Origin of the sequence: Microcoleus sp. N9_A2, from assembly GCF_036701775.1 — a bacterium.
Lineage (GTDB): Bacteria > Cyanobacteriota > Cyanobacteriia > Cyanobacteriales > Microcoleaceae > Microcoleus.
Genome location: NZ_JAUBRH010000003.1, coordinates 20,876 through 78,428, shown reverse-complemented (window position 1 = coordinate 78,428; position 57,553 = coordinate 20,876). Strand labels below are relative to the sequence as shown.

General features: G+C 45.1%; 56 protein-coding genes and 2 pseudogenes (1 of these 58 only partly in view). 31 read left to right on the top strand and 27 right to left on the bottom strand.

What is annotated here, in order from left to right:
• Positions 1-349: the start of a hormogonium polysaccharide biosynthesis glycosyltransferase HpsP gene (gene hpsP, locus QUA44_RS02735; protein WP_333248061.1), read on the bottom strand. 908 nt of this gene lie to the left of the window's left edge; only the first 349 of its 1,257 coding nucleotides appear in the window; it begins with the start codon at positions 347-349; its stop codon lies off the left edge, out of view.
• Between hpsP and QUA44_RS02730 the strand changes: the two genes are divergently transcribed.
• A complete protein-coding gene (locus QUA44_RS02730; RefSeq protein ID WP_333248059.1) occupies positions 335-1,759 on the top strand; it encodes an ATP-binding protein in 1,425 nt (474 codons plus the stop codon). The genes hpsP and QUA44_RS02730 overlap by 15 nt on opposite strands.
• Entirely contained in the window at positions 1,752-2,384 is a 633-nt protein-coding gene (locus QUA44_RS02725; RefSeq protein WP_333248058.1) for an RloB family protein, read from the top strand. Before QUA44_RS02730 ends, QUA44_RS02725 begins: the two co-directional genes overlap by 8 nt.
• Before the next feature lie 151 nt (positions 2,385-2,535).
• Here the strand turns inward: QUA44_RS02725 and QUA44_RS02720 are convergent, their stop codons facing one another.
• The 7 genes from QUA44_RS02720 to hisH form a co-directional block, all read right to left on the bottom strand.
• Positions 2,536-2,715, bottom strand: a complete 180-nt coding sequence (locus tag QUA44_RS02720) for a hypothetical protein (protein WP_333172903.1) — start codon at positions 2,713-2,715, stop codon at positions 2,536-2,538.
• Positions 2,712-3,059, bottom strand: a complete 348-nt coding sequence (locus tag QUA44_RS02715) for a hypothetical protein (RefSeq protein ID WP_333248055.1) — start codon at positions 3,057-3,059, stop codon at positions 2,712-2,714. Before QUA44_RS02715 ends, QUA44_RS02720 begins: the two co-directional genes overlap by 4 nt.
• Positions 3,060-3,102: 43 nt before the next feature.
• Positions 3,103-4,272, bottom strand: coding sequence for a hormogonium polysaccharide biosynthesis glycosyltransferase HpsO (hpsO, locus tag QUA44_RS02710; protein WP_333248053.1), 1,170 nt, complete (start codon positions 4,270-4,272; stop codon positions 3,103-3,105).
• Between the two features lie 31 nt (positions 4,273-4,303).
• Positions 4,304-5,278, bottom strand: a complete 975-nt coding sequence (hpsN, locus tag QUA44_RS02705; RefSeq protein WP_333248052.1) for a hormogonium polysaccharide biosynthesis glycosyltransferase HpsN — start codon at positions 5,276-5,278, stop codon at positions 4,304-4,306.
• Between the two features lie 186 nt (positions 5,279-5,464).
• Entirely contained in the window at positions 5,465-6,925 is a 1,461-nt protein-coding gene (gene glmM, locus QUA44_RS02700; RefSeq protein WP_333248050.1) for a phosphoglucosamine mutase, read from the bottom strand.
• A gap of 256 nt (positions 6,926-7,181) precedes the next feature.
• Positions 7,182-7,724, bottom strand: coding sequence for a 16S rRNA (guanine(966)-N(2))-methyltransferase RsmD (gene rsmD / locus QUA44_RS02695; RefSeq protein ID WP_333248048.1), 543 nt, complete (start codon positions 7,722-7,724; stop codon positions 7,182-7,184).
• Positions 7,725-7,989: 265 nt separating this feature from the next.
• Entirely contained in the window at positions 7,990-8,625 is a 636-nt protein-coding gene (gene hisH, locus QUA44_RS02690; RefSeq protein ID WP_333248046.1) for an imidazole glycerol phosphate synthase subunit HisH, read from the bottom strand.
• On the opposite strand from hisH, the gene QUA44_RS02685 reads away from it, so the two are divergent.
• Positions 8,615-9,178, top strand: coding sequence for a pyroglutamyl-peptidase I family protein (locus QUA44_RS02685; protein ID WP_445243623.1), 564 nt, complete (start codon positions 8,615-8,617; stop codon positions 9,176-9,178). The genes hisH and QUA44_RS02685 overlap by 11 nt on opposite strands.
• 49 nt (positions 9,179-9,227) lie before the next feature.
• On the opposite strand, the gene QUA44_RS02680 is transcribed toward QUA44_RS02685, so the two are convergent.
• A complete protein-coding gene (locus tag QUA44_RS02680) occupies positions 9,228-9,710 on the bottom strand; it encodes a flavin reductase family protein (protein ID WP_333056840.1) in 483 nt (160 codons plus the stop codon).
• Between the two features lie 286 nt (positions 9,711-9,996).
• Between QUA44_RS02680 and QUA44_RS02675 the strand changes: the two genes are divergently transcribed.
• A complete protein-coding gene (locus QUA44_RS02675; RefSeq protein WP_333248044.1) occupies positions 9,997-11,199 on the top strand; it encodes a glycosyltransferase family 87 protein in 1,203 nt (400 codons plus the stop codon).
• 170 nt (positions 11,200-11,369) lie between these two features.
• Here the strand turns inward: QUA44_RS02675 and QUA44_RS02670 are convergent, their stop codons facing one another.
• The 3 genes from QUA44_RS02670 to lgt form a co-directional block, all read right to left on the bottom strand.
• Positions 11,370-12,215 (bottom strand): dienelactone hydrolase family protein, encoded by an 846-nt coding sequence (locus QUA44_RS02670; protein WP_333248042.1) that lies wholly within the window; start codon positions 12,213-12,215, stop codon positions 11,370-11,372.
• 102 nt (positions 12,216-12,317) lie between these two features.
• On the bottom strand, positions 12,318-13,097 hold the full coding sequence (cobM, locus tag QUA44_RS02665) for a precorrin-4 C(11)-methyltransferase (protein ID WP_333248040.1): 780 nt from the start codon (positions 13,095-13,097) through the stop codon (positions 12,318-12,320).
• 119 nt (positions 13,098-13,216) lie between these two features.
• Complete coding sequence (gene lgt / locus QUA44_RS02660; protein ID WP_333248039.1) at positions 13,217-14,110, bottom strand: prolipoprotein diacylglyceryl transferase; 894 nt, start codon at positions 14,108-14,110, stop codon at positions 13,217-13,219.
• A gap of 917 nt (positions 14,111-15,027) precedes the next feature.
• Between lgt and QUA44_RS02655 the strand changes: the two genes are divergently transcribed.
• From QUA44_RS02655 to QUA44_RS02645, 3 genes are all read left to right on the top strand, one after another.
• The gene (locus QUA44_RS02655; RefSeq protein ID WP_333248037.1) at positions 15,028-16,095 is read left to right on the top strand and encodes an acyltransferase; all 1,068 of its coding nucleotides are present in this window, start codon (positions 15,028-15,030) and stop codon (positions 16,093-16,095) included.
• 113 nt (positions 16,096-16,208) lie between these two features.
• A complete protein-coding gene (gene rlmN / locus QUA44_RS02650) occupies positions 16,209-17,324 on the top strand; it encodes a 23S rRNA (adenine(2503)-C(2))-methyltransferase RlmN (protein ID WP_333248035.1) in 1,116 nt (371 codons plus the stop codon).
• Positions 17,325-17,490: 166 nt separating this feature from the next.
• Positions 17,491-18,195, top strand: a complete 705-nt coding sequence (locus tag QUA44_RS02645) for an HAD family hydrolase (RefSeq protein WP_333248033.1) — start codon at positions 17,491-17,493, stop codon at positions 18,193-18,195.
• Between the two features lie 194 nt (positions 18,196-18,389).
• Here the strand turns inward: QUA44_RS02645 and QUA44_RS02640 are convergent, their stop codons facing one another.
• The 3 genes from QUA44_RS02640 to QUA44_RS02630 form a co-directional block, all read right to left on the bottom strand.
• The gene (locus QUA44_RS02640; RefSeq protein WP_333248031.1) at positions 18,390-19,499 is read right to left on the bottom strand and encodes a class I SAM-dependent methyltransferase; all 1,110 of its coding nucleotides are present in this window, start codon (positions 19,497-19,499) and stop codon (positions 18,390-18,392) included.
• A complete protein-coding gene (purN, locus tag QUA44_RS02635) occupies positions 19,492-20,205 on the bottom strand; it encodes a phosphoribosylglycinamide formyltransferase (RefSeq protein WP_333248029.1) in 714 nt (237 codons plus the stop codon). Before purN ends, QUA44_RS02640 begins: the two co-directional genes overlap by 8 nt.
• A 107-nt stretch (positions 20,206-20,312) precedes the next feature.
• On the bottom strand, positions 20,313-20,897 hold the full coding sequence (locus QUA44_RS02630; RefSeq protein ID WP_333248027.1) for a GNAT family protein: 585 nt from the start codon (positions 20,895-20,897) through the stop codon (positions 20,313-20,315).
• Between the two features lie 59 nt (positions 20,898-20,956).
• Between QUA44_RS02630 and QUA44_RS02625 the strand changes: the two genes are divergently transcribed.
• Positions 20,957-21,847: a sugar ABC transporter permease gene (locus QUA44_RS02625; RefSeq protein WP_333248026.1), complete on the top strand. Its 891-nt coding sequence runs from the start codon at positions 20,957-20,959 to the stop codon at positions 21,845-21,847.
• Positions 21,848-21,995: 148 nt separating this feature from the next.
• On the opposite strand, the pseudogene QUA44_RS02620 reads toward QUA44_RS02625, so the two are convergent.
• Positions 21,996-23,187, bottom strand: a pseudogene (locus tag QUA44_RS02620) (RNA-guided endonuclease InsQ/TnpB family protein).
• A 182-nt stretch (positions 23,188-23,369) separates the two neighbouring features.
• Between QUA44_RS02620 and QUA44_RS02615 the strand changes: the two are divergent.
• Positions 23,370-23,747 carry a hypothetical protein gene (locus tag QUA44_RS02615; RefSeq protein WP_333309477.1) on the top strand — a complete coding sequence of 126 codons (378 nt, stop codon included), beginning with the start codon at positions 23,370-23,372 and terminating at the stop codon, positions 23,745-23,747.
• Between the two features lie 254 nt (positions 23,748-24,001).
• Here QUA44_RS02615 and psaX read toward each other — a convergent pair whose 3' ends face one another.
• Together psaX and QUA44_RS02605 are read right to left on the bottom strand one after the other, a co-directional pair.
• Positions 24,002-24,106, bottom strand: a complete 105-nt coding sequence (psaX, locus tag QUA44_RS02610; protein ID WP_333309486.1) for a photosystem I protein PsaX — start codon at positions 24,104-24,106, stop codon at positions 24,002-24,004.
• A 166-nt stretch (positions 24,107-24,272) separates the two neighbouring features.
• Complete coding sequence (locus QUA44_RS02605) at positions 24,273-25,277, bottom strand: lipoyl synthase (RefSeq protein ID WP_333248022.1); 1,005 nt, start codon at positions 25,275-25,277, stop codon at positions 24,273-24,275.
• Positions 25,278-25,844: 567 nt separating this feature from the next.
• On the opposite strand from QUA44_RS02605, the gene QUA44_RS02600 reads away from it, so the two are divergent.
• The 3 genes from QUA44_RS02600 (at position 25,845) to QUA44_RS02590 (ending at position 27,774) form a co-directional block, all read left to right on the top strand.
• Positions 25,845-26,396, top strand: coding sequence for a response regulator (locus QUA44_RS02600; protein ID WP_333248020.1), 552 nt, complete (start codon positions 25,845-25,847; stop codon positions 26,394-26,396).
• Between the two features lie 2 nt (positions 26,397-26,398).
• The gene (locus QUA44_RS02595; RefSeq protein ID WP_333248018.1) at positions 26,399-26,578 is read left to right on the top strand and encodes a hypothetical protein; all 180 of its coding nucleotides are present in this window, start codon (positions 26,399-26,401) and stop codon (positions 26,576-26,578) included.
• A gap of 104 nt (positions 26,579-26,682) precedes the next feature.
• Positions 26,683-27,774 (top strand): PfkB family carbohydrate kinase, encoded by a 1,092-nt coding sequence (locus tag QUA44_RS02590; protein ID WP_333248016.1) that lies wholly within the window; start codon positions 26,683-26,685, stop codon positions 27,772-27,774.
• Between the two features lie 161 nt (positions 27,775-27,935).
• On the opposite strand, the gene QUA44_RS02585 is transcribed toward QUA44_RS02590, so the two are convergent.
• Positions 27,936-29,690, bottom strand: a complete 1,755-nt coding sequence (locus QUA44_RS02585; RefSeq protein WP_333248014.1) for a CapA family protein — start codon at positions 29,688-29,690, stop codon at positions 27,936-27,938.
• 916 nt (positions 29,691-30,606) lie between these two features.
• Between QUA44_RS02585 and QUA44_RS02580 the strand changes: the two genes are divergently transcribed.
• The 6 genes from QUA44_RS02580 to QUA44_RS02555 all read left to right on the top strand — a co-directional run bounded on the left by QUA44_RS02580 (position 30,607) and on the right by QUA44_RS02555 (position 36,675).
• Positions 30,607-31,803, top strand: coding sequence for a HEAT repeat domain-containing protein (locus tag QUA44_RS02580; RefSeq protein ID WP_333248012.1), 1,197 nt, complete (start codon positions 30,607-30,609; stop codon positions 31,801-31,803).
• Positions 31,804-31,910: 107 nt separating this feature from the next.
• Positions 31,911-32,987, top strand: a complete 1,077-nt coding sequence (locus QUA44_RS02575; protein ID WP_333248010.1) for a glycosyltransferase family 4 protein — start codon at positions 31,911-31,913, stop codon at positions 32,985-32,987.
• 43 nt (positions 32,988-33,030) lie between these two features.
• On the top strand, positions 33,031-33,792 hold the full coding sequence (map, locus tag QUA44_RS02570) for a type I methionyl aminopeptidase (protein WP_333248008.1): 762 nt from the start codon (positions 33,031-33,033) through the stop codon (positions 33,790-33,792).
• 567 nt (positions 33,793-34,359) lie between these two features.
• Complete coding sequence (locus tag QUA44_RS02565; RefSeq protein WP_333248006.1) at positions 34,360-35,289, top strand: LD-carboxypeptidase; 930 nt, start codon at positions 34,360-34,362, stop codon at positions 35,287-35,289.
• Positions 35,290-35,500: 211 nt separating this feature from the next.
• On the top strand, positions 35,501-36,301 hold the full coding sequence (locus QUA44_RS02560) for a hypothetical protein (RefSeq protein WP_333248004.1): 801 nt from the start codon (positions 35,501-35,503) through the stop codon (positions 36,299-36,301).
• A gap of 176 nt (positions 36,302-36,477) precedes the next feature.
• Complete coding sequence (locus QUA44_RS02555; protein ID WP_333248002.1) at positions 36,478-36,675, top strand: hypothetical protein; 198 nt, start codon at positions 36,478-36,480, stop codon at positions 36,673-36,675.
• Positions 36,676-36,821: 146 nt separating this feature from the next.
• Here the strand turns inward: QUA44_RS02555 and QUA44_RS02550 are convergent, their stop codons facing one another.
• On the bottom strand, positions 36,822-37,406 hold the full coding sequence (locus QUA44_RS02550; protein WP_445243725.1) for a hypothetical protein: 585 nt from the start codon (positions 37,404-37,406) through the stop codon (positions 36,822-36,824).
• Between the two features lie 801 nt (positions 37,407-38,207).
• On the opposite strand from QUA44_RS02550, the gene hemE reads away from it, so the two are divergent.
• The 4 genes from hemE to QUA44_RS02530 all read left to right on the top strand — a co-directional run bounded on the left by hemE (position 38,208) and on the right by QUA44_RS02530 (position 43,661).
• Positions 38,208-39,272 carry a uroporphyrinogen decarboxylase gene (hemE, locus tag QUA44_RS02545; RefSeq protein WP_333248000.1) on the top strand — a complete coding sequence of 355 codons (1,065 nt, stop codon included), beginning with the start codon at positions 38,208-38,210 and terminating at the stop codon, positions 39,270-39,272.
• 234 nt (positions 39,273-39,506) lie between these two features.
• Positions 39,507-40,472, top strand: coding sequence for an NAD(P)-dependent oxidoreductase (locus QUA44_RS02540; RefSeq protein ID WP_333247998.1), 966 nt, complete (start codon positions 39,507-39,509; stop codon positions 40,470-40,472).
• Positions 40,473-40,866: 394 nt separating this feature from the next.
• Entirely contained in the window at positions 40,867-42,459 is a 1,593-nt protein-coding gene (locus QUA44_RS02535; RefSeq protein ID WP_333247996.1) for a B12-binding domain-containing radical SAM protein, read from the top strand.
• Between the two features lie 305 nt (positions 42,460-42,764).
• Positions 42,765-43,661, top strand: a complete 897-nt coding sequence (locus QUA44_RS02530; protein ID WP_333247994.1) for a M48 family metalloprotease — start codon at positions 42,765-42,767, stop codon at positions 43,659-43,661.
• Between the two features lie 249 nt (positions 43,662-43,910).
• Here the strand turns inward: QUA44_RS02530 and QUA44_RS02525 are convergent, their stop codons facing one another.
• Positions 43,911-44,678: a hypothetical protein gene (locus QUA44_RS02525; RefSeq protein ID WP_333247993.1), complete on the bottom strand. Its 768-nt coding sequence runs from the start codon at positions 44,676-44,678 to the stop codon at positions 43,911-43,913.
• Between the two features lie 293 nt (positions 44,679-44,971).
• On the opposite strand from QUA44_RS02525, the gene QUA44_RS02520 reads away from it, so the two are divergent.
• The 3 genes from QUA44_RS02520 (at position 44,972) to QUA44_RS02510 (ending at position 46,914) form a co-directional block, all read left to right on the top strand.
• Positions 44,972-46,351 (top strand): NB-ARC domain-containing protein, encoded by a 1,380-nt coding sequence (locus tag QUA44_RS02520; protein WP_333247991.1) that lies wholly within the window; start codon positions 44,972-44,974, stop codon positions 46,349-46,351.
• Between the two features lie 82 nt (positions 46,352-46,433).
• Complete coding sequence (locus tag QUA44_RS02515; RefSeq protein ID WP_333247989.1) at positions 46,434-46,688, top strand: DUF4160 domain-containing protein; 255 nt, start codon at positions 46,434-46,436, stop codon at positions 46,686-46,688.
• Positions 46,651-46,914 (top strand): DUF2442 domain-containing protein, encoded by a 264-nt coding sequence (locus tag QUA44_RS02510; RefSeq protein ID WP_333247987.1) that lies wholly within the window; start codon positions 46,651-46,653, stop codon positions 46,912-46,914. Before QUA44_RS02515 ends, QUA44_RS02510 begins: the two co-directional genes overlap by 38 nt.
• Positions 46,915-46,994: 80 nt before the next feature.
• On the opposite strand, the gene ftsH4 is transcribed toward QUA44_RS02510, so the two are convergent.
• The 3 genes from ftsH4 to QUA44_RS02495 all read right to left on the bottom strand — a co-directional run bounded on the left by ftsH4 (position 46,995) and on the right by QUA44_RS02495 (position 50,621).
• A complete protein-coding gene (gene ftsH4 / locus QUA44_RS02505; protein WP_333247985.1) occupies positions 46,995-48,866 on the bottom strand; it encodes an ATP-dependent zinc metalloprotease FtsH4 in 1,872 nt (623 codons plus the stop codon).
• 323 nt (positions 48,867-49,189) lie between these two features.
• Positions 49,190-49,696, bottom strand: coding sequence for a TspO/MBR family protein (locus QUA44_RS02500; protein ID WP_445243624.1), 507 nt, complete (start codon positions 49,694-49,696; stop codon positions 49,190-49,192).
• Positions 49,697-49,775: 79 nt separating this feature from the next.
• Positions 49,776-50,621, bottom strand: a complete 846-nt coding sequence (locus QUA44_RS02495; RefSeq protein ID WP_333247983.1) for a M48 family metalloprotease — start codon at positions 50,619-50,621, stop codon at positions 49,776-49,778.
• Between the two features lie 206 nt (positions 50,622-50,827).
• Between QUA44_RS02495 and QUA44_RS02490 the strand changes: the two genes are divergently transcribed.
• Together QUA44_RS02490 and QUA44_RS02485 are read left to right on the top strand one after the other, a co-directional pair.
• A complete protein-coding gene (locus QUA44_RS02490; protein WP_333247981.1) occupies positions 50,828-52,192 on the top strand; it encodes an ATP-binding protein in 1,365 nt (454 codons plus the stop codon).
• A 181-nt stretch (positions 52,193-52,373) separates the two neighbouring features.
• Entirely contained in the window at positions 52,374-52,940 is a 567-nt protein-coding gene (locus QUA44_RS02485; RefSeq protein ID WP_333247979.1) for a hypothetical protein, read from the top strand.
• Between the two features lie 354 nt (positions 52,941-53,294).
• Here QUA44_RS02485 and QUA44_RS02480 read toward each other — a convergent pair whose 3' ends face one another.
• Both QUA44_RS02480 and QUA44_RS02475 read right to left on the bottom strand, forming a co-directional pair.
• Positions 53,295-54,494, bottom strand: a complete 1,200-nt coding sequence (locus tag QUA44_RS02480; RefSeq protein ID WP_333247977.1) for a GNAT family N-acetyltransferase — start codon at positions 54,492-54,494, stop codon at positions 53,295-53,297.
• Positions 54,495-54,663: 169 nt separating this feature from the next.
• Positions 54,664-55,350, bottom strand: a complete 687-nt coding sequence (locus QUA44_RS02475; protein WP_333247975.1) for a RibD family protein — start codon at positions 55,348-55,350, stop codon at positions 54,664-54,666.
• 202 nt (positions 55,351-55,552) lie between these two features.
• Here QUA44_RS02475 and QUA44_RS02470 point away from each other — a divergent pair, with 202 nt between their 5' ends.
• From QUA44_RS02470 to QUA44_RS02455, 4 genes are read left to right on the top strand one after another with little or no spacing between them, the layout of a single operon-like run.
• Entirely contained in the window at positions 55,553-55,828 is a 276-nt protein-coding gene (locus QUA44_RS02470) for a hypothetical protein (RefSeq protein WP_106146644.1), read from the top strand.
• Between the two features lie 2 nt (positions 55,829-55,830).
• On the top strand, positions 55,831-56,019 hold the full coding sequence (locus QUA44_RS02465; RefSeq protein ID WP_333247972.1) for a hypothetical protein: 189 nt from the start codon (positions 55,831-55,833) through the stop codon (positions 56,017-56,019).
• A complete protein-coding gene (locus tag QUA44_RS02460) occupies positions 55,974-56,276 on the top strand; it encodes a hypothetical protein (protein WP_333247970.1) in 303 nt (100 codons plus the stop codon). Before QUA44_RS02465 ends, QUA44_RS02460 begins: the two co-directional genes overlap by 46 nt.
• Before the next feature lie 9 nt (positions 56,277-56,285).
• Positions 56,286-56,429 (top strand): hypothetical protein, encoded by a 144-nt coding sequence (locus QUA44_RS02455; RefSeq protein WP_333247968.1) that lies wholly within the window; start codon positions 56,286-56,288, stop codon positions 56,427-56,429.
• Between the two features lie 300 nt (positions 56,430-56,729).
• On the opposite strand, the pseudogene QUA44_RS02450 reads toward QUA44_RS02455, so the two are convergent.
• Positions 56,730-57,553: pseudogene (locus QUA44_RS02450) on the bottom strand (WD40 repeat domain-containing protein); the annotation flags it as partial.

The window sequence follows — 57,553 nt, the reverse complement described above, 5'->3', positions numbered from 1 at the left end:
GATATCTAGCAATTGTAGCCGCAAGGGTAGTTACTGGCGAAAAAAGAGCGTGAATGTGCGCCAGGTCAAATTGTCGCGCATTTTCATTTAACCACTGCAATAACGAGAGTGAAAATTTATATCTGCGCCAAGGATAACAGCGGAAATAAATAATTTGATAACCGTTTTGTTTTATTGGTTGATTTAGAGGAACATCTAAAGGAAGTTGACCGATATCTCCGTTAGAATCTGTGGTGATAATGGTGACATCAATGTTTTTGGCCGCGAGGGCTGCAGAAAGTCCGAGTACCATTTGACTCGGCCCGCCATAGACGAGGGAAATTGAGGGGATAATTTGGATAATTCGCATGGTTACGACTTGTTGTTAGTTGGGGTAGCTTGTTGTGTTATCATAGAAAGAATTGCAAAATTTGCACCTTATACTAATTTAGGCGATCGGAGGCAAGTTATGCTGATTGGATTCAGCGTCGGCAACTACAAATCTTTTAAAGAAACTGTCACCCTCAGCATGGTAGCTTCGTCAATTACTGAGGAAGACAAAGAGCTGGACGAAAATAATGTATTCCCAATTAATGATAAGTTAAGCTTACTCAAAAGTGCTGCTATTTATGGAGCTAATGCAAGTGGCAAAAGCAATCTTATCGCTGCTCTTAACTTTATGAAATGGTTTGTCCTCAACTCATCCAAAGAAACGCAAATTTCAGACGCGATCGATATTGAAGCATTCAGGCTAAGTACCGAGACAGAAAAAGAGCCGTCTTTCTTTGAAATCGTTTTTCTACTAGAAGAGAAAAGTTTTAGGTACGGTTTTGAGGTGAACGCGCGGGAAGTTATTTCTGAGTGGCTATTTCAAGCTGATGACAGTGAAGAAAAAATGCTTTTTGAACGGGATTTTGATAATTATATATTAGATGATTTCCCAGAGGGACAAGGCATTAGCGATAAAACCCGAAGTAATGCTTTATTTCTTTCTGTAGTCGCACAATTTAATGGTAAAATTTCTGGCAAAATATTGCTGTGGTTCAGTAAAAATTTGCAATTGATATCAGGCTTGCAAGATACACAATACCGCAAAGAAACCTTGGAGTCTTTCGAGAACGCTGGGCACAGACACGATATTATTGAATTTATCAAAAAATTAGACTTAGGTATTTTAGATGTTTTTGATTCCAAGATCCACATTCCACCAGGTCCTGCTGTATTTTCTATTTCTAATAATACAGCAAAATACGGCGGTTCCTATGGTAGTTTATACCCTAACTCTGAAACCAAAACTACGGTGTACGTGCACACAGTTCACCCAAAATATGATGCTGACGGTAAGCAGACTTCTAAGGTAATATTCGATATCGAAAAGCACGAATCTGAGGGGACAAACAAACTGTTTGCATTAGCAGGTATTCTCCTGGATACTTTAAGAACAGGAAAAATTTTATTAATTGATGAACTTGATGCCAGACTGCATCCGCTGATTACTCGCGAATTAATCTGCTTATTCAATTCTAGCGAGACTAATCCGCACAACGCACAGCTTATATTTACGACACACGATACAAACTTGCTCAGCAGCAAGACTTTTCGCAGGGATCAAATATGGTTTACTGAAAAGGATAACAAGAGCGCTACTGATTTGTATTCTTTGGTAGAGTACAAAGTCGGAAAAGATGCCTCATTTGAGCGCGATTACATTATGGGTAAGTATGGCGCTATCCCTTTTATTGGTAATTTCAAAGAACTCATAGGTGAACTTCATGAATAGACAAAGTTCGTCTCGAAGAACAAATATTGATTACTACAAGAGAAAGGTTAAAACTAGAAGATGGTTTTTAATCGTGTGCGAAGGCGAGAAAACCGAACCCAACTATTTTAGAAGTTTCCCGGTAGACACAAAGGTAATTAAGCTGGATATCAAAGGAGAAGGAAAAAATACGAAGAGTTTAGTAGAAAAAGCTATTGAGTTAAAAAACGACACAGAATCCGACGAAACAGACCGATTTTGGTGCGTGTTCGATCGCGATAAAAACCCTAAAAATCCTAACGACTTGCAAAATTTTAATTCAGCCATAACTCTTGCAAGAAATAACGGCATTGACGTAGCTTATTCAAATGATGCTTTTGAATTGTGGTATTTGCTGCACTTCCATTTTTATAATACGGGAATTTCTCGCCAGCGTTATCAAAATATGCTAACCAATAAATTGGGACACGAATATAAGAAAAACAGCGATACGATTTATGAGGAATTAAAAGACAAACAGCAAGATACAATTAAACACGCAAAACGGCTTTTAATTGAATACGATCGCCCCAATCCTGAAAGTGATAATCCTTCAACAACAGTACATTTGCTAGTCGAAGAACTTAACAGTTTTATTCCTGATTGATGAGGGAGAAAGTCGTAGAAACCAGGTTTCTAGCCGCCCCATGCGTAAGCCCTGCAACTTTCGTATACCAAGGAAATTGAGGGGATAATTTGGAGAATCCGCATTAGGGATAGTTATTTAAATCAAAATACCAACATCTCCCATTACAAATTTAATTATCTGGAAAAGGTTGCCCGTCTAGCTGTTCAGCTTCCTCTCTTTTTGTTGCTGTAATTTGGGTATTGTGAGCCATTGTTTTGGAAAATTCATACATTTCACTGGCTTTTGCTTCCGCAGCTTTCACAATTTCAAGGATTTCCAGCAGTAGGCTTTCATCTGGTAATTGTTTCATGGCAATGCTTCTAATCTCTCAACTACTTTGTCAATCATAATTCTCGATTCAGGAGCCATCTTTAGCAAGGCTGCTAAATAATCTCCTGCTTTTTGAACATCTTCATCGGGCACACCAGCCATCAATACATTGCCCACAATGTGCTCGGCTTGTAAGCGAACACCTGCTACGTTAAATTGAAAATTACTGATCGAAGAAAAGTATTGCATCAGTATTTCATTTTGTGGAAAAAGAGACATGGCTCTTCTAAGTGCAAAAAGTCCCTGGGTTGCTTGGCGCTCGGTATCGTCTAGTACCTGGTAAAGTTCGTCAACCAAAGGTCGTATATCGGAAGGAATAGACATTTACTACAGTTTTTATTTAACACTTGCATTATACTGCTAACAGTTACAACAATTCTTTGTAAAATTCCAACAACTGCTCAGCTAAAGCTTTATTTGTATAATTGCTCATCGCTCTATGATAACCCCGATCGCCCAAATCGGCCGCCAACTCCTGCCGCTCCATCAATTTCTGCAAACACTCTCGCAAAATTCCTGCATTTCCCTCGGGGAATACTAACCCCGCATCGCCGATGACGTGGGGAATTTCCCCGCAGTCGGAACCAATAACCGGAATTTTACAAGCCATCGCTTCGATTAAAACGTGACCGAATTGTTCTTTCCAGCCCACAGCGGTCAAAGTTTTGAATTTATAGCTGGTTTGCGAGGGCAATACCAAACAGTTCATTAAGTTAATGTAGGGGGGGATTTCTTCGTGGGAAACGCTTTCTACCCAGATGATTCGGTCGCTGATGCCCCATTCAATACATTTTTCTGCGAGATGGGCTCGCAATTTCCCTTGTCCTACTAACAGCCACTTCCAAGAGCTTTTTTTCAACCCTGCCAAGGCTTCAGCTAAAGTTAAAAGTCCTTTTTCTTCGACAAATCGCCCTACAAATCCTACCACAAAATCGGTGGGTTCAATGCCGAACCTACGCGATAAATCAGCGTCTTTACCAGTGCGGCGAAACAAAGTTTCATCTACTCCGAGTTGTGGCATTACTTTCAATACACCTTGATAGCCCCGCTGCCGCAAAATTTTAGCTCCATCTAGGTTGCCTGCAATAATTCCGTCGGTGTGCTGAAGATTGTAATTTTCTAATACTGAAACCGGCCAATTCAATTGATAAGGCAGATTCCACCAAGTAAATAATATATTTTTTGCTTGCAGTTTGAGCAGTTTATTTAGTAAGATTAACTGAGCGCAAGCGATAGATTTTGAACCTTGTTCAACTTGAATTATCTGCGGTTGAATTTTCAGCAGAAGGTCAATTAAATCTGTACCAAAAGTTAGCAATCCTTGATTGTTTTGACTAAAGTTGGAGACTGGAACTACTTTAAATGAGCCTTTTTGATAAAATTGCGTTTCTATAATTTTATTTTGTACGCCTCCGGGTTTCCAACGCTGCGGCACTACAACTGTTACTTCAATATCGGGTTCTAGGTTGGCTAATATCTTGAATTTTTCCCGATTAATGTCCACAATATAGGTGTGGCTGGCAACGAGAATTCTCATTTATTGGGAATGGCGAAGGGGGAATAGGTAATTATGGCTCGTTAATCTTGTCTTGATGGCTATAAGTTTGTCCATCATTCCACAGAGATTGAGTTAGTGTATTTATAGCACTGAGAAAACCCAAGATATAAAAAGCAAATCTAGTTATAATTTTAATGGGCGATCGACTTTTATGGCAAGGCGGATTCCCCAAAACGTGGCAGTCAAAGAGTTTGGTGAAAAATCGCAGGCATTGAAAGGCTGTTAAATTTTTTAATCCCATGAGGAAATGGTTGTGATAAAATGTGATTTGATATTCGATCGATCGCGTGCTGACATCGTGACATCCGCCGCTCTCTTCCCCTAAGTGAACTAAACACGCATTGGGATCGTACCAAATTTTCATGCGAGTCGATCGCAATCTCAAACAAAAATCCGACTCCTCCCGCACCGCACTCCCTGCAAACCGCTCGTCAAACCTCAGCCCGCACTCGGCAAAAACTGAGGAGCGAAATGACATATTGCAGCCTCTAGCCGAGAGCACCTGCTGCGGTTTTACTGTATGCACCAAATCGATAAAATACCAGGCAATGCCCGCATCCATCGCTTCTTTTGGCAAATATTCGATCGCCAAATCGCCTCCAGAATTATCCAGTTTCATTCTGTCAAAAACCCTGCCCGCCACACATCCCACATCCGGTTTTTCTAAATAGTTGCCAGCGTGAGCCGCCAAAAAACCCTCTGGCAATTGTACATCATCATCAAGAAATAAAATAATCTCTCCAACTGCGCGTCGCACTGCATAATTTCGAGCAGCAGGCAAACTCGCCCAATCTACTCTAAACCAGCGAATTTTGCCAGCATTTGCCAATTCCTCTAAATAAATTTGAGTTTCTGATTCGTGGGTGCGAGTTTGATCGATTACCAGCACTTCAAAATTCGGGTAATTTTGCCGGATTGCATCAGCCAATGTCTCTCGCAGGGGCTGCTCGCGGTTGTAGGTGGGTATCACAACAGAAATCATCATCACACAATTGAGTGAAAATAAAGTTAAGGGTAGGCAGGATGCCTGCCCCACTCGTTATTTTTGGAGAAGTTGATTAAAACTAGAAATTAATAGTTAGAAATTTTGATTTCTGAATTTTGAATTAAAGGATTTCAACTCAAAACTCAAAACTCAAAATTCAAAAGTTTTAGCAATTCCCCATTTCCATCAGATAGCTATGTGTTGCTGAACGGCTAAAACTAAATTTTCAGTCCAGAAATTAACCAATTCGGCGCTGGCAGCTTCCACCATAACTCGGATTAGCGGTTCAGTGCCAGAAGCGCGAACCAAAACCCGTCCCTGTTCTCCCATTGCAGTTGTAGCACGTTCGATCGCCCTTTGCATTGCCTCGCACTCCTGCCATTTCAAGCGTTTTTCGCGATCGTCCACCCGAATATTTCGCAGCAACTGCGGATAAGTTTGGAAACTGCCACTTACCAATTGTGCCAAAGATTGCCCGGACTGGCGCACCAGCGAAGCCAAGTGCAAAGCTGTCAGCAAACCGTCGCCACTAATACCGAAATGGGGACAAAGAATGTGTCCCGACTGTTCGCCGCCCAACATCGCACCGGTGCGCTGCATTTCAGCGTGAACGTACTGATCTCCGACGTTGGTTCTAGTTAGTTTGCCCCCCAATTCTTCCCAAGCTCGCTCGAAGCCGAGGTTAGCCATTACAGTAGAAATAATTAAATTGGATGGTAACTGTTCGGAGTCGCGCAACTGCCGGCCCCACAGATAAAGAATGTAATCGCCGTCAATCGATCGACCTTGGTTGTCAACACACAAAACTCGATCGGCATCACCGTCAAAAGCAAATCCCAAATCGGCATTGTGTTCCAAAACAGCCGCTTGCAAACTGTCGAGATGAGTAGAACCGCAGTTAACATTAATACGAGATCCATCAGGAGAGTCGTGCAAACAGATCACATCCGCACCCATTTGCGCGAACACCGCCGGCGCCAAACCCGCGGCCGCCCCCCAAGCCAAATCCAAAACTATCCGCATTCCCTCCAAATTCATCTGTTGCAGCGAATCACAGAGCGAAGTGGCATAATCTTTCACCAACTCAGAGCGATGGTAGTGGTGTCCCCAACCCAAGCTAGCAACCGGAACCTTTGCCCCCCGGATTCCCGCTTCGATTTGTTCCTGCAACTGCTGCGACAGCTTCGAGCCGTTTGAGCCGAAAAACTTAATGCCGTTGTCTTCTGGGGGATTGTGGCTGGCTGAAATCATCACTCCGCCGACTGACTCCGAAACGCTTGCCAGATAAGCAACGCAGGGAGTGGGACACAATCCCAAATTCCACACTTCCAAACCGGCGGCCGTCAAGCCCTCTGACAGTGCCATTGCCAGCATATCGCTGGAATTCCTGCTGTCTTGCCCCAAAATCACAGGCCCCTGGTTAGGGGAATTTTGGCGTAGAACTTGCCCAGCCCAGAAGCCAACTTGCTGCGCTAGGGGTGCATTCAGCAATTCTCCAACTTTCCCGCGAATGCCGTCTGTGCCAAATAGTTTTGTATTTGGCAGGGAGAGGCTATTTCCCAGCAGAATCGTATCGCGTTTGGCTGGCTGTACCGAGTTAACAGCCGGAAACTCGCTGCCACGAGGGCGCGAAGGTGTCTGAACCATATTCACTCCTTTAGGAATATTCACACTCACACTTTGGGTTCATGTTACAACTGAAAGTCTTTATTTTCAGCCTAAACTCCATTTATTTCGTCAATTGCTGAAGCAACTTGCTTTGACAACCTACGCACAAAGCTTAACTTCCTCGGAAAAATTTGTATTGTATCCAAGGGAAAAACATTTAGTCCCCGGCGCCCCAATGCCATCAAAGCCGGTTTCTTTCTGCCTCCAGGCGTTACGCTGCTGCGGTTTGAGCCGATCAGCAACTGCGGGTATAGAAGGTTAATGCTGTATTGCCGTATACTTTGTGGCGACAAATTTCTAGGCCGGAAATCGCTTGTGTCGATCGATCCGGGCTGTGTTCGATCGCGATTTCGCCGAGGAGTGCTAGCATTTCTTGGCTGGCGATCGCATTTAACACAGGTTCGTACAAGTCGCTGGCGTAGGGCGGATCGAAGTAAATGCGATCGAACTGCTGTCCCGCTAGTGTTGCCAATTTTGCCGTCGCGTTTCCCCGCAGTATTTGGAATGTTTGGGATGAGTCTGCTACTTGCTCCCAGTTTTCGCGGATAATTGCACAAGCTTTCGCCGACTGTTCGATACCGGTGACACTCGCGGCTTGCCGACACAAAGCCTCTGCACCCATCGAACCACTGCCGGTACAAATGTCAAGCCATCTGCAATCTGCGATCGTCCCTTGCCAAATATTAAATAAAGCTTCTCTGACTCGCGAAGGTGTAGGGCGAGTTGCGAGTCCCGGCAGGGTTTTGATTTGGCGATTGCCACAGATTCTCAGGCTCATTTAGGAAGAAGGAAGTTCGGCAACGGATTTTGTAACGGATGTAACGGATGTAACTCACATCTTGCACCATTCTCGCTTAACAGGCAAGATGCCTGTTCCACAAAGAGTGAATTTTCTTGTGGAACAGGCATCTTGCCTGTTCCTAAACAAGTAATTGAGAATGGTGCAACATCTCAGATGTAACGGATGTCCGGAAGGAAGAATACTTTTAAAAATGTCAAACCCAGTTTCGGCAATCTACCGGGATTTTCAAGACTCATGCCACCTAAGCAGGTACTTTTTCCCTCACCAGACTGACAAAATTTGACAGCATTTGCAATCCCGTAGTCGAAGACTTTTCCGGGTGAAATTGCACAGCCATCAGATTGCCTTTAGCTATAGCCGCCGTCACATTTTGACTACCGTGAGTCACAATTGCCGATCGCACTTCCAAATCAACTGGATCGACATAATAAGAATGCACGAAATAAACCCAAGGATCGGACGGTAAATTTTGCCACAACGACAAATTCGCCTGAGTAAATTGCAATTGATTCCATCCCATGTGCGGAATTGTCAAACCCGGTTCCGAGCGAAATCGGCGCACTTTTCCCGCAATAACGCCCAATCCCGGTTCTACGCCTTCTTCGGAACTTTCAAATAGAATTTGCAAACCCAAACAAATGCCTAAAAAAGGTTTCCCCGAGGCGATCGCACTTTTTATCGGTTCTATCAAATTGCGCGATCGTAAATTCTGCATTGCCGGGTCAAAGGAACCCACCCCCGGCAAAACCACCGCATCCGCCTGCTCGATTATAGCAGGAGAATCTGTAATTTTTGGTACTGCACCCACATTTTCCAAGCCTTTACAGACCGAGTGCAGATTGCCCATGTCATAGTCCACTACTGCAATGACAGACATTGACTTACTTGCCTTATATTATCAATATCAGTATTATTGCACAAATATGACGGCGAAAATCCTGCTCACCTCATTTGATACTTGGCTTCCCCATCAGAAATCCAACTCTTCGGACGATTTATTAGCCAAGATTTCCCAAATCAAATCTTTGCCTGATTCCCTGACTTTTTTGAGGAAACTGCCAGTAGATTTTCAGCTAGCACCTAATTTAGCGATCGCCAAAATCAACCAACTCCAACCCGACACTATTATCTGCTGCGGCATGGCCGAGAGTCGGCAAAAATTAACCGTAGAATCTTGCGCTTGTTGCGATCGCGACATTCTGAAAACCGTAGTTAATCTCGAACCGCTAGTCGCTGATTTAGCAGCAACCGAAATCAGTCACGAAGCAGGAAAATTTGTATGCGAAGCCCTCTATTATGCAGTTTTAAAACACCTTGCAGATTCTCTACTTAGCACCAAATGTATTTTCGTACACGTACCAATTTTGACAGAAGAAAATGCCGACAAAATTGTCGCCGATTTTTTATTAATTTTAACTCGCCTCACTTAACAACTGACAACTGACAACTGACAACTGCCAGTTGCCAACTGCCAAGTCTTTAGCCGCCGTAATTCCAACCGGTGCTTTCTAGCAGCAACGGATTGCCTTCTCGGTGGACGCCGGCTGCCAAAACTTCTCCCACATAAACCGTGTGATCCCCGTGTTCCACAGCACCGACAACTTTGCACTCGATGTAACCCAGAGAATCCGAGATAATCGGACAACCAGTTTCCGCGCCCGGATAAAATTCTACATCCTCAAATTTATTGCCAACGCGGCGCTGCTGTTTAAAGAATTTCTGGGCTAACTCTTTTTGCCCTGCTTCTAGGAAACTCAAAGCAAAGACACCGCTGGCTTTGATCATGGCGTGGGATTTGGAGTCTTGCTTGACGCAGTTGACAACTAAGGGAGGGGTAAAGGAAGATTGCATCACCCAGCTAGCGGTGAAACCGTTGACTTCCTCCCCGTCTTTGACACCGCAGATGTACAATCCGTGAGGGATTTTCCGCAAGATGGTCTTTTTAGCTTGTTCGTCTAGCACGGGCTTACCTGTTCGATCTATAATTCTACACCGCCCAGTTTACCAATGTCGCGCACCCAAACCCAACTGTCTTAAGGGCGATCGCCATACCGAAACTGTTGAGATTGCCAATATTGTTTTTTTCGATACCAAATCTTCTGCTTCACCCAACATTTATTTTTATTAAGTTAAATTAAGTTACTCGGATTTTTTTGCAACTAACTATATGCTGTGTTAAAACTTTAGCCATTAATATTGCAATCTCAACGTAGTTGCTCAATTCGTTAACAAAATCGGAGATAATTCGATGACAGAATCGTTTAAGCGGAACTTTGGTTTAGGTCTTTTAGCCGTCAGTATATTATCTCTAATTTGTTTCGGCATAGTAGGGATTGGCAGAGACGGCTCGCTCAATGCTGACGGTGCCGTCCTTTATGCTGCTGGACGTGCTTGGCTGACGGGTTTGAATGCCTACAACCACGATATGCTGACTAAAAGTGTAGCAGGAATAAAGGAAATTGACGGTCTGGAAAATGCCGCTTTCTTTTATCCTCCTCAATCAGCCGCATTGTGTATGTTGGTCGGTATTTTTGATTACTCTGTTGCCAAATTCGTCTGGCTATTACTCAACTTGCTGTCAATCGCAGCTATTATTTTCATGACTGTTCGTACCGTCAATCAACATCAAAATAATAGTGAAAATCACCTGGGCGGTTGGATTATGGCTGCGATAATTATCGGCAACCCATTCACGGCCCACGTTGTGTGGATGGGTCAAACTTCTTTGATGGCTTTTTCTGCGACCATGGCTGCTTGGTTTTTCAGCCAACGGGAAAAATTTGTATGGGCAGGAATCTGTTTAGGTATCGCCAGTTTTAAGCCACAACTATGCTTATTGCTCGGTATTTGGTTTTTGCTAGAACGGAACTGGAAAATATTAGCTGTAGCCTTCGCAACGGTTACAATTATGAGCGCTTACCCATTGGTGCTGTACGGCGGGCCCGTTGGGATGCTGGCAGCATGGCATCAAGGAATTCAAGACAGCTATAGTTCTTTGCCTTTCAATCAACCGGGGTTTCAAGATAAAGTTGGTATGGAAAGTCTTTTCGCTTCTTTCGGCTTGAAGATACCGGCTATCAAGATTGTGGCAGTAATTTTAGCGGTTCTGCTGTGGGTATTCCGCAATAAAATTAATCGAGAAGATGTCTTGGCTCTGCTGATGGGTATATCCTTCACTTTTCTGGGATATACTCACGTTTATGATTATGTAGGTTTGTTCCCGATTGTGACATCGCTGTGGCTGTATTGCAGCAAGAATAACCGCAAAGCTTCAATCGGCAGTATTGCTTTAGTTTTTCTGCTGTTTTTTCCGAGACGGATATTTTTAGCTGCGGGTTTGCCTTTTTTGATTCACTGGAGAACAATTGTTGTTTTGATGCTGGTAGTTGGTGTTCTTGCATTCAGCATGAAAGCTAAATCCAATCAAGGATTTCTGCAAAAAATGGCTTGATTTTCGCAGAGTTGCCAGGGGCAGAAATTATCATAAGAGGCGCTTGCCTCATAAACCCGGTTTATACGCCGCAAAAATCCTGGTTGGGCGACTAAATATCTACGAATAAACCGGGTTTATGAACTTCAAAACTCATCGAGGGGCGAAGGGTTGCCAAGAACGAAGAAATCTCAAAACTCTTGTGCAACTCCGTGCTTCTTAAACCAATCTTGCATCCGTTTCCAAGCATCCTCAGCTTCTTTTTCCCGGTAACTGGGGCGATAGTCGGCGTTAAAACCGTGCGGCGTATCTGGATAAAGCACTATTTCGGAACCGCTGCTGCCAGTTTTGAGAACTTGTCGCATTTTCTCGACTGTATCGTTGGGAATAGAGGTGTCTTTATCGCCGTAAAGCCCCAATACGGGCACTTTCAAACTGGCTGCAATGTCGATCGGCTGTTTGGGAGTTAAATCCGTAGAATTGCCAACCACACGCCCGTACCAAGCCACTCCCGCTTTGACTTTCGGGTTGTGGGAAGAGTACAGCCAAACAATTCTGCCACCCCAGCAAAATCCTGTAATTCCCAACTTATTAGTATTGCCTTTTCCTGACTTTTGTGCCCACTCTACGGTAGCATCTAAATCAGACATAACTTGAACGTCAGGAACTTTCGAGACAACTTTACTAATAATTTCTTGGATGTCGGTGATTTTAGAAACATCACCTTGACGGGCAAACATTTCTGGGGCGATCGCTAAATAACCTAATTTTGCAAAACGGCGGCAAATATCTTGAAGGTGGGCGTGAACTCCGAAGATTTCTTGAATCACTAAAACTACTGGAAAATTGCTGCCCCTGGCTGGCATTGCTCTGTATGCTGGAATTGAGCCGTCTTTTACGGGAATTTTGACCTCACCTGCAACTAAGCCAGCAGCATCCGTATTGATAACGGCAGCGGCAATAGGATGAACTGCTAAGGCAAATCCGGCGCTTAATGCGGTGACAGTGATAAATTGTCTGCGAGTTAAATCTTTCATTTGTAATGGGGAATAGGGCATTGGGCATTGGGCATTGGGTGGATCGAAGCGGGGGGATTGGGCATTGGTAATTGGAACTAACAAATAACCAATGACTAATGACTACTGACGGAAAAGCCGATCGTGCTCTGGATGGTACAAGCGCGATCGCCCTTGAGCTTCTTTCCCCAACGCCGGACTAATCACATACATTGTCGTTCTGATCAAATTATTTTCGCGTGTAGCAACGGCCATTTTGTCAAGAGGAACTAGGACAATTTTTTCATCCGGCCAGCCCAACCGATAACAAATAGCTACAGGCAAATCAGACGGGTAATGTTCCATCAACTTAGCTTGAGCCTGTTCGACATGGCGCGCGCTCAAATACAGACACAAACTTGCTTGATGAGCTGCCAAACTAGCTAATTCTTCACGTTCCGGCACTTCCGTGCGGCCGCTAATTCTGGTCAAAATAATTGTCTGCACAACTCCCGGAACTGTCAACTCAATTTTAAGTTTAGCTGCCGCAAGTTGGAAAGCGCTAATTCCCGGGATTACCTCAAAAGCAATTCCCTCGGAGGCCAAAGCTTGCATTTGTTCGCCGACGGCCCCGTAGAGACAGGGATCGCCCGAATGGAGGCGGACGACGCTTTTGCCGGCGCGCACTCGCTCCACCATCAAAGGTACAATCTCTTCGAGGGTCTTATCCGCAGTTTGGATCACTTCAGCATCTGCGCGCACTCCCTGCAAAATTTGCTCTGGGACTAGGGAATCAGCAAATAATATGACATCGGCGGCAGCCAGTAGTTTTTGAGCCTTAACAGTCAACAAATCCGGGTCTCCGGGGCCTGCACCTACAATGTATACCCCTGGAATTAGGGATGGAATCTCTGTCAAACTCATGGCTGCTAAAAAATTTGCTAAATTTACCGACGCTTCCGGATGCACCTATTTTGGTTGGAAGTAAGGGATGGTAGATGCACCCTGGTTTGAACCCTAGAGACTAACCTCTCTGGGGTTTTTTATTGATCCTCTGGGGATTTGCGATCGATATTTGCCCGATCGCTATTGGGGGAGACAACATCGGGTAAAGGTCGATCGAGCAAATAAAGCCAAGCCAAACCGCCTAACCCTAAAACAATCCCAGTCAAGCTTACCATTTGCGCCGTCCGCAGCGGCCCGAACATCAAACTATCAGTCCGCAACCCTTCAATCCAGACTCTACCCAAACTGTAAGCTGCGATATAAACCAAAAACAAAGCACCAATTTTCAAGCGAATTTTGCCCTGCAAATCGCGGAAAAACAAAGTCAGAAGCAACCCAAATACTGTCAAATTCCACAGGGATTCGTAGAGAAATGTGGGGTGGAAGTATTCAAAATTAGCGTAGGCTGCCGGCCTGCTGTTTGGGGGAATATAGAGTTTCCAAGGCAAATCCGTAGGACTGCCAAAAGCTTCGGAGTTAAAGAAATTTCCCCAGCGTCCGATCGCCTGACCGAGAATTGCCGAAGGCGCGATTAAATCTGCCATTTGCCAAAAAGAAACTCGCTGGATTTTCGCAAAAATCAAAGCTGCGATCGTGCCGCCCAAAATCGCGCCGTGAATGGCAATTCCACCTTTCCAAATCGCAATAATGTCTTCGGGTCTCTGGGCATATTGTGGCCACTCGAAAGCCACGTAGTAAATTCTGGCACAAGGAATAGCGCCCAGAACCAGCCAAATTGCTAAATCGCCCAGCAATTCTGGGTTGACGCGGCGCTTTTCGGCCAAATATTGGGACAGACTGACCCCAATTAAGACGGCCGAAGCTATCAACAGCCCGTACCAACGGATAGCTACGGGGCCGAGTTGAAAGATAATCGGGCCGGGGGATGTAAATTGAAACGCTAAGGGCAGCGCAAGAATATTTAGCACCATAAAAGTTCCATTAATTGTGCTGTAAGCCTGTCAAATTTGCATACCCTATTTACAAACTACAGAGTTTATTTTAGATGGCTGCGGTCGTTTAGACGCAATATTTGGGGAATAGTGCCGAAAAAATATTTTTTAACTGTATAAAAAATGCTGTCCTTAAAATACTTTTAGATTAAAGGCGGTACGACATCAAAAAAATTTTCAAAAAAGAGTCATAGCAAATGGCAGAACGCACCACTGTTGTTTGCGATCGCGTCTGGCTAGGTTTTGAGAAGGTAGACTTCGATCGACAGATTTAACTATTCTCAACCCTCTATAGCAATCCTAAATCATTATCCTTACCGCGAACATAAATGTGATTTACCCAAAATCCATCTGTAGAGTGCCGTGTCCCGGACACGGCTTGGCCTTAGTCCCTACTGAAAATTATTTAGGATTGCTATATCTAGTGGTTATTGTCGTTAATCAAGTGGGAGGAGATCTCAATTTTAGCAGGAGAGGACTCGTCGCTATTTTGGGACGAGTTTTGGTCGCCCCAGCCAAATCAGGCTTGTACGCAAAAATATTGACAAGTTAGCTCATCCCACTTAAGATACAACCATTCCTGATCAATACCCTTAATCAATACGCTTAATTGTCAGATTTGTGACCAAGAGTCCTGGGAAAGCATCACCTGTTGGTCTTTGGCGCTGCTCCAACAACTGCACTAATCCAAATATCTCAGGTAGAGTATAGCGGTTATCAGATAAATGAGGTATGCCGAAACCCTGAAGCATCAATCTTTTCAGGTCAAAATTCGTACCTCACCTTTTTGAGAAAGGCTATAACGACTTTGACCGCAAGGTAAGTAAAACTCGATACCCAAAAAATATTGGCAGTAATATGCAAATATCAAAAAAATTAAATCTTAACAAAAAAATATGACAGCATCAAAATTTTACATTCCTTCATTGGATGGAATTAGGACTATTGCTTTTTTAATTGTTTTTTTATCTCATGCAGGAATGGGTTATATTGTGCCGGGAGGATTGGGTGTAACAACTTTTTTCTTTTTGAGCGGTTATCTAATTACAACCTTGCTGAGACGTGAATACGAACAAAATCAAGTGATTAATATCAAATATTTTTATTTGCGACGTGTAGTGCGAATACTGCCTGGTTTTTATGCAGTTTTATTTATGGCATCTATTTTAACATTACTAGGGGTATTGCAAGGCGAACTGAGACTGCCCGGTTTTTTAAGTCAGGCTCTACATTATTATAACTATTATGAATTTTTTAATGGTAACACTGGAGTAGCTATTGGTACAGATGTGTATTGGTCTCTTGCCGTTGAAGAACACTTCTACTTAATTTTTCCTTTTTTATACATACTTTTAATGAAAATGCGTTTAAAGCCCAAACAGCAAATGTTAATTTGTTGGGGTTTGTGCATATTGTTTCTACTGTGGAGATGTGTTCTAGTTTTTGGCATGGGAGCAACTGAACAGCGGATCTTTCATTTATCAGATACCCGAATGGATAGCATATTGTTTGGCTGTGCATTAGCGGTCTATGGTAACCCAGTATTAGACGCTCCCTATGGCTCAGAGCGATTTTGGAAGTATTTCTTACTACCATTAGGAATAACTTTAATTATTGTGTCTTTTATCTGTCGTTATCCAGAGTTTGAAAATACAGTTCGTTTCACTGTTCAAGGTATTGGACTACATCTTTGTTTCGTGGCTGCTATCCGTTTTCCAGATTGGCTAATATTTAAACCTCTAAATTGGAAATGGATGCGGTTTATTGGTTTACTTTCATACTCGCTTTATCTAGTACACGATACAACCCTTCAAGGTATTCATTTTTATTTTAATCAAATGCCTATGGTTGTGCAGGGAGCGATAAGTCTTCTGATTTCCTTTACATTAGCCTATGCAATTTATAGGTATATAGAGTTGCCATGCACCAAGCTCCGCAAGCGGTTTTCATCTTCTTCAAGTTAAACGCCATAAAATATTTACTAAGCAGAATTTCGCCAATTTCGTCACAGATAGACGGCAGTTTTGGTCAAGAAGTTTTAGTATAGAGAGTGATCGTAAATTTTTTCTGATGACCTATGTCCCCTACCTCCGTTTCTCAGGTGTACTCTTCTGGTAATTCCAAGGGTGCGAATCAGTCTCGCAAGACTGCTGCTTTGGCTGTTGAGTCTGGTAAAATTCCGCCGTTGTTGGGCGCGAGTTTGGCTGAGTTAACGGAGTGGGTGCAGCAAAACGGGCAACCCGCTTATCGCGGGAAGCAGTTGTACCAGTGGATTTATGAGAGAGGTGCGCGATCGCTCTCTGACATTTCTGTATTCTCGAAACAATGGCGCGAGACTGTTGCTAAAATCCCGATCGGGCGATCGACTATTCATTTGCGATCGGTCGCACCGGATGCCACAGTAAAGTATCTCCTAAAATTAGCAGACGGTCAAATTATTGAAACAGTCGGCATTCCCACCGATAAACGGCTGACTGTGTGCGTTTCGGCGCAAGTTGGCTGCGCGATGGGCTGCGATTTTTGCGCCACCGGCAAAGGCGGTTTCAAGCGCAATTTAGAAGTAAACGAAATCGTCGATCAAGTCTTGACAGTACAGCAAGATTTCGGCCGCCGAGTCAGCCACATCGTATTTATGGGGATGGGCGAACCGCTGCTGAATTTCGATAACGTCGTAGCTGCTGTCAAGTGTTTGAATCAAGACGTAGGAATTGGACAGCGCAACATCACCGTTTCCACAGTCGGCATCCGCAATCGCATCACCCAACTAGCCGAACATCAACTGCAAATTACCCTCGCCGTCAGCCTCCACGCTTCCAATCAAAGATTGCGCGAAGAGTTAATTCCTAGCGCCCGCCCTTATCCTTTGGGTGAGTTAGTGGCAGAATGTCGGGAATATGTGCGATCGACCGGCCGCAGATTAAGCTTTGAATACGTGCTTTTAGCAAACGTAAATGATTTACCAGAACACGCAGCCGAGTTAGCAAATCAGTTGCGCGGTTTTCAGTGTCACGTCAATTTAATTCCTTACAATCCGATTCAGGAAGCTGAATATCAGCGACCGACTCCCAATCGAATCAACAGTTTTGTTTCGGTTTTGAAGGAAAAGAAAATTGCAGTTAGCGTGCGGTATTCTCGCGGCTTAGAAGCAGATGCCGCCTGCGGACAATTGCGGGCTTCTGAGGTTGAAAAATAGATTTTTAACCGATAAATAATCTTGTAGGGTGCGGAGCGAGTGCGTGATTTCATCAAAAATCGACCAGCTACGATCTGACGCACCCTACTACGAGCTGTATCGATCGGGAACAGTTGGTGTTGGAGTTCGTATAATTTGGGATGAACAATTAGGGTGGAAGAAATAATTGGCTATAATAAAATACGTCATTTTTGATTTAGATGATACACTTTGTGATTATCAGAAAGCTAAAAAAAACGCAATAAATCTTGTTAATCGAGTTCTTGAATTATCTGGGATAGATGTTAACCAATTCTGGAATAGTTATAGCTTAATAGAACCTACGTTGTTCCGACAATTTGTTAATGGAGTTATTTCAAGGGACGAGTATAGGTTGCGTCGCTATGCTGATGTTATACAAGGCGCTCACGAAAATCCTTTAGCGTTTTCTTCAGCACTAAATTCTATTTACATGAAAGAGGCTAATCACGCAATAACATTATTTGATGATGTGATTCCCTTACTAAAAACTTTAGAAGACAAAGAAATTAATACTGCTATTCTTACAAATGGGCCTTGGGACGGGCAAAGCGAGAAAATTAAGGCATTAAACCTAGCTCAATATATTAAAAAAATCTATATTAGTGAAGAAATTGGCCTTTGCAAACCTAGCTGTAAAGTTTTTGAATTTGTTATGGATGATTTAAATATAGAACCATCACAGGTTTTAATGGTTGGTGACTCAATCGAAGATGATATTGAGGGAGCTGAGCAGCTTGGAATTAAAACAGTTTTAGTCGATAGAAAAGGCAAGTATTTTGACTATCAGGACACAAGAATTTTTGATTTATCAAGTTTGAAAGAGATGCTTGAGTGTCAAAAGCATATTTAAAGAAAAACCAAAAATAAAACTAGGTATATTAGGGAAAATTGCCGTAGGGTGCGGAGCGAGTGCGTGATTTTATCAAAAATCGACAAGCTACAATCTGACGCACCTTACTAGCTAAAATTTGTCGTATGATGCGGAGCGAGTGCGTTATTTCCTCAATCATCAAAAAGCTACAATCTAACGCACCCTAATATTTTCTACAAGCGTTTAACAAGTATCCACCGCAACTCTAACGGCGGTGTTTGTTGCACAGAAAATAAATCCCGCCCCGTCGCCCAACTGAGAAACCAAGGTGTCGGCGGCCACGCAGAGTCAGGCAAATGTTTTTGTTCGTATTCAATCACAGATTCATCAGAAACAATTTCTAACGGCAAACCCTCTATTGCTGCTTGCAATTCTTGTCTGGTAATCAGATAAGACCAACACAATTCAGACATTTGTTTTGCCATCTCGTCGGGTTCGTACCCATCTACTGCTAAGAAAGTGCTGAATAAGATAAACCCCCCACTTAACACGGCATCGGACATTTTGCCGAGGAAAAGGCGGACTTGTTCGGGATAGCGGAAGTGGGAGAGAACTTCGGTAGCAATCGCTAGTTTGTACCGATAAGTTTTCATCCTCAATAATGGATCTAAAACGTCGCCTTGGGTGACATGAATCGGCAAGTTTTCGGCGGTGGCTGCTGCTGATAGTTTCTCGGCAAATATCGGTGTTAGTTCGATCGCATCCACGGAATGCCCTAACCTAGCTAAAGGCAGACTATTGCGCCCTGGGCCTGCACCAACATCTAAAATAGGTGCTTTTCCCGGTTCGCCTAATTCGGTGGCAATGGCGATGACTTTGGCATCAGGATGGCTGCCGAATAAAGGTTCGGGGCGAATATCCGGCCAGCTATGATATTTCTGGGCCATTGATTCGATTTGAATCTTGGTATTCAGAGTAATGCCACCGGCTAAACCGGTTTGGGAATTGGCGGGAAAATATGAAACTATTAGATTAGCGTGGGGAGAATTTTTGAATCCTTCTGCTAAGGCGTTGGCGATTAATGTTCGTAAGTTTTCGGTTTGGGCAGCGTCGATGTTTTGTCCGATATTTTTTAAGAAGTCTGACAGTAATTTAAGATAGTCGTCTAGCATCGATGGCAAGCAAGGCAGATAGAATTCTCCCTTGATGCCGATGTTTTTTTTGAGCCTTTCTCTGAGAATTAATTTCAGGCGATTCGAGTCAGTCAGCGGCGGGCCAGTTTCTGGTGATTCGCTGACGGGCAATTCGGGGATAGATGCGGCACTGGTGAGGTTTTTAGTCACAATATTTTCGATTAGATTCGGCAATAAGTGCGATCGCACCGAGCATAATCTTGTGCTCTTGCACCTGAATTCTCGCGTGCAGTGTTTCTGCGGTATCGTCAGGCAATACTGGCACCGCAGCCTGCATTAAAATCGGCCCGCTGTCTACTTCCAAATGAGCGATATGCACCGTACATCCGGTGATTTTAACCTTAGCGGCCAGTGCTTGCTCGACGGCGCGAATTCCGGGGAAACTCGGCAGTAAGCTGGGGTGAATGTTAATAATTTTGTCTGGAAAAGCATCAAGCAAAACTTTGGTAACAATTCGCATCCAACCCGCCATCACTATCCATTCTACATCATGAACTTGGAAAGTTTTAACAATTTTTGTATCTAATTCTTCGCGGCTTTTGCAATCACGGTGATTGAGGAGAATCGAGGGAATGCCGTATTTTTCGGCTCTGGCTGCCGCTTTGGCTTCGGGGTTGTTGTAAATTAATACTGGGATTTGAACATTAAGCTGTCCATTTTGGATGGCTTGGGCAATTACCTCGAAGTTGCTGCCACTTCCTGATGCTAAAACTCCTAATTTTAATGGAGGATGGGCCGGAGCGATCCTCTTCGTTGATGAGCCTCCCGTAGGGGCGGGCTTCGCTAACGCACTTTTGCCAATCTCAGGAGAAATCAGGCAGGCATTGGAATTAACAGATACTGGATTAGCGGTCATAAGAAGAAGGAAGAAGGAAGAAGGAAGAAGACATACAGAGAAAGCTTTTTAGCGATCCGTATTTTACCTTTAATTAGGTGGAGCCACTTAAATGCTATCAAAAATATTTACTTAGATTCTACAACAATATCATCAAAAAACTCTTCCCTGAGAATCGAATAAAGTTTTAGATCCCAATATCTGTCTTTCACAAATAGGTGCTGTCGCAATACCCCTTCCAATTGCATCCCCACTTTTTCCATCACCCGAGCAGAAGCAATATTGTTAACTTCACATCGAGCCATAATTCGATTCAGTAACATCTCCCGAAAGCCGAATTCAATAACTGCATTAACAGCCTCGCTCATGTATCCTTCGCCCCAATAGCTCCTAGAAAGTGCGTAGCCAATTTCCGCGCGGCTGTGCGTCATGCTCCATTCCACAAATCCGCAAGTGCCAATAAATTTTTTCTCGGCTTTGTGGACGATCCCCCAATCTACCAGCTCTCGTCTTTTGTACATTTTAGTAATTGACTTGAGAAAGTATTTAGTGTCTTCGATGGAGGTGTGAGTTGACCACATTGTGTATTTTGATACTGCGGGGTTTGAGGCATACTCAAACATATCGCTGGCATCGTTTAAAGTGATTTTTCGGAGCAGGAGCCTTTCAGTTTCTATAGTGGGTAAATTCGCTAATATATCGAGAAGATTCATTGTAAGATTGACCTATATTGTGATACCATTTAAAACTAAAAGCTAAAATTTACAAGCCAATGGTTCGGATTAAATTTGGGCGTTTTAACTGGTTGGATAATGATACGATCGCAGCTTGGACTTTCCTGGCCCCGGCTTTGCTGTTTCTGGGTACTTTTTTGATTTGGCCGATCGCCTATTTATTCTACCTCAGCTTTACCAGCGGCAGCTTTACCCAGTCGGGAGTGCGTTGGATTGGCTTCAACAACTACTGGCGTCTAGTCACAAACCCGGATTTCTGGCAAATTCTCCAAAACACGCTCTATTTTACTACTGCAACAGTCATTCCCAGTTTAGTGATTCCATTGGGCTTAGCAGTTTTGCTAAATCGCTCGTTTGCTTGGCGAGGAGCTCTCCGTACCGCTTATTTTATTCCTTCGATTACCTCTTTAGTTGCCGTTGGCTTGGGTTGGCGGTGGTTGTTTCAAACCGAAGGCCCGGTGAATAGTTTGTTAATGGCGATCGGCTTAAATCCAATTCCTTGGCTGAGTAGCACAGTTTGGGCAATGCCTGTGATAATTCTGCTGAGTGTTTGGAAACAATTAGGCTTTAATATGGTAGTATTTTTAGCAGGATTGCAAGCAATTCCCATAAATCGTTACGAAGCGGCAGAATTGGACGGAGCTAATGCTTGGCAACAATTTTTGTACATCACTTTACCAGGCTTGCGGCCGACTTTAATATTTGCTACGGTGACAACAGCTATTTTTACCCTGCGGAGTTTCGAGCAAGTTTACGTCATCACCGGCGGCGGCCCTTTGAACTCTACTAATTTGCTAGTTTATTATATTTACGAGCAAGCTTTTTCGCAATTTGATTTTGGTTATGCAGCCGCTGCGGCAACTTTCCTGATGGCTGTAGCTTTGATATTAGTTTATGTGCAACTAAAAGTTTGGGGCGAAGATGCTTGATATCACATCGGGTAAGTAGTTAAGCAAAATTAATTACATAATCATTTCCAAATTCTTTAAGAATTTTCTCAACAATCGAACATTAAAATAGCTACCTTCCTAGTTGCCTTGACACTCCGGGCGCGTAAACGCACGGGGATTCTTTAATCTACGAGCCAATTTGCTGAGGCAGGATTTCTCCAGCCAAAGTAGAGATTGATTCTCCTAAAGCGTTGCTTGCGTCAAGCGCAAAAGTTCCGGTATGCCCTACCGTACCCAATCCTCGACTAAGGATATTTCTAGCCGCGTTTTCGTCTCTCCCTAAGCTACATCCACACTTACAAATATGCGTTCTAGTAGATAGCGTTTTCTTGACCATTACACCGCAGCTAGAGCATTCTTGGCTGGTATATTGCGGATTCACCGCAACCGTAATCTTTTCAAATACTTTTCCAAAGTATTCAAGCCAGACACGGAACTGATACCAAGATGCGTCGTTAATAGACTTAGCCAAGCAATGATTCTTCACCAGATTTTTTATTCTCAAATCTTCGTAAGCGACTACATCGTTTGATGAGATTACGCACCGTGCAAGCTTCATTGCATGGTGTTGACGCTGCCTACTTATTTTGAGATGGCGTTTGCCTAGAATCCGCCTAGCCTTGTCCCTGTTATTTGAACCTTTTACTTTCCTGGACACCCGACGTTGACAACGTTTAAGGACTTTTTCACCTTTTCGCAAAAATCTCGGGTTCTCAACCGTAATTCCATTTGAGTCGGTGTAATATTCCTTCAATCCTACGTCTAAGCCTATGGTGTTCCCAGAGGGGGCTATGTTTTCCTTTCGATCAATATCAATACAAAACTGAACGTATACGCCATCCGCACGTTTTACCAATCTCACCCGTTTTATTTGGCTAATTGGGTAGAAATGCAAATCGCGTGTACCCTTGAGTTTTAACCGCCCAATCCCTTTCTTGTCGGTAAAATTGATGGATTTTCGGTCGTCGGCAAGTTTCCATCCAGTTGATTTATACTCAACAGAGCGGCAATCTTTCTGGAACTGTGGATAGCCTTTTTTGCCAGCCACACCCTTCTTACAGTTATCGTAGAATCGGGAGATAGAAGACCATGCTCGTTCTGCGCTAGCTTGTCTAGCTATTGAGTTGAGTTCGTCAGCGAGCGTGAAAATCACGCGCCAGTACAGCGCAGTATTTATTCAAATCATATTTATCCACCTTTTTGTTGTCCATCCAATACCTTATACAGCTATTGCGGACGAATTTTGCGGTACGAATTGCTTCGTCTACGGCAGTAAACTGATTTGATTTTCCGTATGCTTTAAACTCGAAAACTAGCATGGTTTTACCTCCCACCTTATGCTACAAGGTTCAGCATAGGATATTCAGTGAGTTATTAAAATTTTACAATTAAAGCCGTCAAGCGAAGGAGGGGGTTTTAAACCCAATTTCCTGATAAGACATACTTCTGATAGAGACCAAAAATAGCGGCGATTTGTTATCGTAGAAGTCGCATAATTTAAATGATTAAAGCTATGCCGAAAAATATTCGCCATCGCGCCATAAAAATCTGTCTTTTGTGTCTGGCTTGCGCTTTAGCAATTGCTGTTGCGCCAATTGTCACGCCCGCTCAATCCACAACTCAATTAGAGTTTCGCATTACTCAATTAGAAAGGCAAATTTCTGAACTCAGGGGACAAATCTACAGCTTGCAGAACCAAAGTTCTAGAGTTAACCGGCCTCAGTCTTCTTCCCCTTCAGGTTCTGGTCGCACCAATCCTCGAACGCTGTCGGGAGACCCGATGTTTGATAATTTAGCAACTTTGGCAATTGAAACTAAGCAAGATGTTATTAAAATTCAAGAGCGGTTGTCAAAGCTAGAAGCGTCGAGAAATCGCTAGAGAAGGAAGAAGGAAGAAGGAAGAAGGAAGGCACGGATTTTGACACGGATACAGGGATTAATTATTGAGCAAAAGTCGGGAGTCAGGAGTCAGGAGTCAGAAGGAAGAGGGAAAAAGTCAGTAGTCATTAGTTAGAAGAATGAAGTCATATTCTCCCAACTCAAAACTCTCTTCCTCTCCCCCCTCTCCCTTTCTCCCATTCTCTGACGTTGAGGTCGAGAACAGCAGGGTCTGCTAAAAATTAAGTTGCAGAACTATTCAATGATATGGAAATAATAGGCTGCAACCAAAAAATTGATAGCTAACAGCAACAGAAACCAGGCTGCGCGAAAGGTGTAAGGGAATTTGCCCGTTTTCATCACGGAGTCGGATTTTAATTGGTTCTTTGCTATCTCTGCCATGATTCAAGCTCCTAATTCATAAGTCACTGTATTCACAAATAGCAGAGAGCGTCGCACATCACACAATCCTTTAGTGTTATTTTTTGTAACTAGGAGTTTATACCGAGTTGAATTCAGATGAATTTCAATCGATCGCTCCTGCGTGGTATGAACTGCGGACGAGAGGCCCCGATCGCACGCGCTCAAACCCCATCTCCCGGGCGATTGACCCGAAACGGTCAAATTCGGCCGGCGTCCAGTATTTACGCACTGGGAGGTGCTCTAGAGATGGTCTCATGTATTGACCGAGGGTGAGTCGATCGCACTTGGCATCCCGCAAATCAACCATCGCTTCGACAACCTCGGCCTCCGTTTCCCCGTGCCCCAACATCAAACCCGATTTTGTGGGAATAGTTGGGTCATATTGCTTAACAATACGCAGAACGTCGATCGAGCGATCGTACTTCGCCCCCCTCCGCACCGGCCCTTGCAACCGCCGTACCGTCTCAATATTGTGGTTGTAACAAGTCGGTTTAGCCTCCACCACCGTGCGAATCCGATCTCGCTGCAACTCATCCAGGCCGGAATTCTCCCCGTCGGGGGCGGGCACGGGGAGGGCGGGCACGGGGAGGGCGGGCACGGGGGCACCGCCCCTACCTGTTCCCCCCCAAAAATCCGGCGTCAGTACCTCAACTTCAGTATCCGGGTTCAAAAGGCGGATTTGGGCGATCGTCCTGGCAAACCAACCCGCGCCCCCATCCGGCAAATCATCCCTCGCCACCGAAGTCAGCACCGCATAGCGCAAACCCAACAACTGCACAGCCTCGGCCACCTTTTCCGGTTCCTCCGGGTCTAGGGGCATCGGAGAATGACCTTTATCTACTTGACAAAAAGCACAAGCGCGGGTGCAAGTCGGCCCCATCAACAAAAAAGTCGCCGTTTTTTGCGCGTAGCACTCGCCCCGGTTGGGACATCTCCCCTCCTCACAAATCGTGTGAATTTGCCGCTGTTTGATAATTTTTTGCACTTGGGAAAGTTCGCTAGCTTTGCCAACGGGCCTACGCAACCACTCCGGCATCGCCTCGATTTCACCCCGCATTTGGGCGGCAACTGCTTTGACAGTAGGAGTTTTAGGAGTTTGGGGCGACATAAAATTAAAAGGCGATTGAGTTAATTCCTTCGATCGTATCCGAAATCAAAGCCCCTGAACTTGTAGGAGTATCACCCGAAATCAGAATCGCGCCGACGTGCAACAAAACTAAACTCGCCCATAATTATGGGTAGAATTCTGTTAGGGATATACTGAAGGTTGCAAATCATCAGAAAATTGGGTAGAAACCTCGTCCTTTTTTTTAGGACGGCTTTATATTACAATATAATTGGTCAACGACCCACCCGAGACGATGGATCAAACAGCCTATACGAGCGAAGTTCAGCCTTGTGCTGGCGGCGAAGCAAAATCGGTAGACCGGGAAAAGAGGATAGGGCAATGGTAAACATCCCTAGAATCAAAACGAAGAAGAATTCCGTTTGGTATTCGACACGTAAAAACCGCAGGGCTTGCGGGGTTAGTCTGTGGAGCGAACATAAGACCAAATCTCTTTTAGGGTGGAGGCAGTTGCGAAGAAGCAGAAATTCAAATCGTGAGGTTTGGGAATCCCCGTCCGCGACGGTCGGGGTGGATGTCAACACTCATTCATTACTGAAGGAGTCAGTCGTGGCTGGTCAAAAAATCTTGGTAATCGATGACAGTAAAGTCATCCGCGTCCGAGTCCGAGAGATGTTGCCTCAGGGTAACTTTGAAGTTCTAGAAGCAAAAGACGGCGAAGAGGGACTCAAACTGATCCGTCAAGCCCGGCCAAATCTAATTATGTTAGATTTCCTACTGCCCAAAGTCAGCGGTTGGGAAGTGTATCAAAAAGTGCAAGCCCATCCTGAGCTTTCTAAGATACCTTTGGTGATCATGTCGGGCCGCGAAGAAGAGGTGATGGAAAAAATTCCGAAACCCTTTGAGAAGCATTTTTTTGCATTCATCGCCAAACCGTTTGAGAAGAAGCAGCTAACCGAGGCAATCAAATCGGCGATGGTACTGGCCAAAAAGAAACCAGTGCCGGAAGCCCCAGCAGCCGCCGCTGCACCCAGCTCTGGAGGGGGCGCGGCCGAAATTCAGGCGATGACTGTGAAAATGGCGAAAATGCAAGCAGAAATTGATGCACTCAAAAAACAAATGACTCAGGTGATTACGATCATCAAACAGAAATTGAAATAATTTTGCTGTTTTTTGAAGGCACTTATGTAGAAGGAAACTTCCACACCGTAAAACTTTCTCTTGAGTCTGAATGGCTGCGCTTTTATCCGCATTTTTTTGCCCAAGTGTTTGAGCGAGTGCGATCGCTAACAGCCTGCCACTGGTTTCTCAAAATCCCAGTCAGAAAATCAATTAAAAGTTAAAAATCAAACAAGGGAGGAAATTAATTATTAATTTATATTAGGATTTTTAATTCCCGCTCGTTCCACGCTCAATTATCAACTCCTCAGTCTCATTTTTTTGGTTAATGACTAACGACTATTCCGATTTTTTGCCTCAACTGCGTGCCTCAACTGAGCAATTATTGAAAAGATTAGACTGCTTCCATCAAGCGCAGGTATTAGCGATCGGAGATTTGACCTTGGACGAGTTTCTTACCGGACAAGTAGAGCGAATTTCCCGCGAAGCACCTGTGTTGATTTTGCGCTACGAAAATACTCAGCAACTACCCGGAGGTGGCGCAAATGCTGTCTACAATTTGGCCAAACTGGGAGGCAAAGTAAAAGTTGCTGGTTTGGTGGGAAAAGACGACCAGGGAAAGGCTTTGTGCGGTATTTTTGAGGCGGCGGGAATTGATACGGGTGGGATTTTAATCGATTCGCAGCGTCCAACTGTCACCAAAACTCGAATTTCCGGGCACGCGCGGCAGTCGGTGACTCAGCAAATTGTCCGAGTCGATCGCAAATCGGATGAGTTGCCGGATTTAGATTTGCAGTTGCAACTGGCAGACTACATCCGGCAGCAAATACCGACAGTAGATGCAGTGGTTTGTTCCGACTACGGCGACGGAGTTTGGACAAATTTGGCGATCGAATCGGCAGTGGTTCCCGGCAAAACAATTGTAGACGCTCAAACCAATTTGCAGCGATATTCTGGAGCAATGTTATTTACTCCCAACTTGCCAGAAGCCGAGCAAGCTGTCGGATATGCTATCAAAAACCCTCAAAATTTAATGCAAGCAGGACGCGATTTATTGAACTTAACTCAAGCTCAAAAAATCCTGATTACTCGCGGCGAAGAAGGGATGACTTTGTTTGAAAGGGCGAACGGCGAAGAAATCAAAAATTCACCCCCTCCAACATCCATTTGTGAAAAGGGGGAATTTGCCATTCAAAGTTGGGACATTCCCCCTTTTAACAAGACTGATGTATTCGACGTAACCGGTGCTGGAGATACAGTTGTAGCAGCGATGACTTTAGCTTTGTGCGTCGGTGCATCCGGTTGGGAAGCGGCAGTTTTGGGAAATTTGGCGGCTAGCATTGTCGTGCGTCAATTCGGTACGGCAACCACGACAGCAGACGAAATGAAAGAAGCTTTGAAAGCAATGAGTTTTGAGTAGTCAGTTGTTATTGGTAATTTACTTGTTCCCAGGCTCTGCCTGGTAACGCATATCCGGAGGCTCAGCCTCCAATTTTCCCGATCGCTTTTCGAGGCAGAGCCTCTAGATATCGGTTCCCAGGCAGAGCCTGGGAACCAGTTAAAATTCCCAATTCCCAATAACTACTTACTCTTTTTCAAAAGTTGTCCCTTGTTATCAATAGTCAAACCGCTATTGGGAAAATCGCTCTTTGTCAAACTGTCAATCAACCCCACAGTCCTAAAATTGTTATCAACAGATGGCACACCTCGCCCGTCAAGTTGGATGGGGATAATCTTACCAGAAACAAAATCCCCTTGCGGAGTCATTTTCACATCCAAAATTAGAGATTTACCGAGTGCTCCTGCTGAGGACAAAGTGCGATAACCCAAAAAATTGCCCAGCGAATAAGCAACCAATTTCCCTTTATAAAGTTCCATAGCTCTGGGAACGTGCGGGCCATGTCCCAAAATCAAATCAGCTCCCGCATCAATCATCGTCCGCGAAAACAAAACCATATTTCCCCGGTTTTCTCCGTAAAAGAACTCAGTTTTATTTCTCACATTCAGAGCTCCCGTTCCTTCAGAACCAGCATGAACTGATATCACTACAATATCAGCATTTTGTTTGGCTTTTTTGACAACTTCTGCTCCTGCTTTCAGTTCCAGCAAAGAATTGTGAACGTCGCCGTAGTTGCTGAAACCGATAAAGGCAAAATTCACTCCCTTGACATTTTTATAAACAATTTGATCTCTTTTACCAACAGCCTTCATGCCATTGCTGTCGATGTTTTTAATCGTGTCATTAAATCCCTGCTCGTGAAAATCGTAAGAGTGATTGTTGGCAATACTCAAAATATCAAAACCAACATCTTTGAAGATTTTGGCATAACTCGGAGGCGTCCGAAAGGCAATCAGCATTCGTCCGCCGCCTGCTTTGGAACTGTAAGGATAATCGGTCATCGTGCTTTCAAAATTGCCAAACAGAATATCAGCTCCTTTGAGGTACGGTTTTACCGACTCTAATAGCATCTCTTTTTTTGCCGGCAGTTTGTTGTAGGGATAATTTGTGCCGGGGATCATGTCACCAACTGCTTTGATGCTGACAGTGGCGGGCACAATGGCAGGTTTTTTGGCAGCCGGGGAGGGCGATTTTGGAGCGGGAAGGGGTTTGGCGGCGGCGGCTGATGCTGGTGTCGAGCTCACTTCTTGTACCGCAGGCTTTGACGTTAGAGGGTTATTAGTAACGGTGCTTGAGGATTTGTAAAGTTGAGAAGCCAGAACCAAGCCGGATATCGGTACGAGAATTAGACTCAGAGCACCGACTGACAGCCCAGATTTTTTAGTTTTAGTGCGGGCTAACTCTGGCTGCGGTGATGGCTTTTGCTGCCGTTGGTTTGTGGGTTTTGGAGTTGGGATTTTCGGGGGTTGGGGCGGAGATTTTTCTGGTGTTTGAGTGGGCGCCGTTGTGACATTTTGAGTTTTTTCTAGTTTGGGCAAAGTCACAGGAATGGGAGAAACGGCTACACTAGCGGCTACTGCTGCACTCGCAGCTACTGCGGCATTCACGGCAACTAACGCACTCACGGGTTCGGAAGTCAAGCGTTTTTTTAATTCTACCGTCTGAGTCCAAGCGGGCAATTGCTGGTCGTCGCGCCGCCCGTAAACTGTCACTGAGTAAAGGTTATTTGGTTGCAGCCGCTGCAACCCTTTGACTGCGACTCGCAGACAGGCTTCTTCTGCGGGCAAATGTTCGGCTTCCAGCAGCAGGTGCAGGGTGTCATTTTCCCGGCTGGCTTTAGCCGTGACGCCGAAGCTTTGGAGTGCTTGGCTGATCAGAAATGCGATCGCCCTGGCATCGCCTTCTTTTGCTAAATTTAAAATATCTTGTTGGCTCACAAACGCCTCTACTCTCACACTAGAAATTTAGCTCGATCTTATCTCAAATTTGGCGGCACAGGATGAAATACCGATTAATTTAGCTTAAGTAAGTGGGTACAAATAAACAGAACGTAGGGAGAGGGCGCGTGCGTGAAAGGGTATACTCGCTCTCACTATAGCTCCTAACTAAATCCGACCCTACTTTTACAAGATAGTATGATTTTTGGCGCTTGCTAGCTGAATACAGTATTTCCTAACGGTTATATTAGTCGATCGCCCAAACACTTCTATCCGGGATAATTGCCCCCTTCAAATTAACATCGGTCAAATCAGCGCTCTCTTTCTTACAGCATTTTTGGTAAATAAAACTGGTTTGTGATCTCCAGAGTGCGTCCTGGAATGTACGGAAAATATGCGGTTTAGCAGCGAAGAATTAACGAAAAAACCTAGTTTATCGTTACCAGTGCCAATCCCCCTGTCCCACTTCCGCCCAAATTCACACAAAAACGATCGACCCGCAGGCTCGGAAGCTTGTTAAACTCTTGGTCATGCCACGCTATTAGTGAGAAATCGACGGCGAGCCACAATCGTCTGCTAGCGCCCCCGCAGTGCTGGGCTGCGGGGCCTGCACTGCACAATGGTAGCTGAGATTAGCTGCAATCAACTTTCGGGATGCCGCTGCTAAAGTCGCGGCCGCCGATGTAGTTGTTCGTTTTAAACTAATTAAACTAATTATTTAAAGGAGTTGCACGTCAATGACACAATTGTGCTTATAAGATCTGGCTCGCTGCCCTCTCAAAACCGGGTTTTTCGCGAGTCTGGTGCTATTTTATTTGTGAGTTAGTTAAGCCCATAGCAGCTAGGATCGGGCTAACTCAAGGTTAAACTAAAGCTCGTCATGCGGCGTTGCCTCTCAAAACCCGGATTGAGTCTTATGGCGCATTACCGCTCCTCTGTATGTTTGTTCACCTGCATTGCCTGTCTGGGCGCTGCGTTCAGTCCAAGTGCCGACGGAGGGCAACAGGTACTCAATGCCTCTGCGCGTGCTGTTTCCCAAGAAATTGCTCAGGCAAACTCTCCCCCGGACGATCGCCAGGATTCCAAGCCTCCAAAACCGTCTCCAGCGCCCGATAAAAATAAATCTCAGCCGTCCAAAACGTCCAAATCTAATTCTAAGATCCCGAAATCGGTATCCAATTTGATCGTAACTTTGTCTCGTCAGCGGGGGTTCTTAATGTTGGGTTTGGCAGCAGTTGTCGTCACGGCAGCTGCAGTATTTATCATGCTCAAATTAGTTAGCAGTGACGAGTCAAATTATTCTCAGCGAAGACGGGGAAGATTTGATCGCCACAACCAAAGAAACTCTCAATTTACTAATCCCGATTCTCCTACAAACTCGCACGAAATTAGACCGCAAGAGACTTCTTATGGGCGACAATCGCTGTCAGCCTTGCCCTACAGTTTTGATTTGCCAAAAGACTACAGTATCGAGAGCAGCGATCGACCTTTACCGTTTATCCTGGAATCCGGGGAACCAGAATCAGAGGATGCAGCAGTTGAGGGCGATCGAATTAATTCCGACACCTCGCCCTTGGAAACTCACAGCAATGGGTACAGCAACACAGGTTTCAACATTCCCGAAACAACTAATCAAGGCGATTCCCTAGCGAGTCGGAAGAAAGATATTGCCCTTCCCGAAACGGATGGTAGACCTAAAGTTGATATTATTGAAGCACTGATTGAAGATTTGCAGCACCTAAATCCGGCAAAGAGGGGCAAAGCAATTTGGGAACTAGGCCAGCGGGGAGATTCCAGGGCAGTTGAGCCGTTGCTCGATTTGCTAGCAAATTCCGACTCCAAGCAGTACAGTTTAATTTTGGCAAGTCTCTCGGAAATTGGCATTCGCACGCTCAAACCCATGAATAATGCGTGGTCAATTTCGCTGCAAAATGAAAATCCCGAAGTGCGTAAAAATGCAATTCGCGACTTGACGCGGATTTACGAATTGGTGAATCAAATCAGTTATTTGTTGCACCGTGCGACGGACGATCCCGATCCAGAAGTTCAGGAAACTGCTCGATGGGCAATCAATCAGTTGAACCGCCTCCGTCCGCGTTCTGGGATGGATTGATAAGTCTAGCAATTTTCAAGTGATTTGAGATTTTAAATTTTAGATGGGAGAATTTATAACTTAGATTATGTTAGAATTTGTTACTGCTGACTAATGACTAATGACTAATGACTAATGACTATTTGAAAATATTGTTGCTCTCTACTTCGGTCGGTCAACTCGGTTCGGGGTTGGGCGGCGGAGTAGAACTTACAGTCCTTAACATCGCTAAAGAATTGCACCGCCGAGGTCATAAAATAGCAGTGGTAGCGCCGATAGGTTCAGTCTTAGAATCAATTCCAGTAATCGAAATAACGGGTGATTTGCAAGTAACCGCCCAAACACAAGATTACAATGATCCTATTGTGATGCCCGCAGATTCTGTGCTGGCGAATATGTGGGAATATGCTCGCCAAGTTCAGGATGAATGGGATGTCATTGTCAATTTTGCCTACGATTGGCTGCCGTTTTATTTGACACCATTTTTTAGGACTCCGATCGCACATTTGATCAGCATGGGTTCCCTTTCCGCAGCCCTCGATCGCATTGCCGGACAAACCGCAGTCCAGTTTCCTGGTACGATCGGAGTTCACACCGCTTCTCAAGCCAAAACATTCGCCTTTGCCGATGAATGTCAGTTGTTGGGAAATGGCATAGATTTATCCCTGTACGAATTTTGCAACCAACCGCAGTCTAAATTAGCTTGGTTAGGCCGCATCGCCCCGGAAAAAGGCGTAGAAGATGCAGTAGCAGCAGCGAAAATTACAGGCATTCCCCTGAAAATTATGGGCAAAATGCAAGATGAGGATTATTGGCAAAAAATTTGTGCAGATTACCCGGATGCTCCGGTAGAATATTTAGGGTTTCTGACAACAACCCAAATGCAAGAGCAAGTCCGTCAGTGCCAAGCATTGTTGATGACACCACGTTGGGTGGAAGCTTTCGGAAATGTCGCGATCGAGGCTTTAGCGTGCGGTGTGCCCGTGATTGCTTACGAGCGCGGGGGGCCGGCGGAAATTGTTAGAGACGGACTGACGGGCTTTTTAGTGGAGCCTGATAGTGTAAATGGCTTGGTAGCTGCGATCGCCCGCTTAGACCAAATTGACCGCAGCGCTTGCCGACGACAAGCAGAGGTAGAATATTCTTTAGCAGCTTTGGGCGATCGTTGTGAACACTGGTTCAAATCTCTTCTAAAATTGAGTTAAATAAACTCTTAATCGACCACAAAAAAAGAAAACTGAAAAAACTATGGCAACCGAACGTTTAGTGCTTTTATCCAGTAGAGAAATCGAAAAAATGCGCCAAGCAGGCCGTTTAGCGGCCGAACTTCTGCTACATCTCGAACCGATGGTTAAACCGGGAGTAAGCACTCTAGAAATTAACGATGAAGCCGAACGCTGGACTTTGGCACATGGAGCAAAAAGCGCTCCGCTAGGCTATAAAGGATTTCCAAAATCTCTGTGTGCAAGCGTGAATGAAGTAGTCTGTCACGGCATCCCGAATGCTAAACAAATTCTGAGAGAAGGCGACATTATTAATATAGATGTAACGCCTTTAGTTGAAGGCTATCACGGCGATACTTCCAAAACTTTTTTTGTGGGCAAACCTTCACCGGTAGCGAAAAAGTTAGTTGAAGTAACCGAGGAATGTTTAAGAAGAGGAATTGCGGAAGTCAAACCGGGTGCTCGTACCGGCGACATCGGTGCAGCGATTCAAGAATATGCTGAAGCACAGGGTTTTTCGGTAGTGCGAAATTTTGCGGGACACGGGATTCACCGAGTCTTTCACACTGAACCGGAAATTTTGCATTACGGCAAGCGGGGCACGGGAAAGAAGCTCAGACAAGGGATGGTTTTTACGATCGAGCCCATGATTAATGAGGGTACTTGGGAAGTAGAAATTCTCGCAGATGGTTGGACATCTATCACCAAGGATGGAAAGCTTTCGGCTCAATTCGAGCACACTCTGGCTGTGACTGATTCTGGGGTAGACATTCTGACTTTGCCGTAGGTATTTCGTAATTAGTATTCGTAGGGTGCGTCGCCACGAAAAATCTCTAAATTCAATCGACAATCTCATGGCGACGCACCTTGCACAATTGAGGAAATAAACTCAATAATTATTGTATACCAAGACTTTTTATAAATGGTATCACATCAAATCTCAGAAGCCCCAAAAAATCCCTTCTTAATCGCAGAATTCCCAAAAACTGCTTTCTAATCAGATTTGGTCGGTTGGGTGGGGCGAGTTGATAAATATTCTGGATGTGAATTACGGATTGTTGCTAACTCGCCCCTACAGCATTGCTTAAAGTTAATGAGAATTGATCTGACACCATTTTGAGGAAGTTTGGCGAAAGAGAAGTTTTGGATGTGTTTGTCTGGTGCGTCGCTATGAGATTGTTGATTTTTAGTTAGGGATTTTTCATGGCGACACACCCTACAACTAATATGTCATTGCGAGCGTCCCCGCGAAGCAATCGCAGAGACTGGTGCGTCGCTATGAGATTGTTGATTTTTAGTTAGAGATTTTTCATGGCGACACACCCTACAACTACTGTTACTTCTTCCTTCGATAATGACTAACATTAAATGGCTGCAACCGGGAGATTTGCTCAGGGTAATTGCACCTAGCGGCGCGCTTCGAGAATTGATTAACTTTGAACGCGGTTTGGAAATTTGGAAATCCCGCGGCTATCGCATTGAATTAACACCTGGTTTTGACGATCGCTGGGGCTACTTGGCAGGTTCCGATGAAAACCGCGTCCGACAGCTCGCAGATGCCCTCAATGACCCGGATTGTCGCGGTATTCTCTGTGTTCGAGGCGGTTTCGGCAGCACTAGACTTTTGGAAAAAGGCAAGGTGGGAGATTGGGCAAATTCTCAGTTTCCCACTCCCGATTCCCATTCGCCGAAATGGTTAATCGGCTTTTCAGATATTACTGCTTTGCTGTGGAATCAGGCTAAATTGGGCATTTGGGGTGTTCACGGGCCGATGCTGACAACTTTGGCCGCTGAACCGGATTGGTCTGTCGATCGACTTTTTGACTGCATAGAAGGTCGTCCCTTACAATCTTTGCCAGGTAAAGGATGGGGCAACGGACAAGCCACCGGGCGGCTGTTTCCGGCGAATCTGACGGTTGCTTCTCATTTGCTCGGAACCCCGTATCAACCGGATTTGACAGGTGCTATTCTCGCATTTGAGGATGTTTCCGAGGCTCCTTACAGGGTCGATCGAATGTTGACTTTGTGGCGGATGGCGGGGGCTTTCGCTGGGGTGCGGGGCATTGCTTTGGGGCGTTTCAGCCGCTGCGAGATTGATCCAAGTATTCCCAGTTTTAGCATTGAAGAGGTTTTGCGCGATCGGCTTTTAGACCTAAATATTCCGATTGTCTCGGATTTGCCCTTCGGCCACGAAGGCGTTAACGCTGCTTTACCGATGGGAATTGAGGCGAGTATCGACGCTGAATCGGGATTGCTGATTTGTGGGGATACATCGCAACTTTAAAAGCTGCATCAACGTCTATAAGTTTGTAGGGTGCGTCGGGGGAAAAATTATTAGTCTGCGGTTAAAAAAATCAGCCCAGACGCACCCCACAATAACTAAAGTTGAGACTAATGGTTGAGACTGTGGGCAGAAATTAGATTTAAAATGGATTGTGTATGCAAATGTCCGCGCCAAGAAGGCAAAAAATTTTTATAACTTTCCAGAGGTTGACATGAAAAAACACAACTTGTTAAACAGTATTGCGGCCGCTGTGCTAGTTACGGGATTGGCACTTACGGGGCTTTCTTCTAGTGCGGTTGGCGAACAGATACGGAATAACGATCGCATAGATGGAGTAATTCGCCGCACTTCTCCGATTTACCGTTTCCGAAATATGTGGACTCCGGGCTCTCCGACGGAAGAATTGCGGGGTCAAGAATACACATTCAGCGCGCGGGAAGGCGACAACATTGAAGTGTTGTTAGACACAGATAGAAGCCGCGGTTTTACTCCCGTTATGGTGCTGTTTTACGGGAACAACAAACAAGTAGCTTTTACCCAAGACCGTTCTTTTAATTATCAAATTCCCCGTAGTGGCGATTACAAGCTGTTAGTATTAGCAAAAGATGCTGCCAGAGGCGGTAGCTACACGCTGGAAGTTGCGGGAATTGATGGCGACAGGCGGGATAGCAATAGGTGGGATGACAGAAGCGGCAGTGGCCGAGACAACCGCAACTACGACGGAGAACGGATTTTGCGAGATGATTTTGGCTTGCGGCCTCTTGATTGTCGCGTGAGACGTACTATGGTGAGAGTAAGGTTTGAGGATGCCGACAGAAACGAGACTTATTGCGCTGAACCAAGTCGCCGGTATCCGCAGGGAGACTATTATTACAATCCGCGCACTAGAGATTTAGACTCGGCGAGGGTGGATAATAGTAGATTCGATGATCGCTCTAATGATAATAACTGGTACGATCGCGATCGCGATCAATGTCGGGTATCTGTAGGCGGAGTGTGTGTGACTAGGTAATTTCGTTTGTTTCGTTGGGGCGGGTTTTACAAACCATCAATGAGTCAAAGCAACATCTCAAAAACCCGCCCCAAACACCGCGACTATCGAAGTATTTTCGCAAAAACCCGGTTGCTGACTACCCATGCGTTCAGGATTATTGGTATATTAATAATATTAATGATGTGGCAAAATCTATGAGTGTTAAAGAACTTGAAACAGCAATTATGAACTTGTCAGTTAAGGAACTATCCGAACTAACTGCTTGGCTGATAGAGTATCGCCAACAAGTCTGGGATCGGCAAATTGAAGACGATTTGGAGGATGGGCTGTTAGATACGCTACTTGATGAAGTTGATGCAGAGTATGAAGCGGGATTGGCTAAAGTGTTATGAAGCATCTGACTTTACCGCGTTTTTGGAACTGCTAAGCTGTTACGCATTTAAACCACTAACGAGGCCTGTAGGGTGCGTCAGCTCGATCGCTTACTAGGCAAGGGAAACGCTGCGGGCTGACGCACCCTACAATACTACTCTGCCTTCTAGAACTTAGAAAATCGATAGTAGTTAGGTTTTCTAAAAGTATTTTCATCTAATTCGTCTGTTTCGTCTTCAATCTCTACTTCTGATTTTTCATCGTTGGCTCCCAGATAGTTTTGCATAGTTTTACCTTTCTCTGGTAAAGTAAGTATCTTAGTAAAAATACCCAAAAGAGTATTAAACCTATCTTGCACTGATAGAGTTTTCACAAGTGGGTCAATTTTAGCTTTCCACTCAGAGACTAATTCTTCGTCGGTTATTTCCCCTAAGTCTTGAGAATGTTTATATACCTCAGCCAACAAAAAACGTACAATATTGGACAGTTTTGTTCCCTCTTTTAGTTTTTTACGGATAAGAGAGTGTGACCTCCTATAGACGGTTCCAGGAGTTGTAACTACTTCTTTATGTCTAGATACTTTGGATTCAATTGAAATCTCTGAATCTAGTTTCTCAACAGACATATCTGGCATTTTTAAGAGATTATCTCTAAACTCTTTAAAATGTTCAGTTTCTTCATCTTGGGGTTTATCTGAATATGAAATTGAGTATAGATACTGAGCTAATGTTGCCATTATTTGTCCATCCAATTAGTTTCCCCAGCGAGTGGGGACTTAGTTAGTGAGTATAGTGACTCTTGTGAGAAAGATAGAGATGTTTCCATTCAATTAGTTTCCCCAGCGAGTGGGGAGTCAAAATGTTGTTGTTTAATGCCTATCTCAAGTTTCCATTCAATTAGTTTCCCCAGCGAGTGGGGACACCATCTAATCAACCAGGCTAGATCGGAGTTAGTGAAGATGTTTCCATTCAATTAGTTTCCCCAGCGAGTGGGGACAGTACAGGGGGAATATGGGGAATACTGGGAGCAAAAGTCACATAAAATGTTTCCATTCAATTAGTTTCCCCAGCGAGTGGGGACTGTTACTCAAGAGTTATTAAAGGATTACTATGAAGAAATTAGTTTCCATTCAATTAGTTTCCCCAGCGAGTGGGGACTCCTCCATCTTACACCCCATACAGCGCAAAGTGTCCAGATGCCGATCGCGACGGTTAGATCTTTTTCTTGGATTTCAAACCTGTGCTCGCTCCAAGAAAATCCCTGAAACCCTTATCCAGCAATGCTGCGAGGCTCGCGACACAAAAATGTCCTTTCAGCTATTTTACCGCCAGCCTCGCAACCAACTAAATCCCCACTCCCCAAAATCGAGATCCGGCGATTGTTTCCTCAGTCTAGGAGGCAGAATCGATTCAAAACAGATGCTGGGATTGCTTCGTTCCTCGCAATGACAGAAATACTCCCTGCGCGCCGATGAATTTTCGATCGAAAAGGACGATCGGACAATGGTAAGCTACCAAAGGCATTGAAATATCTAAGGTAGAGAAAAGTTAAAATGTCGGCATTAAATGAAGTTCCCTTACTGTTGCGGGCAGCCCGCGGCGAAACTCTAGAACGCCCGCCCGTGTGGATGATGCGCCAAGCCGGTCGCTACATGAAGGCTTATCGAGATTTGCGAGAAAAGTATCCCTCCTTTCGCGAACGTTCCGAAATTCCCGAAGTCGCCATCGAAGTTTCCCTTCAGCCGTGGCGCGCGTTTCAACCCGACGGCGTAATTCTGTTTTCCGATATTGTCACACCCATGCCCGGTTTGGGCATCGAGATGGACATCGCCGAAGGCAAAGGCCCGATTATCCACGAACCCATCCGCACTCAGCAGCAAATCGACAACCTGCAACCGCTGAATCCCGAAGAAAGCTTGCCGTTTATCAAAACAATCCTCCAATCCCTGCGCGCGGAAGTCGGCAACAAATCCACCGTGCTCGGTTTTGTGGGCGCGCCTTGGACGCTGGCGGCCTATGCCGTAGAGGGTAAAGGTTCTAAATATTATGCCATCATCAAAAACATGGCATTTTCCGATCCAACTTTACTGCATCAGTTGCTGTCGAAATTCGCCGATGCGATCGCAGTTTATATGCGCTACCAAATCGACTGTGGCGCGCAAGTAGTGCAAATGTTTGACTCCTGGGCCGGCCAAATGTCCCCGCAGGACTACGAAACCTTCGCTTTACCATACCAAAAACAGGTATTTGAGCAAGTCAAAAAAACCCATCCCGACACCCCGCTAATTCTCTTAGTCAGCGGTAGTGGCGGCCTCCTCGAACGGATGACAAAATCCGGCGCGGATATCATCAGCGTCGATTGGACGGTTGATATGGCCGACGCACGCCAACGTTTGGGCCCCAACATGAACGTTCAAGGAAATCTCGATCCCGGCGTATTATTTGGTTCTCAAGCGTTTATTCGCGATCGAATTCTTGATACAATTCGCAAAGCGGGCAATCGCGGACACATCCTCAATTTAGGACACGGCGTATTACCGGGAACCCCCGAAGACAACGTGCGTTTCTTCTTTGAAACGGCAAAACAAGCGGACAAATTGCTTGCAGTTGCTGCTTAAATTGCGATTTGATTGCGATTAACTGGTAACGAGTAAAACTCTCGTTTATAGCCAAGGCTTGATCCCCCTAAATCCCCCTTAAGAAGGGGGACTTTGAGAAGAATCTTATCACCCGCTTAAGAATGGGAACTTTGATCAGACTCTTGTCCCCCCCTTCTTAAGGAAGGTTAGGGGGGATCAGGCCTCAGCATCAAGTGAAAACCCCTCATTCCTCCCATCTTCCCCTGCGGCAAAATGAACTCCAAAAAAATTTTTGTGACGGGTGCAAGTGGCTGTATCGGTCACTACATGGCCGAAACTTTGATTCAAGAGACAAACCACGAACTTTACTTATTAGTTCGCAACCCCGAAAAATTAAAATTTGACTGGAAAGCCCGTCCCGACATCAATATCATACAGGGCGATATGCGAGATATCGATCAACACGCCGAACTCCTGCAAACAATGAATGTAGCAATTTTAGCTGCCACTGCTTGGGGAGGAACTCAAGAAGTTTTTGATGTTAACGTAACCAAAACTCTCCGCCTAATTCAACTACTTTCGCCACAGACTTGCCAGCAAGTAATTTATTTTTCAACGGCCAGCATTCTCGGTCGAGACAACAATTTGCTGAAAGAAGCCGGGGAACTGGGGACAGATTATATTAGCTCAAAATACAACTGCATGGTGCATTTGTCAGCTTTGACAAATGTGCCTCCGATTACCGCACTTTACCCGACTTTAGTATTGGGAGGAGACGCAGAAAAACCAGTCTCTCACTTGTCATCGGGCCTGCCCCTTGTCACCAAATGGATTGGTTTGATTCGTTGGTTTAAGGCAGATGGCAGTTTTCACTTTATCCACGGCGCAGACATTGCCACAGTAGTTAATTATTTGGTTGAACATCCGCCAGCTTCCGAGGAACCGCGACATTTTGTGCTAGGAAATCCGGCGATTACAGCTAACGAAGTGGTAGAACAAGCTTGCCAGTATTTGAATAAAAAGATATTTTTTCGGATTACTCTGTCACCTTGGCTAGCCGATTTCTTTATTTGGCTGTTCCGAATTCAGGTGGCTGCTTGGGATAGATTTTGCATCAGCTACCGTCATTTTACCTATCAAAATCTTGTGAATCCCGAAAGCATAGGAATGCCGAGTTACTGCGGCACAGTGGACGATATGTTAAGAACTAGCGGGATTCCCGATAAAAATGTAAAGTAGCGCCTACACTCCGCACCAATAATCGGACGATGCTCAAAGCCCATCCCACAATCTTTCTTGTGGGATGGGCTTTGAGCATCGTCCCTAATTATTTATCCTATTCAACTCTACTGTTTCAAATTCTTTTTTGCCTGATTCCTACACTTTTTAAGCGATTACCGTTAATTAACGGTCAAATACGATAAGATATCAGCATTTGCAAACTTTAACAGGGAACTGCCAGCTAAAAATTGCGCTCATTCTATTTGTCTTAGGGGGTGTCACCCCTCGCCAGATAGTCGATCGAGTGCAAGATCGTAATTTTAGCATTAACATTAAGTCTTGAGAATCGATCGAACTCTCAAACACGCCAGCCCGATCGCAAGTTGTTTACTGATGTGAGGTTTAACATAATATGCGAGTTCTCCTAGTTTATCCCCTGTTCCCGAAAACATTTTGGTCTTACGAGAAAATCCTAGAATTAGTTGATCGTAAAGTTCTGCTGCCACCGCTGGGTTTGGTAACAGTAGCAGCTATTTTACCCCAAGAATGGGAATTTAAGTTAGTCGATCGCAATATCAGACAAATCACCGAAGCAGAATGGGAATGGGCAGAGCTCGTTATTCTCTCCGCAATGATTGTCCAAAAAGAAGATTTGCTAGACATCATCCGCGAAGCAAAACGGCGCGGTAAATCCGTAGCTTGCGGCGGCCCTTACCCGACTTCCGTACCCGAAGAACCTCAAGCAGCGGGCATAGATTACCTGATTCTCGACGAAGGCGAAATCACCTTGCCGATGTTCGTCGAAGCGGTACTGCGGGGCGAAAAAAGTGGAATGTATCGATCGGACGGCGTAAAACCCGATGTTACCACAACCCCGGTTCCGCGCTTCGACTTGCTGGAATTAGACTGCTACGATTCGATGTCAATTCAATTTTCGCGAGGTTGTCCCTTCCAGTGCGAATTTTGCGATATCATCGTCCTCTACGGTCGCAAACCCCGCACCAAAAACCCCCAACAATTGATTGCAGAACTAGACTGTCTCTACAACCTAGGTTGGCGGCGCGGCGTGTTCATGGTAGATGACAACTTCATCGGCAACAAACGCAGTGTCAAACTATTACTAAAAGACTTAGAAGTTTGGCAAATAGAACACAAATTCCCCTTCAACTTCAACACAGAAGCATCCATAGATTTAGCCCAAGACCAAGAATTGATGGATATGATGGTGAAGTGTCATTTCAATGCAGTATTTCTGGGAATTGAAACCCCCGACGAAGAAAGCCTACAAATGACCAAGAAATTCCAAAACACCCGCAACTCTCTGATTGAATCAGTAGAATTGATTGCCAAATCCGGTTTGCGAGTAATGGCGGGATTCATCATCGGATTCGACGGCGAAAAAGCAGGCGCAGGCCAACGCATTGTAGACTTCGCCGAAGCAGCAGCAATTCCGAGCACAACCTTTGGAATGTTGCAAGCTTTGCCTCATACTGCATTGTCCCACAGACTAGCAAAAGAAGGCAGATTGCGCGACAAATCCGGCAACCTGAATCAGACAACTTTGATGAACTTCATTCCCACGCGGCCGCTAGAAGATATCGCGAGGGAATATGTCCAAGCATTTTCTGATGTGTACGATGCTGAGAAATACTTAGACCGCACCTATCGCCACTTCTTGATGTTAGGTGCACCTACAGCAGATATACCATCAAGAATCCCCAGTTGGATAGACTTGCGAGCACTGCTAACTGTAGTTTGGCGACAAGGAGTCAAGCGTTCAACTCGGTGGAAATTCTGGCATCATTTGTTCAGCATTATCAAACGCAATCCTGCGGTTTGGGATCACTATTTAACAGTGTGTGCTCACAACGAGCATTTCCTGGAATACCGCCAGATTGTGCGGGATGAAATCGAAGAACAATTGGCTGACTTTTTGGCTAATGAGTCTCAAACTGTATATCAAGAACCTGTTGCTGTTGAGGAAAAGCAAGTGCAAGCGGTTTAGGGTTGGAGAATTCAACCGCAGATAAACGCAGACAAACGCAGATGAATGTAAGATTGTCTGCGTTTATTTTGTTTTTAATCTCGTTTCCAGGTTCTGGCTGGAAATGTCATAAGCTGTGGCTGTGTCGCCTCTTGAGAGCAGCCTGAGAGAGCCTCCCGATGGATTCCCAGTTTCTCACAGAAAAGGTGAAATACTACTATTGGCGGCAGCAGTTATTTCGGCAGATAGAGGCGCGATCGCCCGAAAATATGAAAATCTAATAACAAGCTCAAAAATACCAAAATTCGCGATCGCCCCAACCCGCCATGCAAGGAACAAATCACATCAGAACAGCAGCTCTATTAGGGCTTCTGAGCGGCCTTCTAGTTTTAGGAAGCTATTATTTAATCGGCAACGAGCAAGGACTTTACATCGGTTTAGCATTAGCCGCCTTCACCAGTTTTAGCTCTTGGTACTATTCCGATACGGCAGCTTTGATGGCTTACCGCGCTCGCCCGATCGCCCGCAGCGAAGCACCAGAAATCTACGATATGGTAGCATCGCTGAGTGAAAAAGCCCAAATTCCAGTACCGAAAATATTTCTAGTTCCCACTCAATCTCCGAACGCCTTCGCCACGGGAAGAGACCCGGAACACGCGACAATAGCAGTTACTGAAGGCATCATCAAACTGCTTTCCCGCGAAGAATTGGAAGGGGTATTAGCGCACGAACTGACGCATATCCGCAACCGCGACACTCTGACTCAAGCAGTTGCAGGGACGATCGCCGGCGCGATTACATTTGTCGGGCGAATTCTGACATTTGGAGCGCTTTACGGCCCGGTGACGCGGGACAGCAGACAAGGCCCGAATCCTTTTGGTTTGCTGTTTTTAATCATCTTAGCGCCGCTATCAGCAACCGTAATTCAATTGGCGATTTCTAGAACCAGGGAATTTGCAGCAGACAGCGGTGCGGTGGAAATTACCAATAATCCCATCGGTTTAGCAAACGCGCTGCAGAAATTGGAGAAAATGGGTCATGAAATTCCCATGCACGGCAATCCTGCGATGTCGCCGCTGCTGATTGTGAATCCTTTTTCGACTAAAGGTTTGCAGTCACTTTTCCGCACTCACCCGCCGACAGAGGAGCGCATTCAACGCCTTTTGGAAATCGCGCAGCAGCAGCAAGGTACTCCAGTTATGGCTTACATAAACGGAGTTTGAGCGCTCGAAAATGCAGCAACAATATTTAGAAACCCGGTGTTTTGAAGCAGCCGGGTTTTTGTATGTTTATCATTGTAACTGTAGGGAGCGACTAATTCGATAGGTAGGGGCGATCGCCCTACGTGCAATCAGCGCACTTTTAAATGGTTGAAATGGATAAGATTGTAAGTGGAAAAATAGGTTATGTTTCCTTGTTTCAACTTAACTTATAATATCATCTCTTCCCTCGTGAAGATAAATAGACAAATGTTAACCACCCCATAAACCACTCACAATCCAGAATACATTTCTCAATGTAGGAAATATAATAAAAAGAGCCAACGGGAAGAAAATGAATGCCAAAAGCCACCATATAACCTGCACAATAGCTTCTTTACGCTCGTTCCATGATGAGATCAGCAGACTGACAAAGAATACTGCGAGGACTGTAACAAAAATCTTACGTTTATTAAACAAGGAAATGATATCTGGAAACAGTCTCCCAAGCCCATAGTCACTGTATTTAGTATGGTGCTTGAGAGAAAAAGAAATCTCGGGTGTTGAAGAAGGTTCTTTAGCACCTAAGCGATTTCGTGCTGCTGTTACTGCTGGAAAAATGACTTTTATATCACTACTAAAAGATTGGTTTATACTTTCTTGCGTAGCTTGTACCTTAAGTTTTACTTTAAGCGCATATACCTGAGATTTAGTATCATAAAAAGGATTGGATGCGATAATATCTTGTAGATTTGCCTGAGTGTCTTGAAGTTGAGCTAACAGTTTATTTTGATCTTTTTCAGGAATTTCGATACTTGCACCAATCAATAAAAAGCTCTCCTGGCCTTCTTCTAGCTTGTAATACTCACCCCATCCCTTATCAAATCTCACTAAATACTCTTCTTCAAAAGTATCAGGTATATCTCTTATCAGATTTACTACCACCGTCTGATTTTGATTGGCAGGGTCAAAACATCCACCCAGCCCAATTAACAAAAGTGACATTAATCCTATCAAAATATAATAACGCTTTGACGACATAGGACTTACAGTAGCGATGAAGGACCATAACTTTCTAATCAAACCGTAGTAACTGCGTTATAATGTAGCATTACAACGTATAAAACGACAACCGCTTAATTCCTAAATTTACGCTTTAATACTTATTTCATTTTCTTTATAAATCAAAGCTTTGTCTAGCCCAAAATGCTCAATTTTGTTGGGACTTTTGTATGCTAGTTCAACTCGCCCTTTATAAAAAATGTTGGGAAATGTTGGGAAATGTTGGGAAATGTTGGGTACAATACAACCAACCCTGACATTGACCCGACTCTATGAACCTTAAGGAAATGGTAAAACTCGCAGACGATATGGTGTTTGCTAAAACAGGTAAGCATCTCAATGACTTACAAGAGAAAATCCTGCGCGGGACATGGCAAGATGAGGATTACAACGAGATTGCCAAGGACGTTAACCTCTCTGAGGCTCGTGTTAGAGAGGTAGGAATGGAATTATGGCAAAGCCTTTCACAAGAGTTGGGGGAAAAAGTTAGTAAATCGAATTTTCGCTCCGCAATGGAGAGGTTGGAAGTTTCAATATATTCAAATGTTGCACAAGAAGAATCAGTGCAAATTAACAGCGTTAACATCTGTGGAGACCCTAGACACCTCTCAAATATCCCAAACTCAAACCCACCAAGTCAGGAAACATCTAACCCAAAACAACCTCAAACCTCGCATCAAGATTTAAGCGAAATGCCGGAGTTGGGTGATTTCTTCGATCGCACCCACGAACTCCAAACCCTCACAACCTCGATTCTACAACAAAACAGCCGCCTCATAGCCCTCACCGGCATCAGCGGCATCGGCAAAACAACCCTAGCAGTACAACTGGTACAACAAATTAAAGAGGAGTTTGAGTACGTTATTTGGTGCAGCATAGACGCATCGCACACCCTAGATGAATTTGAACATAAACTAATACAGTTTTTTTCCAATCCAGAAAAACAAGATTCATCCCCAACCAACCCGAAACGCTTACCGCTAATTAAATATTTGCAAAACCATCGCTGTTTAATAGTCTTGGATGACGTTCACAACCTTTTCTGTAGCGGGGAATTGGCAGGAAAGTATAAACCAGAGTATGAAGAATATCGCTCTTTATTCAAACAGATAGAAAAATTATCCCATCAAAGTTGTTTTTTGCTAATCGGTTGGGAACAACCGAGAGAAGTGACTCAATTTAAAAACCAAAATACTCCCATTCGTAGCTTACAACTCAAAGGTTTAGACATCGCAGCCGGACGGGAAATCCTGAGAGATTGTGGGTTAGAAGAAATTGACAACAGTGAAGCACTCATTCATCGCTATGAAGGCAACCCGTTATGGTTAAAAAGTGTGGCGAATCTGATTCAAGAGTTGGGAATCGGCGTGACACAATTATTACTAGATGATACCATATTGTTGCCGCAAGATTTGAAAGATGTTTTACAGCAGCAGTACGATCGCACTTCCGAACTAGAAAAACAAGTTATGTCTTTGTTGGCTAGGGAAAACCAGTCAGTCAACCTAGCAAAATTGCTAGAAAAAGGACAAATATCCTCATCAGATTTACTCAACGCGCTCCAATCTTTATCACGGCGCTGCTTTATAGAAAAACAGGAAAGTCTTTACACTCTCCCACCTGTATTGAGGCAGTATATCAAAGGGTTGTAACCAAAATATAAAATCGCCCTGTGCTATCATAGAATACAAAACTTACAGATATTCGCATAGAAATGTTGTATAACCTGAAATTATGCCAACTATTTTACGAGTAGGCCCTTACCGACTTTACTTTTACAGCCATGAACCGAATGAACCACCTCATGTTCACATTGACCGAGACAAATCATCGGTTAAATTTTGGTTGGAGCCAATCAGTTTAGCAAACAACCTTGGTTTTAGCGCTAAAGAACTTCGGAAAATACAGTCAGTAGTACAAGAAAATCAACAAACACTATTGGAGGCTTGGTATGGGTATTTTGGCGATTCGAGCGGACGAGAGAGTTAAGCACATTCATTTTACCGAAGAAACAATTAGTGTTGATTTAATGGATGGACGAACCATTATCGTCCCTTTAATTTGGTATCCCAGATTGTTTAATGCAACTCCCGATCAAAGGGCAAAATGGGAATTATGTGGAGGAGGCTATGGCATTCACTGGGAAGAAATCGATGAAGATCTCAGTACAGAAGGAATGTTGCGCGGAGCACCTGCCCCGAAAACTTCATCTTGACAATTGACTAGCTAAAAAATATCGAAAAACGCAGATGAGTATAAATCATCTGCGTTCATCTGCGGTTAAATTAAACCATTTTAAACAACCGCCGAAACCTTATCTACAGGCTTGACTTGAGTGAGAAAATCGTGAAGTTTTTCACCTTCAATTACCTCTGTTTCTAACAGTTGTGTCGTAATTGTTTCTAACAATTCTCGATTTTCCTTGAGAATATCTAAGGCTTGTTGGTGTGCAGTTTCGACAATTTCTTTGACTTCTTGGTCGATCGCCTCAGCAGTTTGGGCACTCACCGCACGGCGGGCATTTCCCATACCATCGCCGAGGAACGATTGTTGACTCCGATCGTAAGCAAGAGGCCCCAAAACCTTACTCATCCCGTAAGTTGTCACCATCCGTTCAGCTAAATCCGTCGCCCTTTGCAAGTCGTTGGAAGCGCCAGTAGTAATGCTACCAAACACCACTTCCTCAGCCGATCGCCCGCCCAGCAAAGTTGCAATCTGACCGCGCAACTCCGACTCATCTAACAAGAAACGGTCTTCCGTCGGAACCTGCAACGTGTAACCCAATGCAGCCATACCGCGCGGGACGATCGAGATTTTCGCCACTTCGCCGCCGCCAGTCATCACAGCCCCAACCATCGCGTGTCCGACTTCGTGGTAAGCCACAATCTTTTTCTCTTTTTCATTGAGCACCCGGCTCTTCTTTTCCAAGCCCGCCACAACGCGCTCAAATGCCTCTAAAAAGTCTTCCTGTGCCACAGCGAGGCGCTTGTTACGCGCCGCTAGCAAGGCAGCTTCATTGACCAAATTTGCCAAATCTGCGCCCGAAAAACCGGGGGTACGAGTGGCGACGGCCTTCAAGTCAATATCCGGGCCCAACTTCACTTTTTGAGAGTGAATGTTCAAAATTTCTTCGCGACCAGATAAATCGGGGCGATCGACTAAAACTTGGCGATCGAAACGACCAGGGCGCAACAAAGCAGCATCCAAGCTTTCCGGGCGGTTAGTTGCAGCCAGCACAATTACCGTAGTATTGCCCGCCGCAAAACCGTCCATTTCAGTTAATAATTGATTGAGAGTTTGTTCGCGTTCATCATTCCCACCGAAGCTAGCGTTACTGCTACGAGATTTGCCGATCGCGTCCAATTCATCAATGAAAATAATACAAGGAGCCTGCTTCTTAGCCTGCTCAAATAAATCTCTAACTCTTGCAGAACCAACACCTACAAACAGTTCCACAAACTCCGAACCAGAGATGCTAAAAAACGGCACGCCAGCTTCACCAGCCACTGCTTTTGCTAACAGCGTTTTGCCAGTTCCCGGAGGCCCGACTAACAGCACGCCTTTCGGAATTCTCGCACCGATTGCCGTAAATCTGTCAGGAGTTTTCAGGAATTCAACAACTTCGACTAATTCTGTTTTAGCCTCTTCTACTCCAGCCACATCAGCAAAAGTAATTTTCGCCGATTCGCCTTCTACATAGACCTTAGCTTTGCTTTTGCCGATCGACAGCGCACCCTGTGGCCCACCACCGCCCCGGTTCATGAAAAATTGAAAAATTGCCACAAAAATCAGCGGCGGAACCACCCAGCTCAAAACACTGCCGATCCAGCCATTTTTAGAAGGGGGAGTTGCCGCAAATTCAACGCCTTTTTCTTGCAAAAGTTTAGGCAGATCCAGGTCAAAAATCGGCGTAGTTGACAGCACTTGACCGGGTTTGTCGCCTTCGCCTTTGAGTTGGTAGCGAATTTCATTTTGACCCACCGAAGCTCTCACCACATCTTGTTCTTGGACTTGATGGACGAACAAGCTGTAAGGCACTTGCGGAATTTGTGGCCCGAACAAATTAGGTAAAAAGATGTTTGCCAGCAGAAACAAACTTGAGAGCAATAACAAAATATTGCTAATTTGTCGAAAACGAGGTGGTTGGGGCTGGTCTTTAATTGCCATTGATAACAGTCATCCTTTGATTTAAGGGAGTTTTATTCATCTATTTTCTCATCAACTCTGCACACACTGTTAAGCGGATTTCCTCACTCGAACGGTCGGTTAACCCGGTAGCACGGAGTTGCTACTATAGCAATCCTAAATGATTCAGATAAATTTGTAGGGGTAGTGCGACCCCTACTCCCCGTGCCTACCCCTATCTATCGGGCAACCACGGGGGGATTGCCCCTACAATAATTATGCAAATGATTTAGGATTTCTATATTAACAATGTTTTTTTTTAACGAAGCGGTGCGTTAGTAGGGTGCGGATTGCACACCTAATCTTTAGGCAGCTTCTGGGTTTAAATTAATCATTTCCCAAGTAGTATAAGTACCGATCGCACCCCAAATCGCGTAAGGCAAAAGTAACAAAGCTGCGGTTTGAGAGATCGGCAAAACAGCCAAGGTCAGCACAACTCCCAAAATCTCCCCAACCCCTCCCAAAATCGTCCCTACTTTGAGACTTTTCGCTCTGAGAGTAGCAGGAATATAAGCAACTGTTACAATTTCTAAAAGCAAGTACAAGGCCATCAGCAGCCAAGTTTTAATGCTCCCTGGCTCTTGTTCCCAAACGACAGCAGCGCTGCCGGCCCCGCAAGCAAAAATCACCGTCCAAATTAACGGAATAGCCGGCTCAAAAAACATCCAATCCGGTCTTTGAAGTTTGACTGCCCAGTTAATATCGCGGAGTTTAAACAACAAAGTGCCGAAGGCGACGGAAAAAGTCACGCCGCCGATAATCATCCCAGATTCAATCATGGTTCTAAACTTTTCAATTGCTCGATCGCTCATTAAGTCGATCGTCCCAACTTACAGCCGAACTTCCATCAGTCTTTAGCAATAACTTTTGTAAAGCGCGGTGCAATTATCGCTAACCGCCCGACACATTCTTAGCAAACTCTTCGCGTCCCGACACCAAATTAGGTGGAACGCCGTTAGGGTAATTTTGCGCGATTAAAGCTTGCAACTTTTCAACTCGATTTCCAGGGTTCGGGTGAGAGCTCAAAAACTCCGGCGATCCCCCGCCCTTCCTAGCAGAACCGAGAATCTCCATTACTTCCACAATACCTTGAGGATCGTAACCCGCTTCCGTCATAAACCGAAAACCGAGCTGATCGCTCTCAAGTTCATCCGATCTACCGTACCGCAAACCGACAACTTGATTGACAGCTTGAGCAATTAATGCTGCCTGCTGGCCACCCCCGCGATCGTCGCTAGTAGCCACCCCAACCGCCGTTACCAAAGATCTGCCCAACTGCTGTTTTGCCAAGTGTTCCGCACCGTGGCGCGCCACAACGTGACCGCTTTCGTGCCCGAGTATAGCAGCCAACTGAGCCTCGGAATTCAGTCGCCGCAGCAGCCCCGCAGTAATGAAAACTTGTCCCCCCGGTAAAGCAAAAGCATTGACAGTTTGGGCGTCTCGCAGCAGGTGGAATTCAAACGGATAACCTGCTTGTTTTGCCGCCGAACCGTTGACAACTCGTGCCCCTACTTGATCGACATACTGCTGAATACTCTGGCTGGGATAAAGCCCCCCGTGCTTGGCGGCCATTTGATCTCGCGCCTGCAATCCCAAAACTACCTCTTGGCGGGGAGAAAGCTGCACCCGCTGTCTCTCTCCAGTTACCGGATTTTGTACATCGTTTGTAAAATAGGTAATTGCCCCAAAAAATGCCATTAATAGCCCGATCGCGGCTCGAAATAAAAATTTATTCACAGGCTTTTACCTAAAAAGTTTAGCTAGTAGATTACCAGGCTGGCAGCTACCTCGACATCTGTCTGAAGTATTAATAATGGAAAGAGGAACCGCTGATTAAGGCAGATATACGCTGATGAACGCAGATGAATCTCAAGATATGAGCCGGCGATATTACTTCAGATTTTATTTAATATTCTATTGGTGATTCCTGATTTTTTCGCAATATGTTTCAAGCTACCCGCCGCCGCCTTGCTATTTGGTACACAGCCGTTACCGCCGTGTTGTTACTTGTATTCGCCACGGGTTTCTATTTCTACGTCCGCAATACTTTGATCGATCGCATTGACGACACCCTCCATCACGTTGTCGAAGTAATAGAGCGAACTCTGGTTATCGAACCGCTAACTTTTCCTAATACCACAGATAAAATTAAATTGCAAGTTAATATTCAAGCGAGTTTTCGAGATAGCACCGATGCCGTAGAAGACGACCACATTGATTTAGAATGGTTCAGTCCTACGGGTGAATTGCTGTGGTCTACTTTATCGGAACCACTGAATATTCCCATTCACGCTAACCGTACTGGCGAAACAGTTTGGATAATTAATAATAAGTTGCACTCAGAGCAAAACTATTCCCTCAGACAAGTCACGCAGCGAGTGGAAATCGGCCGCCAGGTTTTGGGATATTTGCGAGTCAGCCATCCTTGGTTTGAAGTGACAAAACCGATCCGCCAATTAATTTTTGATTTGATTTTGGGGACTGGTTTAACTTTAATTGGCGTGGCGGCTATTGGCTGGTTGCTGTCAGGATTGGCGATGGCGCCGATACGGGAGTCTTATGGGCGTCTCAAACAGTTTACCGCTGATGCTTCCCACGAACTCAGAAATCCGATCGCCACTATTCAAACTAACGTACAAGTAGCTTTGGCGGAACCGGATATCGAACCGCAGCAACACCAACAGCTACAGGTAATCGAACGCCTGACGCGCCGTTTGGGGCGGTTGGTTGACGATTTGCTGTTTTTAGCCAGACAAGACAGCGGTATCCTGCAGCAGCAGTGGATTGAGGTTCCTCTTGATGCTTTGCTGATGGAGGTAATTGAAGAACAACAGGCGATCGCCACTACCCAAAATCTCTCTCTTTCTTTGGAAATTGTCGATCTGCCCAACGCTGAGGACAACTTTACACTGTTAGGCGACTGGGATCAACTAGCCCGACTTTTTACCAATCTCGTCAGCAACGCCGTGCAGTACACGCCCTCTGGCGGTCAAATTCAAGTAGAATTGCAGCTTGCAGCTAAAAACAAAAGAAATTCGGCGATGTTAAATCCAGCACTGCAAATAAAAGTAACAGACACCGGCATCGGAATTTCCGCAGAAGCCCTGCCGCATTTATTCGATCGATTCTACCGCGCAGATCCCGCCCGCACCCACCGCAGCGCCGCCGGTTCCGGTTTAGGATTAGCCATCGCCAAAGCAATTGTCGAAAATCACCGCGGCCAAATCCGCATTGACAGCCAAGTCGATCGAGGTACCGCCGTTACCGTCACCCTCCCCGCCCACAAATCAGAAGCATCTCGCCTCTAAAACTTCCCCTCTTCCTCTCTTCCTCTGCGCCCTCTGCGCCCTCTGCGGTTAAAAAAAATCTACCCCTCAAACCCTTATTCTTCCTACCTCGCGCCCAAACCCAGCGATTAAAATTCATTTCCGCCATAGATTAACATAAACGTTGTTGGAAAACCTCGATCGAACTTGTGAGGAGTTATTTATGTTTCGCCACAATCTACCGTTAAAAAAAATCAGCTTGCTAGCCGCCACCTGCGGAGGTTTACTCGTTAGTCTCGCAACACTTTCCCAAGCCGGCGGCCCCCCGCCCCAACAAGGAAAACCCGTTTCCCAGCCCGCAGAAACTCCCGCAACAACTGAAGAACCCGTCAGCCAACCAACTCCGGCTGCGAGTCCGGGCCCCAGTGAGATGCCCTCTACACCCACAGACGCGCCTCCCCGCTTCCCAATGCCCAGTGCGCGAGTTACGCCTGCTGAAGGCATGATAGTAATTAAACTGGTGAATACCACCAATGCTGTCATCAATTATCAAATCGTAGGCGTCACCCCGCAGCGCACTCTGGGCGAACAATCGGAAATTTTGCTTCAAACCCTCAAAGTGCCAATCACCCTCACTTATCAGCGCCCAGACGGCGGATTGCTGCTGGTTCGCCCCCAAGCAACCGCGATGCCGGGAATGTTGCAAGTCAGTTTCGGCGCGACGACTGAGTTGGGCACCGATACAAAATCGTTGGAAATTCAGGAAGATGGCAAGGTAATTTTGAATTAGGTTAATTGGTTCACGGTTGACGGTTGACTGTTGACGGTTGACGGTTGACGGTTGACTGTTGACTGTTACCATTCGTGTCAACTTAAGACTAAAATCCATAATAAATATCGTTTATAGTTGAGTTTCGATCCCCCCTAACCCCCCCTTAATAAGGGGAGGAAAAGAGTATTCTTACGTCCTTTCTAACTCCTATTAATAGACGGCGAAGAGCATTCAAAGTCCCCCTTCTTAAGGGGGATTTAAGGGGATCGAAACTTCGATACAAACGAGATATACACAGGGTTTTAGTATTATGTTGACACTGATGGGCTGTTACTAATTCCCAATTTCTAATTCCAAATTCCCAGTCAACCGTCAATCGCCGAGTAACAACGGAGGTAACTTTGTAAAAGGTAAATCCTCGTTGACTGCATCAATTTCTTCCTGTTCTCTTTCGTTGATTTGACCGATATAAGACTTGAGAATTTGCGCCAGACGGTTGTTATAAAATCGGTGCAAACTATAATTTGGCGTAGCTGGAAAGCCGCGCCGTTTTTTGTGCCGCCCGCCCGCGCCGGGATCGAAGGTTTGGATGCCCCGATCGATCGCCCATTCGATCGGGGTATAATAACAAGCATCGAAGTGTAAGCAGTCAATTTCCTGCAAACTGCCCCAATAACGCCCGTAAAGTCGATCGCCCTTATACAAACAAAAAGACATACCCACAGGCTGTCTGTCATCTTCCTTATCGTAGGCGGCGACAAACAAAACGCGATCGCGATAATTGTGGTGCAACTGTTCAAAAAATCGCTTAGTCAGATACTTGCTGCCCCACCAACCAAATTTGTCGCAAGTATTCTCATAAAAAGCATACATTTGAGCAAACATGGCTTGGGGAATTTCATCGCCCGTCAGCGTTTTTATCAACAAACCAGCTTGATCGACTGCTTTGCGTTCGCGTTTGATATTGCGGCGCTGGTTAGCATTAAAAGCGCTTAAATAACCGTCAAAATTTTGATAGCCTTGATTTTGCCAAATATAGCTATGGTGCATCCAAGTGCTGAAACCGTGGCGTTCCATTCTTTCGCGCCATGCTGGATCGACATACAGGAAATTGCAACCGGAGATATTGTGGCGATCGCAAAAATGGTCGATCGCGCTTACCATTATTCCTGTTAACTCATCCTCATCTTCCCCCGGCGCAATCAAAAACCGATAGCCTTCAGCGGGAGTAAACGGTGTCATTCCCATCAACTTCGGATAATATTGTACACCCAAACGCTGAGCTAAATCGGCCCACTGATTGTCAAATACAAATTCGCCGTAGCTGTGGCTTTTGACATAAAGCGGCGCGCAAGCAATCAACTGTTTGTCTCGCCAGACTGTCAAGTGATGTGGTAGCCAACCGTTTTTACCTGTCGCGCTACCGGAGATTTCGAGATTGTTTAGCCAATCCCATTCCATAAAAGGAGTTTTTAGGGGCATCGCCAAGGCATCCCACGACGCTTGCGGGATTTCGCCTATTTTGCTAATCCAGGCTACAGAATATTGTTGAGTTTTTGGCTGTTGCAGCATAGGGAGATTTGTGCGTAGAGCGATCGAACTTCATTTAAGTTAATACAATCTCTCCTGCTTGTGTAATTATTGGCCACAGGCAAGATGCCTGTGCCACTTCTGTTGTGGGGTGGGCTTCTAGCCCGCCACAGGCAAGATGCCTGTGCCACACAAGATGTGGGGTGGGCTTCTAGCCCGCCCCAACTCTATAATGCAAAAACACCTCTTGTCCCACCTGTTTAACCGCCAAAAGCTCTAATTTCGGAGCCACATCCGCCAAAAAACCCTTTCCCTCAACCGGAGTTGGCGCATCCACTCCGCCCAAAATTAACGGGCACACCGTCAGCCAAAGTTCGTCAACCAAGCCCGCAGCGAGCACAGATGCTACCAGTTTCCCACCGCCCAAAATTGCCAAATGTTTGATACCGAGAGTTTCTAGCTGTTGAAACGCATCAATCCAATCAATTTCTCTATCGGTTGTTTTAGCATGGATAGTGCGATCGAACTTACAGTCATTCACCGTGTCCGCATCTTGCCCAGTCAGCAGCCATCGCGGCACCAGTTGCTGGAAAAATCGCAAGTTTGGGTCAAATTGGCGCGATCGCGAACACACGATTTGCACGGGTTGTGGGGGCTTTCCTGCGAGTTCCCGCTGTTTGAGCAATTCCGGCGAAATCACTCGCATCGTCGTTCCATAAGCTTGTAAAGTGCCGTTGCCGAACAAAACGGCATCGTTTGCTGCGACTTGTTGTTCGAGGTGGGCTTTGTCGTTGGCTGAACCGAATCTGGCGGGCGATCGCACTTTATCTGCAATCTTACCATCGGCACTGATCGCGAGTATTACTGTTGTGTAAGGTCGATCGATCTTATCTATCATTAATTTATGGAACTTTCGCACAACATCATAACGGAAAAAGAGGACACGGCAGTGCCGTTTCCCTACCCCAAAATGTCGTAGCGTAGCGGGGCGTAAGCCATCGCCCTTCCCATCCTCTCGCAGTTTGGCAAATTTGACAAAATTTGATATTTTTGCTATGATTGCCTGAAATAAATCACAATTAAAGCTCAACTATAAATGTATGGAAGCTGTAATTGAAAGCATTGTAGATAAGCTGCGTTATTTAGGCAAACCGCAGCTAGAAGTAGTTCTTAATTTTGTTGATTTCCTAACTTGGCAATCAGCGCCTGGTCAGTCATCAAAGGTAAGTGATTCTGATGCAGAAATCAGCGATCGCGATTTTGAGATACTTTTAGATGAATTGGCTGATGATTTTATTCAAAGTCTGGGAAATAATGTGCCAGTGCTATCAGATTTTGCCATAAGTCGTGAAGGTATCTACGAGGAGCATCCTTAGCAATGTTATGCCTTGTAGATACGAATATTCTGCTGCGGTTTTCCGATCGCTCTCATCCTTTATATCCTGTAATCCGCAATGCTGTAAAAAAATTGCGACAGGATGGATATAAATTGCAAGTAGCCTCACAAAACTGCGTTGAATTTTGGAACGTTGTTACTCGCCCGATCGAGAAAATGGCTTTGGGTTGACTCCTGCTGATGCCGAGCTCAAGTTACGCCGGATCGAGCGTCTTTTTCCTTTGTTTCCCGACTCGCATTTAACTTACTCCGAATGGCGCAGGTTGGTTGTTACCTACAGAGTTTCGGGGGTTCAAGTACATGATGCTCGTCTTGTGGCTATTATGAAAGCAAACGGTGTATTACACATTTTGACGCTAAATGTTAAGGATTTTACTCGCTACGCTAGCGAAGGAATTGTGCCAATCGATCCAAATACTATCTCTTAATCATAAAAGTTGATCGCACTTCTAAAAATTCGATCGCCCACCCACAAAAACCCGATCGCCCATCAATCCAAAAACCCGATCGCCCTGAAACCGACCGAAAATTTGTCTGCTTTGTGGCACAGTCCGCCGGGGGTTGAAACCCCCGTCTCATAGCTAAAGTCGGTTGAAACCGACTGAAAATTCACCTAAAACCAATACACATCAACTAACTCTTCAGTCCTCTTCAGAGGACTTTCGCTATGAGACAGGGGTTTCAACCCCGGTTGGACTTGTCGGCGACGAACCAACTAGCCCTTGGCGCGGACTAACTAACGGACTAACAAATCAAATGCGATCGCCCATCCACAAAAAACCCGATCGCCCATCCACAAAAACCGGGTTTTTTCCGAAATACTTCCCTACAACCCACAGATGCGGGCAAAAACCTCGCTGTCAACTGTCAACTGTCAACTGTCAACTGTCAACTGTCAACTGTTTAACTCCCTCCAATCGCAGGAAATGCACCCGGCCCGATCGATCGCCCGCTACAACTGTCACTCCATCAGGGGCGATCGCACAACACATAAACGCACCATCTCCGCTGAAACTAGCAACCTCATTGCCACTAAGTATATCCCAGACTTTTAGGGTGTTATCCATTGAAGCCGAAATCGCTATCAGGCCGTTGGGTGCGATCGTGACTGCATTTACCCTATTACTATGACCCGTGAGAGTTTTCAGTTCCCGGCCTGTTTCGGTGTCCCAAATTTTCAGGGTATTATCCAAGGAAGTAGAAATCGCTGTTTTTCCGTCGGGTGCGATCGCCACTGCAAATACCGCGCCTCTATGACCCGTGAGAGTTTTCAGTTCCCGGCCTGTTTCGGTGTCCCAAATTTTCAGGGTATTATCCAAGGAAGTAGAAATCGCTGTTTTTCCGTCGGGTGCGATCGCCACTGCAAATACCGCGCCACTATGACCCGTGAGAGTTTTCAGTTCCCGGCCTGTCTCGGTGTCCCAAATTTTCAGGGTATTATCCAAGGAAGTAGAAATCGCTGTTTTTCCGTCGGGTGCGATCGCCACTGCATTTACACAGTCACTATGACCCGTGAGAGTTTTCAGTTCCCGGCCTGTCTCGGTGTCCCAGATTTTCAGAGTATTATCCAATGAAGCCGAAATCGCTGTCTTGCCGCCTGGTGCGATCGCCACTGCTAGTACCGCGTTACTATGACCCGTGAGAGTTTTCAGTTCCCGGCCTGTCTCGGTGTCCCAGATTTTCAGAGTATTATCCAATGAAGCCG

What these genes read in the sequence shown, in the direction of transcription:
- QUA44_RS02725 (WP_333248058.1), top strand. Translation starts at nt 1,752, where the DNA reads ATGAATAGACAAAGTTCGTCTCGAAGAACAAATATTGATTACTACAAG.
- QUA44_RS02720 (WP_333172903.1), bottom strand. Translation starts at nt 2,715, where the DNA reads ATGAAACAATTACCAGATGAAAGCCTACTGCTGGAAATCCTTGAAATT.
- QUA44_RS02715 (WP_333248055.1), bottom strand. Translation starts at nt 3,059, where the DNA reads ATGTCTATTCCTTCCGATATACGACCTTTGGTTGACGAACTTTACCAG.
- hpsO (WP_333248053.1), bottom strand. Translation starts at nt 4,272, where the DNA reads ATGAGAATTCTCGTTGCCAGCCACACCTATATTGTGGACATTAATCGG.
- hpsN (WP_333248052.1), bottom strand. Translation starts at nt 5,278, where the DNA reads ATGATGATTTCTGTTGTGATACCCACCTACAACCGCGAGCAGCCCCTG.
- glmM (WP_333248050.1), bottom strand. Translation starts at nt 6,925, where the DNA reads ATGGTTCAGACACCTTCGCGCCCTCGTGGCAGCGAGTTTCCGGCTGTT.
- rsmD (WP_333248048.1), bottom strand. Translation starts at nt 7,724, where the DNA reads ATGAGCCTGAGAATCTGTGGCAATCGCCAAATCAAAACCCTGCCGGGA.
- QUA44_RS02685 (WP_445243623.1), top strand. Translation starts at nt 8,615, where the DNA reads ATGACAGACATTGACTTACTTGCCTTATATTATCAATATCAGTATTAT.
- hisH (WP_333248046.1), bottom strand. Translation starts at nt 8,625, where the DNA reads ATGTCTGTCATTGCAGTAGTGGACTATGACATGGGCAATCTGCACTCG.
- QUA44_RS02675 (WP_333248044.1), top strand. Translation starts at nt 9,997, where the DNA reads ATGACAGAATCGTTTAAGCGGAACTTTGGTTTAGGTCTTTTAGCCGTC.
- QUA44_RS02670 (WP_333248042.1), bottom strand. Translation starts at nt 12,215, where the DNA reads ATGAAAGATTTAACTCGCAGACAATTTATCACTGTCACCGCATTAAGC.
- cobM (WP_333248040.1), bottom strand. Translation starts at nt 13,097, where the DNA reads ATGAGTTTGACAGAGATTCCATCCCTAATTCCAGGGGTATACATTGTA.
- lgt (WP_333248039.1), bottom strand. Translation starts at nt 14,110, where the DNA reads ATGGTGCTAAATATTCTTGCGCTGCCCTTAGCGTTTCAATTTACATCC.
- QUA44_RS02655 (WP_333248037.1), top strand. Translation starts at nt 15,028, where the DNA reads ATGACAGCATCAAAATTTTACATTCCTTCATTGGATGGAATTAGGACT.
- rlmN (WP_333248035.1), top strand. Translation starts at nt 16,209, where the DNA reads ATGTCCCCTACCTCCGTTTCTCAGGTGTACTCTTCTGGTAATTCCAAG.
- purN (WP_333248029.1), bottom strand. Translation starts at nt 20,205, where the DNA reads ATGACCGCTAATCCAGTATCTGTTAATTCCAATGCCTGCCTGATTTCT.
- QUA44_RS02630 (WP_333248027.1), bottom strand. Translation starts at nt 20,897, where the DNA reads ATGAATCTTCTCGATATATTAGCGAATTTACCCACTATAGAAACTGAA.
- QUA44_RS02625 (WP_333248026.1), top strand. Translation starts at nt 20,957, where the DNA reads ATGGTTCGGATTAAATTTGGGCGTTTTAACTGGTTGGATAATGATACG.
- QUA44_RS02615 (WP_333309477.1), top strand. Translation starts at nt 23,370, where the DNA reads ATGATTAAAGCTATGCCGAAAAATATTCGCCATCGCGCCATAAAAATC.
- psaX (WP_333309486.1), bottom strand. Translation starts at nt 24,106, where the DNA reads ATGAAAACGGGCAAATTCCCTTACACCTTTCGCGCAGCCTGGTTTCTG.
- QUA44_RS02605 (WP_333248022.1), bottom strand. Translation starts at nt 25,277, where the DNA reads ATGTCGCCCCAAACTCCTAAAACTCCTACTGTCAAAGCAGTTGCCGCC.
- QUA44_RS02590 (WP_333248016.1), top strand. Translation starts at nt 26,683, where the DNA reads ATGACTAACGACTATTCCGATTTTTTGCCTCAACTGCGTGCCTCAACT.
- QUA44_RS02580 (WP_333248012.1), top strand. Translation starts at nt 30,607, where the DNA reads ATGGCGCATTACCGCTCCTCTGTATGTTTGTTCACCTGCATTGCCTGT.
- QUA44_RS02575 (WP_333248010.1), top strand. Translation starts at nt 31,911, where the DNA reads ATGACTAATGACTATTTGAAAATATTGTTGCTCTCTACTTCGGTCGGT.
- map (WP_333248008.1), top strand. Translation starts at nt 33,031, where the DNA reads ATGGCAACCGAACGTTTAGTGCTTTTATCCAGTAGAGAAATCGAAAAA.
- QUA44_RS02565 (WP_333248006.1), top strand. Translation starts at nt 34,360, where the DNA reads ATGACTAACATTAAATGGCTGCAACCGGGAGATTTGCTCAGGGTAATT.
- QUA44_RS02560 (WP_333248004.1), top strand. Translation starts at nt 35,501, where the DNA reads ATGAAAAAACACAACTTGTTAAACAGTATTGCGGCCGCTGTGCTAGTT.
- QUA44_RS02555 (WP_333248002.1), top strand. Translation starts at nt 36,478, where the DNA reads ATGAGTGTTAAAGAACTTGAAACAGCAATTATGAACTTGTCAGTTAAG.
- hemE (WP_333248000.1), top strand. Translation starts at nt 38,208, where the DNA reads ATGTCGGCATTAAATGAAGTTCCCTTACTGTTGCGGGCAGCCCGCGGC.
- QUA44_RS02540 (WP_333247998.1), top strand. Translation starts at nt 39,507, where the DNA reads ATGAACTCCAAAAAAATTTTTGTGACGGGTGCAAGTGGCTGTATCGGT.
- QUA44_RS02535 (WP_333247996.1), top strand. Translation starts at nt 40,867, where the DNA reads ATGCGAGTTCTCCTAGTTTATCCCCTGTTCCCGAAAACATTTTGGTCT.
- QUA44_RS02530 (WP_333247994.1), top strand. Translation starts at nt 42,765, where the DNA reads ATGCAAGGAACAAATCACATCAGAACAGCAGCTCTATTAGGGCTTCTG.
- QUA44_RS02525 (WP_333247993.1), bottom strand. Translation starts at nt 44,678, where the DNA reads ATGTCGTCAAAGCGTTATTATATTTTGATAGGATTAATGTCACTTTTG.
- QUA44_RS02520 (WP_333247991.1), top strand. Translation starts at nt 44,972, where the DNA reads ATGAACCTTAAGGAAATGGTAAAACTCGCAGACGATATGGTGTTTGCT.
- QUA44_RS02515 (WP_333247989.1), top strand. Translation starts at nt 46,434, where the DNA reads ATGCCAACTATTTTACGAGTAGGCCCTTACCGACTTTACTTTTACAGC.
- QUA44_RS02510 (WP_333247987.1), top strand. Translation starts at nt 46,651, where the DNA reads ATGGGTATTTTGGCGATTCGAGCGGACGAGAGAGTTAAGCACATTCAT.
- ftsH4 (WP_333247985.1), bottom strand. Translation starts at nt 48,866, where the DNA reads ATGGCAATTAAAGACCAGCCCCAACCACCTCGTTTTCGACAAATTAGC.
- QUA44_RS02500 (WP_445243624.1), bottom strand. Translation starts at nt 49,696, where the DNA reads ATGAGCGATCGAGCAATTGAAAAGTTTAGAACCATGATTGAATCTGGG.
- QUA44_RS02490 (WP_333247981.1), top strand. Translation starts at nt 50,828, where the DNA reads ATGTTTCAAGCTACCCGCCGCCGCCTTGCTATTTGGTACACAGCCGTT.
- QUA44_RS02485 (WP_333247979.1), top strand. Translation starts at nt 52,374, where the DNA reads ATGTTTCGCCACAATCTACCGTTAAAAAAAATCAGCTTGCTAGCCGCC.
- QUA44_RS02480 (WP_333247977.1), bottom strand. Translation starts at nt 54,494, where the DNA reads ATGCTGCAACAGCCAAAAACTCAACAATATTCTGTAGCCTGGATTAGC.
- QUA44_RS02475 (WP_333247975.1), bottom strand. Translation starts at nt 55,350, where the DNA reads ATGATAGATAAGATCGATCGACCTTACACAACAGTAATACTCGCGATC.
- QUA44_RS02470 (WP_106146644.1), top strand. Translation starts at nt 55,553, where the DNA reads ATGGAAGCTGTAATTGAAAGCATTGTAGATAAGCTGCGTTATTTAGGC.
- QUA44_RS02465 (WP_333247972.1), top strand. Translation starts at nt 55,831, where the DNA reads ATGTTATGCCTTGTAGATACGAATATTCTGCTGCGGTTTTCCGATCGC.